Annotated in this window: 40 protein-coding genes; 23 read left to right on the forward strand and 17 right to left on the reverse strand. The window is 69.5% G+C overall.

The annotated features are described in order from the left end of the window. Window positions 1-5: 5 nt before the first annotated feature. Complete coding sequence (locus HCK04_RS34615) at window positions 6-131, forward strand: cellulose binding domain-containing protein (RefSeq protein WP_240972097.1); 126 nt, start codon at window positions 6-8, stop codon at window positions 129-131. A 64-nt stretch (window positions 132-195) separates the two neighbouring features. On the opposite strand, the gene HCK04_RS43080 is transcribed toward HCK04_RS34615, so the two are convergent. The 4 genes from HCK04_RS43080 to HCK04_RS34635 all read right to left on the reverse strand — a co-directional run bounded on the left by HCK04_RS43080 (window position 196) and on the right by HCK04_RS34635 (window position 7042). Continuing rightward, window positions 196-2577, reverse strand: coding sequence for a ricin-type beta-trefoil lectin domain protein (locus tag HCK04_RS43080; protein ID WP_260617516.1), 2382 nt, complete (start codon window positions 2575-2577; stop codon window positions 196-198). A gap of 127 nt (window positions 2578-2704) precedes the next feature. Further along, complete coding sequence (locus HCK04_RS34625; RefSeq protein WP_142651575.1) at window positions 2705-4093, reverse strand: lectin; 1389 nt, start codon at window positions 4091-4093, stop codon at window positions 2705-2707. Window positions 4094-4122: 29 nt separating this feature from the next. Then, a complete protein-coding gene (locus HCK04_RS34630) occupies window positions 4123-5652 on the reverse strand; it encodes an arabinofuranosidase catalytic domain-containing protein (protein ID WP_142651576.1) in 1530 nt (509 codons plus the stop codon). Between the two features lie 649 nt (window positions 5653-6301). Continuing rightward, the gene (locus HCK04_RS34635; RefSeq protein ID WP_142651577.1) at window positions 6302-7042 is read right to left on the reverse strand and encodes an FCD domain-containing protein; all 741 of its coding nucleotides are present in this window, start codon (window positions 7040-7042) and stop codon (window positions 6302-6304) included. 432 nt (window positions 7043-7474) lie between these two features. Here HCK04_RS34635 and HCK04_RS44465 point away from each other — a divergent pair, with 432 nt between their 5' ends. The 3 genes from HCK04_RS44465 to HCK04_RS34650 all read left to right on the forward strand — a co-directional run bounded on the left by HCK04_RS44465 (window position 7475) and on the right by HCK04_RS34650 (window position 14883). Further along, a complete protein-coding gene (locus HCK04_RS44465) occupies window positions 7475-9907 on the forward strand; it encodes an RICIN domain-containing protein (RefSeq protein ID WP_260617517.1) in 2433 nt (810 codons plus the stop codon). Window positions 9908-10094: 187 nt separating this feature from the next. Further along, complete coding sequence (locus tag HCK04_RS34645) at window positions 10095-12965, forward strand: lectin (RefSeq protein WP_142651578.1); 2871 nt, start codon at window positions 10095-10097, stop codon at window positions 12963-12965. 115 nt (window positions 12966-13080) lie between these two features. After that, window positions 13081-14883: a lectin gene (locus tag HCK04_RS34650; protein WP_142651579.1), complete on the forward strand. Its 1803-nt coding sequence runs from the start codon at window positions 13081-13083 to the stop codon at window positions 14881-14883. A 6-nt stretch (window positions 14884-14889) separates the two neighbouring features. Here HCK04_RS34650 and HCK04_RS34655 read toward each other — a convergent pair whose 3' ends face one another. Then, the gene (locus tag HCK04_RS34655; RefSeq protein WP_168066513.1) at window positions 14890-15915 is read right to left on the reverse strand and encodes a sugar kinase; all 1026 of its coding nucleotides are present in this window, start codon (window positions 15913-15915) and stop codon (window positions 14890-14892) included. A gap of 108 nt (window positions 15916-16023) precedes the next feature. Here HCK04_RS34655 and HCK04_RS34660 point away from each other — a divergent pair, with 108 nt between their 5' ends. Further along, on the forward strand, window positions 16024-18000 hold the full coding sequence (locus HCK04_RS34660) for a right-handed parallel beta-helix repeat-containing protein (RefSeq protein WP_205831090.1): 1977 nt from the start codon (window positions 16024-16026) through the stop codon (window positions 17998-18000). A gap of 79 nt (window positions 18001-18079) precedes the next feature. Here HCK04_RS34660 and HCK04_RS34665 read toward each other — a convergent pair whose 3' ends face one another. After that, on the reverse strand, window positions 18080-18865 hold the full coding sequence (locus HCK04_RS34665) for an SDR family oxidoreductase (protein ID WP_142651582.1): 786 nt from the start codon (window positions 18863-18865) through the stop codon (window positions 18080-18082). Further along, window positions 18862-19890 carry an alcohol dehydrogenase catalytic domain-containing protein gene (locus HCK04_RS34670; protein WP_142651583.1) on the reverse strand — a complete coding sequence of 343 codons (1029 nt, stop codon included), beginning with the start codon at window positions 19888-19890 and terminating at the stop codon, window positions 18862-18864. The genes HCK04_RS34665 and HCK04_RS34670 overlap by 4 nt, the downstream gene beginning before the upstream one ends. Window positions 19891-20128: 238 nt before the next feature. Between HCK04_RS34670 and HCK04_RS34675 the strand changes: the two genes are divergently transcribed. Genes HCK04_RS34675 through HCK04_RS34705 form a run of 7 tightly spaced genes read left to right on the forward strand, consistent with a single transcriptional unit; the run spans window position 20129 to window position 26674 of the window. Continuing rightward, on the forward strand, window positions 20129-21412 hold the full coding sequence (locus HCK04_RS34675) for an extracellular solute-binding protein (protein ID WP_205831091.1): 1284 nt from the start codon (window positions 20129-20131) through the stop codon (window positions 21410-21412). 1 nt (window position 21413) lies between these two features. Further along, complete coding sequence (locus tag HCK04_RS34680) at window positions 21414-22349, forward strand: sugar ABC transporter permease (RefSeq protein ID WP_142651585.1); 936 nt, start codon at window positions 21414-21416, stop codon at window positions 22347-22349. 4 nt (window positions 22350-22353) lie between these two features. Further along, window positions 22354-23265 (forward strand): carbohydrate ABC transporter permease, encoded by a 912-nt coding sequence (locus HCK04_RS34685; protein ID WP_142651586.1) that lies wholly within the window; start codon window positions 22354-22356, stop codon window positions 23263-23265. A gap of 28 nt (window positions 23266-23293) precedes the next feature. Further along, window positions 23294-24478: a mandelate racemase/muconate lactonizing enzyme family protein gene (locus HCK04_RS34690; protein ID WP_142651587.1), complete on the forward strand. Its 1185-nt coding sequence runs from the start codon at window positions 23294-23296 to the stop codon at window positions 24476-24478. Further along, on the forward strand, window positions 24475-24840 hold the full coding sequence (locus HCK04_RS34695) for an L-rhamnose mutarotase (RefSeq protein WP_142651588.1): 366 nt from the start codon (window positions 24475-24477) through the stop codon (window positions 24838-24840). The genes HCK04_RS34690 and HCK04_RS34695 overlap by 4 nt, the downstream gene beginning before the upstream one ends. Further along, the gene (locus tag HCK04_RS34700) at window positions 24837-25676 is read left to right on the forward strand and encodes an amidohydrolase family protein (protein ID WP_205831092.1); all 840 of its coding nucleotides are present in this window, start codon (window positions 24837-24839) and stop codon (window positions 25674-25676) included. Before HCK04_RS34695 ends, HCK04_RS34700 begins: the two co-directional genes overlap by 4 nt. After that, the gene (locus tag HCK04_RS34705) at window positions 25673-26674 is read left to right on the forward strand and encodes an aldo/keto reductase (protein ID WP_142651590.1); all 1002 of its coding nucleotides are present in this window, start codon (window positions 25673-25675) and stop codon (window positions 26672-26674) included. The genes HCK04_RS34700 and HCK04_RS34705 overlap by 4 nt, the downstream gene beginning before the upstream one ends. 110 nt (window positions 26675-26784) lie before the next feature. Here HCK04_RS34705 and HCK04_RS34710 read toward each other — a convergent pair whose 3' ends face one another. From HCK04_RS34710 to HCK04_RS34720, 3 genes are all read right to left on the reverse strand, one after another. Next, the gene (locus tag HCK04_RS34710) at window positions 26785-27576 is read right to left on the reverse strand and encodes a FadR/GntR family transcriptional regulator (protein WP_205831093.1); all 792 of its coding nucleotides are present in this window, start codon (window positions 27574-27576) and stop codon (window positions 26785-26787) included. Between the two features lie 74 nt (window positions 27577-27650). Next, window positions 27651-28598 (reverse strand): hypothetical protein, encoded by a 948-nt coding sequence (locus HCK04_RS34715; RefSeq protein WP_142651592.1) that lies wholly within the window; start codon window positions 28596-28598, stop codon window positions 27651-27653. Between the two features lie 119 nt (window positions 28599-28717). Continuing rightward, window positions 28718-30343 (reverse strand): beta-xylosidase, encoded by a 1626-nt coding sequence (locus HCK04_RS34720; RefSeq protein ID WP_142651593.1) that lies wholly within the window; start codon window positions 30341-30343, stop codon window positions 28718-28720. Between the two features lie 169 nt (window positions 30344-30512). On the opposite strand from HCK04_RS34720, the gene HCK04_RS34725 reads away from it, so the two are divergent. Beyond that, window positions 30513-31556: a substrate-binding domain-containing protein gene (locus HCK04_RS34725; RefSeq protein WP_142651594.1), complete on the forward strand. Its 1044-nt coding sequence runs from the start codon at window positions 30513-30515 to the stop codon at window positions 31554-31556. Here HCK04_RS34725 and HCK04_RS34730 read toward each other — a convergent pair. Next, window positions 31516-32358 (reverse strand): hypothetical protein, encoded by an 843-nt coding sequence (locus HCK04_RS34730; protein WP_205831094.1) that lies wholly within the window; start codon window positions 32356-32358, stop codon window positions 31516-31518. The genes HCK04_RS34725 and HCK04_RS34730 overlap by 41 nt on opposite strands. 43 nt (window positions 32359-32401) lie before the next feature. Here HCK04_RS34730 and HCK04_RS43090 point away from each other — a divergent pair, with 43 nt between their 5' ends. The 5 genes from HCK04_RS43090 to HCK04_RS34755 all read left to right on the forward strand — a co-directional run bounded on the left by HCK04_RS43090 (window position 32402) and on the right by HCK04_RS34755 (window position 38899). After that, window positions 32402-33343 (forward strand): sugar ABC transporter permease, encoded by a 942-nt coding sequence (locus tag HCK04_RS43090; protein WP_205831095.1) that lies wholly within the window; start codon window positions 32402-32404, stop codon window positions 33341-33343. Window positions 33344-33405: 62 nt separating this feature from the next. Continuing rightward, window positions 33406-34215, forward strand: coding sequence for a carbohydrate ABC transporter permease (locus HCK04_RS34740; protein ID WP_142651595.1), 810 nt, complete (start codon window positions 33406-33408; stop codon window positions 34213-34215). A 30-nt stretch (window positions 34216-34245) separates the two neighbouring features. Next, window positions 34246-35583 carry a sugar ABC transporter substrate-binding protein gene (locus tag HCK04_RS34745; protein WP_142651596.1) on the forward strand — a complete coding sequence of 446 codons (1338 nt, stop codon included), beginning with the start codon at window positions 34246-34248 and terminating at the stop codon, window positions 35581-35583. 10 nt (window positions 35584-35593) lie between these two features. Continuing rightward, window positions 35594-36640: a LacI family DNA-binding transcriptional regulator gene (locus HCK04_RS34750; RefSeq protein WP_205831096.1), complete on the forward strand. Its 1047-nt coding sequence runs from the start codon at window positions 35594-35596 to the stop codon at window positions 36638-36640. Between the two features lie 186 nt (window positions 36641-36826). Further along, entirely contained in the window at window positions 36827-38899 is a 2073-nt protein-coding gene (locus tag HCK04_RS34755) for an alpha-galactosidase (RefSeq protein ID WP_142651597.1), read from the forward strand. A gap of 45 nt (window positions 38900-38944) precedes the next feature. Here the strand turns inward: HCK04_RS34755 and HCK04_RS34760 are convergent, their stop codons facing one another. After that, entirely contained in the window at window positions 38945-40648 is a 1704-nt protein-coding gene (locus HCK04_RS34760) for an RICIN domain-containing protein (protein ID WP_142651598.1), read from the reverse strand. Window positions 40649-41318: 670 nt separating this feature from the next. On the opposite strand from HCK04_RS34760, the gene HCK04_RS34765 reads away from it, so the two are divergent. After that, window positions 41319-41597 carry a hypothetical protein gene (locus tag HCK04_RS34765; RefSeq protein ID WP_142651599.1) on the forward strand — a complete coding sequence of 93 codons (279 nt, stop codon included), beginning with the start codon at window positions 41319-41321 and terminating at the stop codon, window positions 41595-41597. A gap of 197 nt (window positions 41598-41794) precedes the next feature. Here the strand turns inward: HCK04_RS34765 and HCK04_RS34770 are convergent, their stop codons facing one another. Beyond that, the gene (locus HCK04_RS34770) at window positions 41795-45382 is read right to left on the reverse strand and encodes a glycoside hydrolase N-terminal domain-containing protein (protein ID WP_240972096.1); all 3588 of its coding nucleotides are present in this window, start codon (window positions 45380-45382) and stop codon (window positions 41795-41797) included. A gap of 435 nt (window positions 45383-45817) precedes the next feature. On the opposite strand from HCK04_RS34770, the gene HCK04_RS34775 reads away from it, so the two are divergent. Beyond that, on the forward strand, window positions 45818-46522 hold the full coding sequence (locus tag HCK04_RS34775) for a FadR/GntR family transcriptional regulator (RefSeq protein ID WP_142651600.1): 705 nt from the start codon (window positions 45818-45820) through the stop codon (window positions 46520-46522). A gap of 70 nt (window positions 46523-46592) precedes the next feature. Here the strand turns inward: HCK04_RS34775 and HCK04_RS34780 are convergent, their stop codons facing one another. Then, window positions 46593-47306 carry an FCD domain-containing protein gene (locus tag HCK04_RS34780; protein WP_142651601.1) on the reverse strand — a complete coding sequence of 238 codons (714 nt, stop codon included), beginning with the start codon at window positions 47304-47306 and terminating at the stop codon, window positions 46593-46595. Between the two features lie 341 nt (window positions 47307-47647). On the opposite strand from HCK04_RS34780, the gene HCK04_RS34785 reads away from it, so the two are divergent. From HCK04_RS34785 to HCK04_RS34795, 3 genes are read left to right on the forward strand one after another with little or no spacing between them, the layout of a single operon-like run. Continuing rightward, window positions 47648-48724, forward strand: a complete 1077-nt coding sequence (locus HCK04_RS34785) for a sugar ABC transporter substrate-binding protein (RefSeq protein ID WP_142651602.1) — start codon at window positions 47648-47650, stop codon at window positions 48722-48724. 13 nt (window positions 48725-48737) lie between these two features. Next, window positions 48738-50303 carry a sugar ABC transporter ATP-binding protein gene (locus tag HCK04_RS34790; RefSeq protein ID WP_142651603.1) on the forward strand — a complete coding sequence of 522 codons (1566 nt, stop codon included), beginning with the start codon at window positions 48738-48740 and terminating at the stop codon, window positions 50301-50303. After that, window positions 50296-51342: an ABC transporter permease gene (locus tag HCK04_RS34795; RefSeq protein WP_142651604.1), complete on the forward strand. Its 1047-nt coding sequence runs from the start codon at window positions 50296-50298 to the stop codon at window positions 51340-51342. Before HCK04_RS34790 ends, HCK04_RS34795 begins: the two co-directional genes overlap by 8 nt. 83 nt (window positions 51343-51425) lie before the next feature. Here HCK04_RS34795 and larE read toward each other — a convergent pair whose 3' ends face one another. The 3 genes from larE to HCK04_RS34810 are packed head-to-tail and all read right to left on the reverse strand — an operon-like array spanning window position 51426 to window position 54295. Further along, window positions 51426-52295 (reverse strand): ATP-dependent sacrificial sulfur transferase LarE, encoded by an 870-nt coding sequence (gene larE, locus HCK04_RS34800; protein ID WP_205831098.1) that lies wholly within the window; start codon window positions 52293-52295, stop codon window positions 51426-51428. Then, complete coding sequence (locus HCK04_RS34805) at window positions 52288-53001, reverse strand: FCD domain-containing protein (protein ID WP_142651605.1); 714 nt, start codon at window positions 52999-53001, stop codon at window positions 52288-52290. The genes larE and HCK04_RS34805 overlap by 8 nt, the downstream gene beginning before the upstream one ends. 1 nt (window position 53002) lies before the next feature. Further along, window positions 53003-54295: an L-fuconate dehydratase gene (locus HCK04_RS34810; RefSeq protein WP_142651606.1), complete on the reverse strand. Its 1293-nt coding sequence runs from the start codon at window positions 54293-54295 to the stop codon at window positions 53003-53005. Window positions 54296-54458 lie beyond the last annotated feature (163 nt).

Raw genomic sequence — 54458 nt, forward strand, 5'->3', positions numbered from 1 at the left:
GGAACATGAGCTACAACGGCACGATCGCGCCCGGCTCCACCACCGAGATCGGCTTCCAGGCCACCCACACCGGCAACGCCGGCAAGCCCACCGCGTTCACTCTCAACGGAAACCCCTGCACGGTCGCCTAGGTCGATGCGCGGCCCGGACTTCCGGGCCGCGCATCTCCCGTGCACCGCCAGGGCGGCCGTCAACTCAGTTGCGGCTCCACTGCTGGTTGCTTCCGCCGTTGCAGGCCCACAGGACGATCTTCGTGCCGTTGGCCGTTCCGGCGCTGTAGGCGTCCAGGCACAGCCCGGACTGCACACCGGTGACGGTGCCGTCGGCGTTGATGTTCCACTGCTGGTTGGCCCCGCCGTTGCAGTCCCAGATGACGACCTGGGTGCCGTTGCTCGTCCCCTGGCCGGAGGCGTCCAGGCACTTGTCGCCGTACACCTGGAGCTGCTTGCCGGAGGTGTGGATCCACTGCTGGTTCGCCCCGCCGTTGCAGTCCCACAGCGCCACCTGGGTGCCGTTGGTGTGCGACTGGTTGGGCACGTCCACGCACCGGCCGCTGGCCAGACCGCGCAGCGCGGTGCCGTTGCCCGGCGTGCCGCCGCCCGGGCCCGGGGTGATGGACAGGTTGTCGAACTGGGCGGTCTCGGTGGTGCTGGTGCCCACGCCGATCTGGCCGGCGCCCCAGGTGCCGTCGGTGACCGTGGCCACCTGCGTCCCGTCGATGCTCGCGGTGATCGTGCCGCCGGACAAGCCCAGGGCCAGGGTGTGCCAGCGGCCGGTGCCGAGGGCGGCGACGCTTCCGCTGCGGATCGTCGTCATCGCGTTGTCGACGTTGTTGCGGATGATCTGCCAGGCGCCGCCGTCGGTCACCCTTAGGTAGTAGGCGTTCAGTCCCTCGGGGCCGAAGGCGTGCTGGGCGCCCGCCCGGCCGATCAGCTCCACGTAGCCGCTCTGCTCCAGCAGCACGTCCGCCGTGACCGTGTAGTTGCTCCAGCCCAGATCGCCCAGCAGGGCGTACGGGTGGGAACCGCCGGTCCAGAGGATCGGCTGGCGCGGGGCCATCTGGCGCACGCATCGGCCGGAGCGGCCGCCGCCGCAGCCCACGATCTCGAACGAGCCCTGCATGTCCATCAGGTACTTCGCCTCACGCCCCACCGCGTAGGAGTCGAAGTCGTCGGCGTACGGCAGGGCCATCGAGCCCCGGGAGGGACTGGTGGCGGTGCCCTTGCCCTGACCCGTCGTGGTGGTGATCGAGTAGACGTACCCCGGCTGGACCGTCAGCGAGAAGGCGCCGTTGGACGGGTTGACGTCGGCGGCGTGGACGAAGTGGTCGGCGGAGTTGCCCGAGTTGAGGTTGGTCGCCCACACGTGCACCTGCCCGGTGGACAGCCCGCCGGTCACGGTGAAGTTCAGCGTCTGGGCGCTGGTGGCGTCCATCGTCTCGATGATCGTGCTGTAGTCGGACCCGCTGGGCGACCTCAGCGACACGTAGCTGCCGTTGTTGCGGTTGCCGCCGATGTAGCCGCTGGAAGAGTCCAGATACTTCCAGCCGGGAGCGGTGAACTGCGTGGTGTGGGCCATCACCCAGGTGCTCTTGCCGATGGCGTAGTAACCGGACCACGGCTGCGGCGCCACCGCCACGCCCATCGTGGCGAAGGGCAGGTTCGGAGTGATGGCGGCCATGACCGGCCAGTTGATGTATGCGGTCATCTTCCCGTCGATGTAGTCCCGGTTGATGCCCCTGGCCATCGCCTTGGCCCCGTCGTTGTAGTCGTCGGAGCCGTTCTCACTGGCCCACAGCACCTTCCCGGAGTTGATCGCGGTGGTGGAGCTGGGACAGCTCGACTGTGGTCCGCGGTAACCGCAGACGTAGTGCGACCCGAACACGTCCACCGCGTTGCGGAAGGCGGCGTTGTTCGCCGCGTCGTCGGCGACGCCGAACCCCCAGTCGTCGGATGCGACGATCTTCACGTTGCCGAAGCCGCGGGAGTCCAGGGCCGCGTTGAGGTTGACGTACCAGTTCAGATCGCGGCCCTTCTCGTTCCAGCCGCCCAGGTAGTCGATGGTCAGCCCGTGGCTGTTCTTCGCACAGCCCAGCCAGTCGACCAGGTAGTTGATGGTGTCCTGGGACCAGAAGTTGCCGTTGCCGAGCCAGCCCGGGGCGCCCCAGGCGAGACCCGCCAGCTTGATGCCGGGGTTGCGGGCCTTGGCCTGCTCCATCAGCCACCATTCGTAGCCGCGGTCGCAGTTCAGGTCGCCGGAGGTGTGCCGGTGGCTCGGCTCGGCGCCGTCGGTGGAGTTGGTGTCGCCGCCGATCTCGACCTTCAGGATCTGCATCGACGCGCCGTACCCGGGCTTGAACAGGTAGTCCAGGATCTGCGACCGCTGCGGCTCGGGGTAGTCGATCAGCAGGCGGCTGTTGCCTCCGCCGCCGCTGATCGCGCCGACACCGTCGAAGGTGCGGCCGCCGGAACCACCGTTGATCGTGATTCCGACCGCCGCGTGCGCCGGCGTCACGGCCACCAGGGACATCGCGACGGACAGGAGCGCGACCGCCACACTCATGGCGACGCGCGCCACGCTTGCTCTTCGCCGACTCATCGGGGTCCTTTCGAAGGGGGTAGGGCGAGATCGAACAGGGCGACCGGCCGCCCGGGAGCAGGCGGACCGGTCACCCCGTCACGCGTCGTTCTGCTGGTCCTCCCGCTCAGACACGGGTCCATTTCTGGTTGTTCTGGCCGTTGCAGGTCCAGATGATGACCTTGCTGCCGTTGGCGGTGCCGTTGTTGTAGACGTCGAGGCACTTGTTGGCGCCGACGGCGGTGATGGAGCCGTCGGAGTTGAACCGCCACTTCTGGTTGTTCTGGCCGTTGCAGTCCCAGATGATCACGCTGGTGCCGTCGGCCGTGCCCGCGCCGTTGACGTCCAGGCACTTGTTGCCATAGACGCGCAGCTCACCGGCGCTGGTGGAGGTCCACTGCTGGTTGGACTGCCCGTTGCAGTCCCAGACCTGCACCGCCGCGCCGTTGGCCTGTGACACCCCGGTGACGTCCAGGCACCGCCCCGACCCCACGCCCCTGAGCGCGCTCGTGCTCCCCGACGGCGACGACGGAGACGGAGACGGAGAAGGTGACGTCGGCGGAGACGGAGAAGGTGACGTCGGCGGGGTCGTCTGGAACTGCGTCAGGAACTTCCATGCCTCGGCCGAGGTCCAGGTCCGCCAGCCCTCACAGGAGCACCCGTCTATCGGACCCGGGGTGTGGCCCCCGTCGAACGCCGCCCAGACGACCGGATAGCCGGACCGGCACCCCGAATAGGCGGTGACGATGTGGCTCCGGCTGCCCGACCCCGGCTCGGGCGGATTCTGTGCGGTGCAGCCGTTGTTCCTGACGAACCTGTCGCGCAGCCCTCGCCCCTGCGAGATGTTGAGCACCGGGTCGCCGATGCCGTGCACTCCCATGTACGCGATGGGCTGGGTGCCGCCGTCGCACCCGCTGAGCTGGGCGCCGGAGTAGACCACGACCGCGCGGAAGACCGTCGCCCGGGCGCAGGCGAGCGCGTAGCTCATGCCGCCGCCGTAGCTGAAGCCCGTGGAGAAGATCTGGTCGGTGTCGACGCACAGGCCGGCTTCGATCTGCCGGAGCATGTCGTCGACGAAGGTCAGGTCCTGGCCGTTGGGGTTGGCCCAGCCGTTGTTGTTGCCCTGCGGCGCGACGAAGATCGTGCTGTTGTTCTCGGCGTCCGCGAGGCGCCTGAGCCCGTAGTACGACCAGTTGTACCCGTCGGTCCCGCCCGAGTCGACGTCGTTGGCGGTGCCGCCGTTCCAGTGGAACCCGAAGACCAGACGGTAGGGATGGTTGCTGTCGTAACCGGAGGGCACCCGCAGGATGTAGCTGCGATTCTGGCCGCCGCTCGCGATCGAGTGCGTGCCGCTCGCCAGTGCCGGGGCCTTGCCGCATCCGGCGGTCCCGGCGGCGGCCGCGGCGACCGCGCTGCTGTGCGTGGGCGGCGTGGTTCCGGCGAGCGCCGCACCCGCCGTTCCCAGGGCGACGAGCGCCGCCGCCGCGATGGCGGCGAAGAAGGATTTTCGGTTCAACGTGCTCAACTCCCTTTTCGCGGGCGGGGTCAGCGGTAGCCGGCGGCGACGATGTCGGCCTGCACGGCGTTCTCGGTCGCGTCGGAGGGATAGCCGGAGACCATCGCGCCCTCGTAGAAGGTCCCGGCGCTGAGGTTGGCGCCGCCGTCGGGCTTGCAGCAGTCGCCGCCGCTGCCCAGGACGATCGCGCCCTGCTTCTTCATGGGGCTGTAGCCCGGGGGAAGCGCGCCGTCATAGAGGGTGTAGAGGCTGCCGGACTGCGCGTTGCTGCCCTTGATGGCGAAGCGCGACGTTCCGTTGTTCTTCAGCGTCGCGGTGACGAACTTGCTGGTGAACGCCCGCTGGTTGGGGTTCCACGACTGGCTGCCACCGGGGTAGAGCCCCCATTCGAGGTCGGCCTGCACCCAGGGACCGGAGCCGGAGCAGCCGCCGAACCAGCAGCTCGTGCCGAAGTAGATGGCGTCCATCGCCCCGGCGGCGTCGGCCTTCCTGGTCGTCTCGCTGTTGCCGTAGTCGAAGCAGCAGCCGCTGTTGACGTGGGTGCCGCTGGTCACCATGTACATGCCCTCGGGCGCGGTCCCGGTCGGCACGCCGGTCAGGTGACCGTCACGCCAATAGCTGTTACCGGGGTTGATGTAGAGGGAGTAGGCCTTGTTGCCGCCCACCGACAGCGACTCGGTGGTGGCGATCGCGGGCTTGCTCTGCGGCGAGCCGGGCACCACGCTCGACCCCTGATACCACAGGTCGTTGCCGCGCCCGGACTGGTCGTACACGACAGTGATGACGCAGGTGGTGCCGGCGCAGAAGGAGTCCTGCGCCGCGGCGTCGGCGGTGCCGCCCGTGGTCAGCACGCCGATGTTCCTGGTCGCGTTGTCGGAGGAGCGCCGCACCTGGTAGAGGTTGCCGCTGTAGTTCGCGTACAGGGCGCGGGTCGTGCTGTGCGCGGCCACGCACGGCGTGCCCCCGGAGGCGTAGATGTCGCACGGGCGCGAGCCGGGCGGCGGCGGGCTCGGCGAGGTGGTGGGCCCGCCTCCGGCGGCCGACCACTTCTGGTTGCTCTGCCCGTTGCAGGTCCACAGGATGACGGCGGTGCCGTTGGCGGTGCCGGCGTGGTCCACGTCGAGGCACAGCCCCGACTGCACGCCGCTGATCGACCCGTCGGAGTTCTGCCGCCACTTCTGGTTGTTCTGACCGTTGCACGACCAGATGATCACCTTCGTGCCCGGCGACGTTCCCTGGCCGTACGCGTCCACGCACCGCGTGCCGCCGAACGTCCGCAGCTCACCCGCCGAGGTGAACTCGAACGCCTGGTTGGCCTGGCCGTTGCAGTCCCAGATCTGCAGGCTCGTGCCCAGCGCGTCGGTGTTGCCCGCCACGTCGAGGCAGCGCCCCGACTGTGCGCCGACCAGCGGCGCCGTCGCTGCCGACGCCGGCGCCGACCAGGCCAGGGCGGTGGCGAGGAGGGCCGCGAGCGCTGCGACGAGGCAGGCCGCGACGGCCGCCGGTGAGCGACGCCCGCGAGCCGTACGGCCCGATGGGTCAACGGACGAAGAACGCATTGCTTTCACTCCTTGGGGGGAAGGCACAGCGGCCTTGGGGAAAGACCGGCGAGAAGGCATGGCGAAGACAGCCACGTGCTGAATCCGGGCGGACTCGCCGGAGCCGGCGAAAGGCGGTCGTGTCCCATGCGATGGGTCGCCGACGGGCGACTGTGAGAACGGCCATGCCCGTGGCGTGGGAGACCGAGACGATCCCGGGTCCTGGTCGCGGACCCGATCCGCGCGAAGGCGCATGTACGCGAGGAGGGGTCAGGGGTCCACGAACCGATTCGCCTCGGCCGGGGTGCCGGAACTTTCCGGAGCTCTCCGGAAACTCGGCCCCTGCTGCCTCCTGGCACTGGGCACGCGCCGTGTTAGCGCTAACAAATCGCCAGAGCGTCGATCCTTCCTGCCGGCGGATTGGGGGGTGGCGGGATGCTGCGAAGCAAATACGACCGTCCGATGCCTGTCAAGAGCCCCGTTTCCCGCGATTCAGGCCAGGGTGAGCACCTGCGGCCCCTTCCCCGTGCTCACAGCAGGGCACGCTCGCGATCTCCCGCCGGCCCGCGCGCATGAAAGATTCACCGGCCGTCATCCGCCGCCCGCCCCGCGCCCCGGGTGGGCCGTCTGCGTCGAAACGATTCGCCTCAGCAGTTCACACAGGATGGTCTCAGCCGGCCGGGGAGAACAGGCGCTGCTGGATCTCCTTGCGATAGTCGTCCAGCGTGGCGTCGATGTGCGCGGCGGCGGCGTGGGCCGCCGCCTCGGGATCACCGGCGCGGATGGCCTGGTGGATGGCCTCGTGTTCCTCGACGGCCTTCGCCGCGTGCCCGCCCACCGAACCGCGCAGCCCGATGATCGCCGACTGGGCCTGTAGCCGGCGGGCCTCCCGCACCGCGATCTGCAGGAACATGTTGTGCGAGGCCGTGGCGATGGCGGAGTGGAAGGCGTCGTCGCCCTCGTTGAACAGGTCCTCGCGTCCGGTCTCGAACCCTCGGCGGCAGACGGCGGCCGCGTCCTCGATGGCCCGCAGCTCCGCGGGGGCGGCGCGGCGGGCGGCCAGCCGGCTGGTCTCCATCTCCTGCGCCCGCCGGAACTCGAACAGCATGTAGACGTGGTCCAGGTCGGTGGGGAGGAAGAACGACGCGAACCGACCGGCGCCGAGCATCCCCTCGTCGTCGGCCACGTAGAGGCCGCGGCCCTTCTGCGCGCGCACCCGGCCCAGCGCGGAGAGGATCTTCACCGCCTCGCGGACGACGGTGCGGCTGGTTCCCAGCTGCCTGGCCAGGTCGTTCTCGGTCGGCATGCGGTCGCCCGGACGCAGGCCCAGCCGGGCGATGAGCTCCAGCACCTGCTCGGCCGCAACCTCGTAGCCGGGCCGATAGCCGCCCTCACGCGGGGTGTCGGTCACGGTGCTCCTTCCTCGCGATCTCAGCAAAAGTATGACTCCGCACGTGCCGACGCCCGCCGGCCGCCGGGGATGGCGTGCCGATGAGTACGAAACATTCTGGCGTTTCACCTGAAACGTTTAGTTCGTGCGGCCATGGCGATATGCGTTCGCACTGGTCAGCACGGTTATCGGCATTACGGCGAGATGACGCGTGCATGCCGGCCAGGAAAATAAGTGTGCTCAAGGTCTTGACGGGTCTCGGTGCCGCAACCGTAATTGGAAGCTGAGCACCCGGAGGAACCCTTCTTCCGGGCCCTGCGGCTGTACCACACGGCGGGTGTGTGGAGGCGCGCCGCATGCCTCCGCACCGTGGTCGGCCACGTCGGCTTCCATCGCCTCGCTCCACCCCGATCCCTCGTGGTGCCGGGTGAGGCCGCCCCCATGGAGAAGCACGTGACCGATCGGATCGAGCATCCGTCCCCACCGGTCGCGGTGTCGAGACCGCTTCTGGCCGTCCTCGTCATCGCGGCGCTGACCATGGCGATGACCATGGTCGCGCCGGCCACCGCGGCCCGCGCCGCCACCACGACCCTCTACGTCTCGCCCTCGGGCACCGGCAGCACCTGTTCGTCCGCACAGCCGTGCTCGCTGCCGGGCGCGCAGACGGCGGTGCGGTCGCGCAACGGCTCCATGTCGGGAGACATCGTCGTTCAGCTCGCCGACGGGGTCTACCGGCTCTCCGCGCCACTGCGGCTGACCGCCGCCGACTCCGGCACCAACGGATATCAGGTCATATGGCAGGCGGCCCCGTCGGCGCATCCCGTCATCAGCGGCGCCCGGGCGGTCACCGGCTGGACGCTCGCCGACCAGGCGAAGAACATCTGGCAGGCCAACGTCGGCACCGGGATCGACACCCGGCAGCTGTACGTCGACGGCGCCCTCGCCACGCGTGCCCGCACCCAGGTGAACCGGTCGGACTTCACCGCCACCGGCTCGGGGCTGAGGTTCGGCAACGGCACGCTGAGCTACCTGAACAACCTGGCCAGGCAGAACCGGGTCGAGCTGGAGAGCATCGGTTCGTTCACCGACCGATACGTGCGGGTGCAGAGCATCGGCGGCAACTTCATCACGATGCAGCAGCCCGGCTGGAACAACAACATCTTCGGCTACGACGTGTTCACCAGCCCGCACCGGGCGGGCCCGCTCTACATCGAGAACGCCTACGAGTTCCTCGACTCGCCGGGTGAGTGGTACATCGACCCCACGACCGGTGTGCTCTCCTACATCCCGCTCTCCGGGCAGAACATGAGCAGCACCAGCGTGGAGCTGCCGGTGCTGCAGTCGCTGGTGAACGTCGGCGGCACCTACGACGCGCCGGCGCACCACATCACGTTCAGCGGCATCACCTTCAGCGGCACCAGCTGGCTGGGCCCCAGCGGCAACCAGGGCTTCGCCGACCAGCAGACCGGCGCCTACATCGCGGGCAACTGGAACTGGCCGGGCGACCTGCCGAACTCCTGCCAGGAGGGCTGCCGGCAGTTCGAGGCCACCAGGCCGAACTGGTATCAGATGCCCGCGGCGGTGCAGGTGTCGGCGGCCGACCACATCACCTTCACCGACTCGCGGTTCCTCAACCTGGGCCAGACGGCGGTGGGCATCGGCAACGACGCCAACGCGCACGCCAGCGGCGTCGGCCTGGGCGCCCGTGACATCACGGTCACCCGGTCCGAGATCGCCCGCAGCTCGGCCGGCGGCATCGTGGTCGGGGGCGTGCGCGCCGACGCCCACCATCCCAGTGACCAGCGGATGGTCAACCGCGACATCACCATCACCGACAACCGCATCCACGACCTCGGGCTGGACTACCGGGGCGTCGTCTCGGTCCTGACCACGTACGTCACCACCACCGACGTGTCCCACAACGAGGTCTACAACATGCCCTACACCGGCATGTCGATCGGCTACGGGTGGGGCGCCAACGAGCCGGGCGGCAGCACACAGTACGCCAACCGGGGTCTGTACGACTACCAGCCGCGCTACACCACCGCCACGACCGCGTCGGGCAACCGGCTCGTCGGCAACTACGTGCACGACGTCATGCAGCAGATGACCGACGGCGGATGCATCTACACACTGTCGTGGAACCCGAACGCGCTGATCAGCGACAACTACTGCCTGCGGACCAACGGCTGGTTCGGGCTCTACTTCGACGAAGGCTCCAAGTACTACACCGTCAGGAACAACGTCTTCTCGAACACCGGCACCTGGGCCACCGCCAACTACTGGGGTGGCGAGAACATGGGCAACTTCACCGTCACGGGCAACTGGTCGACGAACGGCAGCACCAACATCACCAACGGTGACCGCGGCAACGTCGTCGGCAACAACGTGACCGTCGCCAACGGTCAGTGGCCGTCGGGTGCTCAGTCCGTGATCGCCTCCGCCGGACCCGGGAACGGCACGTCGACGCCCTCTCCGTCTCCGTCGTCGCCGTCGGGGAGCACGAGCGCGCTCAGGGGCGTGGGGTCGGGGCGGTGCCTGGACGTCACCGGGGTGTCGCAGGCCAACGGCGCGGCGGTGCAGGTCTGGGACTGCAACGGGCAGTCCAACCAGCAGTGGACCTCCACCAGCGCCGGTGAGCTGCGCGTCTACGGCAACAAGTGCCTGGACGTCAACGGCGCGGGCACGGCCGACGGCACCAGCGTGATCATCTGGGACTGCAACGGCCAGAACAACCAGAAGTGGCGGTTCAACTCCGACGGCTCCATCACCGCCGTCGGCGCGAACAAGTGCCTCGACGTCTACAACAACGGCACCGCCAACGGCAGCAAGGTCATCATCTGGACCTGCAACGGCCAGAACAACCAGAAATGGACCCGCGTCTGACACCCCCAGCCTGACACCGTCCGGGCACGTGCCGTCGCCGGGGTGATCCCTCGTCCCGCGACGGCCGCACGTGACGCCTCGGCGAAAAATCCCGGCAGAAACCCGGCAGAAACCCCGCGAAGACCCGGCAGCAGCGCGGCGGCGCGCGCTGCTGCCCTGACCGATCGACCTGTGAGAAAGGAAACCGATGTCCCGACGTCCGTGGCTCACGATGCTGACCACGATGGCGCTGATCACCCCAGGAGCCCTCGCGATCACGGCCTCCCCGGCGGACGCTCTGACCATCCCCGCCTCCGACTACCAGCAGGTGTCGCTCGCCTCGGGCGGCTCCGAGCTGGGTGAGGCGATGTCGCTGGCCGTGATGCCGAACCGGTCGGTCATCCACACGGCCCGTGACGGCACGGTGCGCGTCACCGATGTCAACGGCAACACCAAGGTGGCCGGCAGGCTCAGCGTCTACACCCATGACGAGGAGGGCCTTCAAGGTGTCGCGGTCGACCCGAACTTCGCGTCGAACCGCTATGTCTGGCTCTACTACTCGCCGCGGCTGAACACGCCGAGCGGTGACGCGCCCAGCACCGGTTCGCAGTCGCAGTTCGACCAGTGGAAGGGACACCTGAACCTGTCCCGCTTCACCCTGAAGTCCGACGACACGCTCGACATGAGCAGCGAGAAGGTCGTGCTGGAGGTGCCGAACGACCGCGGGATGTGCTGTCACGTGGGCGGCGACATCGACTTCGACGCCGCCGGCAACCTTTATCTGACGACCGGCGACGACAGCAACCCGTTCGAGTCGAGCGGCTACTCCCCGCTCGACGAGCGGACCAACCGCAACCCGCAGTACGACGCCCAGCGCACGGCGGCCAACTCCAACGACCTGCGCGGCAAGCTCCTGCGGATCAAGCCGCAGCCGGACGGCAGCTACACGATCCCCAGCGGCAACATGTTCCCGCCGGGCACGGCGAACACCCGCCCGGAGATCTACGCGATGGGCTTCCGCAACCCGTTCCGGATGAGCGTGGACAAGGCGACCGGCATCGTCTACCTGGGCGACTACGGTCCCGACGCGGGAGTGACCAACAGCAGCCGAGGGCCGAGCGGCCAGGTGGAGTTCGACCGCGTCACCGCCCCGGGCTTCTACGGCTGGCCGTACTGCACCGGCACGAACACCACGAGCGAGACGTACAACGAGTGGGACTTCGCCTCCAACAGCAGCGGGCCGAAGTACAACTGCGCGGGTGGCCCGACCAACAACTCCTTCCGCAACACCGGGCTGACCACGCTGCCGGCGGCCAAGCCGGCGTGGATCAAGTACGCCGGTGACTCGGGCTCGCCACCGGAGTTCGGCAGCGGCTCCGAGTCGCCGATGGGCGGTCCGGTCTACCGTTACGACCCGAACCTGAACTCGGCCGTCAAGTTCCCCCAGGTGCTGGACGGGCGCTTCTTCGCCGGTGAGTACGGCCGCCGCTGGATCAAGGCCATCGAGGTCAAGAGCGACGGGAACTACGGGGAGATCTCCGCGTTCCCGTGGAGCGGCACCCAGGTGATGGACATGGCGTTCGGGCCCGACGGCGCCCTGTACGTGCTCGACTACGGCACCGGAAACAACAACCAGGCGCTGTACCGGATCGAGTACATCGGCAAGGCCAACCGCAACCCGATCGCCAAGGCCGCCGCCGACAAGACCTCGGGACAGGCTCCGCTGACCGTGAACTTCTCCTCCGCGGGCAGCTCCGACCCCGAGGGCGGCACGCTGTCGTACTCGTGGAGCTTCGGCGACGGCACGACCTCCACGGCCGCCAACCCGAGCAAGACCTACACGACGAACGGCACCTACACCGCCACCCTCACCGTCCGCGATCCGCAGGGGCTGACCGGAAGCGCGAGTGTGATCGTGACCGTCGGCAACACCGCCCCGACGGTGACGCTGACCACCCCGGCCGACGGGCAGTTGTTCTCCTTCGGAGACACCGTGCCCTTCCAGGTCACCGTGAGCGACCCGGAGGACGGCACGATCGACTGCTCGAAGGTGACCGTCACCTACTTCCTCGGTCACGACAGCCACGCACACCAGATCACCTCCAAGAGCGGCTGCAGCGGCTCGCTGAATGTGCCGGTGGACGGCGAGCACGACTCGGCGGCCAACATCTTCGGCGTCTTCGAGGCCTCCTACACCGACGAGGACGGCCTGACCTCCACCAGTCTCCGTACGCTCCAGCCGCGCCACCGGCAGGCCGAGCACTTCGCCGCGCAGCAGGGTGTCCAGACAGCCGATCACACCGCCGCCGAGGGCGGCAAGACGGTCGGCTTCACCGACGACGGCGACTGGATCTCCTTCCAGCCCTACAACCTGGCCGGCGCGACGAGGATCACCGCCCGGGTCTCCTCGGCCGGTGCGGGCGGCCGGATCGAGGTGCGGGCGGGCTCGGTCACGGGCACGCTGCTGGGCACGGCGAACGTCGCGAGCACCGGCAGCTGGGAGACCTTCACCGACGTCTCGGCGAACCTCGGCAACGTGCCGTCCGGCACGACGACGCTCTACCTGGTTTTCCGCGGCCCGACAGGACAGGGTTACCTGTTCGATCTGGACGCCTTCACCTTCGGCACCGGCACGTCGTCCTCCCCGTCTCCGTCCCCGTCTCCCTCCCCCTCTCCGTCGTCGCCGTCGGGGAGCACGAGCGCGCTCAAGGGCGTGGCGTCGGGGCGGTGCCTGGACGTCAACGGCGCCTCACAGGCGAACGGCGCGCTGGCACAGGTCTGGGACTGCAACGGGCAGTCCAACCAGCAGTGGACCTCCACCAGTGCCGGTGAGCTGCGCGTCTACGGCAACAAGTGCCTCGACGTCAACGGCGCGGCCACGGCCGACGGCACCAGCGTGATCATCTGGGACTGCAACGGCCAGAACAACCAGAAGTGGCGGCTCAACTCCGACGGCTCCATCACCGCCGTCGGCGCCAACAAGTGCCTCGACGTCAACGGCGGCGCCACCGCCAACGGCAGCAAGGTCATCATCTGGACCTGCAACGGCCAGAACAACCAGAAATGGACCCGCGTCTGAGTCCACCCGGCACCACCCCCGGCCCCAGGCCGGTCACCCATTGATGCGACCGCCCGGCGCGATGCCTCTTTCATCGTCGAAAGGGGCAGCGCCGGGCGGCGACGGAAGGACAGCCATGCTGCGACATCTGACCCCCGCCGCGCTCGGGCGCATCGCGGGGAGCGACCGGAAGACATCCGTGCTGCGACGCCTGTCGGTGACCGCGGTGGCGCTCGCCGCCGCCGCGGCGATGACCCCCGCCATCCCCGCCCACGCCGCCGCCTTCAAGGTGCTGGTGTTCTCCAAGACGGCGGCGTTCCGGCACGACTCGATCCCCCAGGGCATCCAGACCATCCGCGATCTGGGGGCCGCCAACGACTTCGCCGTCGACGCCACCGAGGACGCGAACGCCTTCACCACGTCCAACCTCGCCCAGTACAAGGCGGTGGTGTTCCTCAGCACCACCGGTGACGTGCTGAACGACAGTCAGCAGGCCGCCTTCCAGGCGTACGTGGACGGCGGAGGCGGTTACGTGGGGGTCCACGCGGCCGCCGACACCGAGTACGGCTGGCCGTACTACGGGCAGCTGATGGGGGCCTGGTTCAACAACCACCCGGCGATCCAGCAGGCCACCGTGCGGAACGAGGACCGGGCGCACGCCGCTACCTCTCACCTGGGCACGACCTGGTCGCGCACGGACGAGTGGTACAGCTTCCGCTCCAACCCCCGCCCGAACGTCCGGGTGCTGCAGAGCCTGGACGAGAGCAGCTACAGCGGCGGCGGCATGGGTGATCACCCGATCACCTGGTGCCACCCACAGTCCTCCGGCCGGGCCTTCTACACCGGGCTGGGACACACCCAGGAGTCGTACGCCGACTCGAACTTCCGCACCCTGCTGCTGGGCGGGATCCGGTACGCGGCCAAGGCCGTCAACGCCGACTGCCGCCCGGAGACCGGGTACACGGCGCTGTACAACGGGTCCACGACGGGCTGGTCGCAGGTCGGGCCGGGGTCGTTCACCAACAGCGACGCCACGCTGACCTCCCAGGGCGGCATGGGGATGCTGTACTACGGCGCCAAGGAGTTCCACTCCTACTCCCTCAAGCTCGACTGGAGGATGACCGGCGACTCCAACTCGGGGGTGATCGTCGGGTTCCCGCCCACGAACGACCCGAACACGGCGCTCGAAACCGGATATGAGGTGCAGATCGACGCGACCGACACCGCGGACAAGACCACGGGAGCGATCTACGGGGTCCAGTCGGCGGACATCACCGCGCGCGACGCGGCGCTGAACCCGCCCGGTCAGTGGAACACGTTCGAGCTGCTGGTGGAGGGTGAGCGGCTGCAGGTGTTCCTCAACGGCACCAAGATCAACGATTTCACCAACACCGATCCGGCCCGCTCGCTCCAGCAGGGCTACATCGGCATCCAGAACCACGGGGCGGGCAACACGGTGTCGTTCCGCAACATCCGGATCAAGGAACTCGCCGGCGCATCCCCGTCCCCCTCTCCCTCCCCCTCCCCGTCGCCTTCTCCTTCGCCTTCGGCGGGCACGAGCGCGCTGAGAGGTGTGGCGTCGGGGCGGTGCCTGGACGTCAACGGCGCCTCGCAGGCGAACGGCGCCGCGGTGCAGATCTGGGACTGCAACGGCCAGAACAACCAGAAGTGGACCTCCACCAGCGCCGGTGAGCTGCGCGTCTACGGCAACAAGTGCCTCGACGTCAACGGCGCGGCCACGGCGAACGGCACCAGCGTGATCATCTGGGACTGCAACGGCCAGAACAACCAGAAGTGGCGGCTCAACTCCGACGGCTCCATCACGGCCGTCGGCGCCAACAAGTGCCTGGATGTGTCCGGCGCCGGCACGGCGAACGGCACCAAGGTGCAGATCTGGACGTGCAACGGACAGAACAACCAGAAGTGGAACCGGGTCTGACCGGGATCACCGGCGGACCTCCCGCCCGGTGCCCCGGGCGAGCTCAAGCACCTCCTCCGCGCTGAAGCGGCACTGGTCTCCCTGGACGCTCATGGCCAGGGAGGCCATCGCCGTTCCCCGGCGGAGCGCGTCCTCGGGGGAATCATCGAGCACGCCCCACAGCACGCCGGCCGCGAAGGCGTCCCCGGCGCCGATCCGGTCGACCGCGACGGTGGGCAGTGCGGGGGCCGCGAAGGACTCGCCGTCCCAGTGGGCGACGGCGCCGTCGGCCCCGGCCGTCACCACGACGCGGCCGACCGCGAGCCTGTTCGCCAGCTCGTTCGCCAGCGTCGCGGGATCGCCGGTCAGGCCGAAGAGATCGCGCGCGTCCTCGGCCCGGCAGAGCAGCAGGCCGACGTGGGGTGCCACTTCGGCGGCGAACGCGGCGGCCGCCTCCGGCGAGGACAGCGCCGATCGATAGTTGACGTCGTAGACGACCAGGGCGCCGTGCTCGTGTCCCTCGCGCGCCGCGCGCAGCACGAGCTCGTCCGATCCCGGCGCGAGAGCGGCGGTGATGCCGGTGAGGTGAATGATCCGGGCCTCGCACACGGTGGCCCAGTCGAGATCATCGGCGCGGAGCGAACCGAACACGGTGCCGGCCCTGTCATAGAGGACGCTCGTCGGGCGGGGCGGGGAGCCGATCTCGGCGAAGTAGAGTCCGAGGCGCTCGCCCGCCGTCCACCGCACGGTGTCGAGGACGACCCCGGCGCTCGACAGCGAATCCGCGACCCGGCGCCCGAGCACCGAGTCGGGCAGCGCCCCCGTCCAGCGCGCGGACACGCCGACCGACGCCAGGGCGACGGCGACGTTCGCCTCGGCGCCGCCGACGTGCACCCGCAACCAGCCGGAGTCGCGCAGCCGCTCGCCTGCCGGGGGCGACAGCCGCACCATGGCCTCACCCAGCGTGGATACCTGGACGCGTTCGCCGCTAACGGGGCCTTCGCTCCGTTGTTCGCGCATGCCCGAGAACCACCCCTCTTGACGAACGTCCATGATCGCGGGTTTCATCATACCTATTATGTGTTACATCACATGCACCAAGGGAGCCCGAGACAAGTGAAACACCGCCATTTGGCCTCCCTCATCGGAAGCGTCTCCGTCGTGACCGCCGGCATCGTCGTCTGGGGCGCCGCGCCGGCGCTCGCCGTGCCGCCCCACCCCGGCCGCACCACCATCGTCGTCTCCCCGGACGGGGATGATCACAACCAGGGCACGCCGGGCAAGCCGCTGCGCACCCTGACCGCGGCGCAGGCCATGGCACGCGCGTCGGCGCGGGCCGGAAGCGCCGTGACGGTCGAGCTGAGGGACGGGACCTACCGGCTCGACGAGCCGCTGCGTTTCACCGCGGACGACTCGGGAACCAGCGCCAAGCCGGTGACCTGGACCGCCGCGAAGGGCGCGCACCCGATCATCTCGGGCGGCCGGGCCGTGACCGGCTGGACGCCGTACGACGCGGGCAAGAACATCTTCGTCGCCTCGGTGCCCAAGGGGCAGGACAGCCGGCAGCTCTACAAGAACGACGCCGCGGTGCCGCGCGCGGCCATCAAGATCAACCGCAGCGACGTGACGATCACCGAATCCGGCATGGAGATCAAGAATCCCGCGCTGAACTACCTCGCGACGCTGCCGGACCAGAGCCGCATCGAGGTGGAGAGCCAGGGCTCCTTCACCGACCGGTACGCCCCCGTGCAGAGCATCAGCGGGACGACCGTCACCATGCAGCAGCCCGCATGGCAGAACAACAACTGGGGATACGACACGCTGGCGCGCCCGTTCGCGGGGGGCCAGTTGCTGCTCGAGAACTCCTACGCGTTCCTGCAGGAGGGCCAGTGGTATCTGGACCCGGCCGCCGGCAAGCTCTACTACCGCGCCGCCGCCGGTGAGGACCCGAACGGCGCGTCGTTCGTGCTCCCCTACCTCGAGTCGCTCGTGCAGATCGCGGGCGGCTACGCGAAGCCGGTGCACGACCTGACCTTCTCGGGCATCCAGTTCTCGCACTCGACCTGGCTGTCGCCCGGCTCGCCGATCGGCTACGCCGACCAGCAGAACGGCGCCTTCATCCCGAAGGCCTACCCGCAGCCCGCGGACTACCTGAGCAGCTGCCAGTCGGGCTGCCCGTTGTTCGAGGGCGCGCGCAACGGCTGGAACCAGATGCCGGCGGCGGTCCAGGTGGCCGCGGCCACCCGGGTGAAGTTCACCGACAACACCTTCGCCCACCTCGGGCAGGTGGGCCTGGGCCTCGGCCTGGACGCCAACGCGAACGGAGCCGGGATCGGGCTCGGGGTCACCGAGGCGACCGTGCACCACAACCTGTTCACCGATCTCGGTGGCGCGGGGGTCGTCGCGGGCGGCGTGCAGCCGGACGCCCACCACCCGAGCGACCCGGCGATGACCCTGCGCGACATCACGATCGACAACAACTTCGTGACCGACGTCGCGAAGGACTACAAGGAGATGTCGGGCATCCTCACCACCTACGTGGACCACGCCGTGATCGCGCACAACGAGGTCTCCAACCTCGCGTACGACGGGATCGACACCGGCTGGGGCTGGGGCGCGAACGACGCGGGCGGCAGCCAGGACTACAAGAACCGGGGCCTGTACGCGTACCAGCCGATCTACACCACGCCGACGACCCTCAGGAACACCGAGGTGACCGGCAACCTGATCCACGGGGTGAAGAAGGTCTTCCACGACGGCGGCAGCCTGTACAACCTGTCGGCCAACCCCGGCGCCGTGTTCAGCGGCAACTACGTCTACGACACCAACCGGACGGTGGGCCTCTACCTGGACGAGGGCTCCCGCTACGTGACGATGAAGAACAACGTGATCCAGGACTGCGGCGTCTGGGTGTTCACGAACTCCTACGGGACGATCAACAACACCAGTGACAACGTGCTGCAGAACAACTGGTACAACTCGGGCATCACGCAGACGCCGGACACCGACGTGCACAACAACCGGCTGATCGACAACGTCCAGGTCTCGGGCACGGACTGGCCCGCCGAGGCCCGGCGGGTGATCGAGCAGGCCGGCCTCGAGCCCGCCCTGCGGACCTTCCCGGGGGTCACCAAGTAGTTCCCGGACGGCAGAAGGCGGGGAAGCCGTACGGCTTCCCCGCCTCTCTATTGGGGCGGGCCCTACGCGGGCGAGCGCGTCATCGCGCCAGCCATCCGCCGTCCACGGGGATGATGGCGCCGGAGACATAGTCGGACGCCGCCGAGCTCAGGAAGACCACCGCTCCCGCGAGGTCGTCGCCGCGGCCCCAGCGTCCGGCCGGGATCCGCTCCAGGATCGACCGCGACCGCTCGGGGTCGTCGCGGAGCGCCGCCGTGTTGTCGGTCGCGATGTAGCCCGGCGCGATGGCGTTGACGTTCACGCCCCGCCCGGCCCACTCGTTGGCGAGAGCCTTGGTGAGGCCCGCGAGCCCCGACTTCGCGGCGGTGTATCCGGGCACGTTGATGCCGCCCTGGAAGCTCAGCATGCTCGCCGTGAACACGATCTTTCCGTAGCCGCGCTCCAGCATCGGGCGCGCGACGAGCTGCGTGAGGGCGAACTGGCTCGACAGGTCGATCTCGATGACCCGATCCCACCACGAGAGCGGATGCTCCGCGGCGGGCGCGCGTTCGATCGTGCCCGCGTTGTTGACGAGGATGTCGGGAGCCCGTTCCGCGAGTTCGGCGCCGAGCGCCAGGACGGCGTCACGATCCGCGAAGTCGACCGCCCGGCTCTCGAACGACCGGCCGAGCGCGCGGATCGACTCGGCGACCTCGTCGTCGGGCCGCGACTGCGCGCTCACGCCGATGATGTCCGCGCCGGCGGCGGCGAGTGCCTCCGCCATGGCACGGCCGATGCCCCGCCGGGCGCCGGTCACGACGGCGAGACGGCCGTGCAGGTCGAACAGTCCGGCGTGTCCACCCGTTCGCTCGCTCCGCTCGCTCATGCCCGGGCCTCCCCCGCGACGTCCACGAGGATCTTCATCGCCCGGCCCGCCGAGAGGTCGTCGATCGCGGAGGCGACCTCCTCGATCGGGACGACGCCGGAGATGAGGGCCTCCGTGGGGATCACGCCCCTGCCGAGCAGGTCGACGGCGCGCTCGAAGTCCGATCGCTGGTACACCCGGGCGCCCAGCAGCCGCAGCTCGCGCCAGAACACACGCTGCAGGTCCAGCTCGCGAGGGGCGGAGTGGATGGCCACCACGACGATCGTCCCGCGCACCTTCGCCAGCGCGGTGGCGGAGCGGGCCGCGGCGGCCGCCCCCGACACCTCGAACACCACATCGGCGCCGACGTCGTTCGTCCAGCGCCCGACCTCGGCGGCCAGGTCGGCCGAGGTCGGGTCGATCACCTCGAACCCGAGCTCGGCGACGCGGCTCCGGCGGGAGGCGTCCACCTCGGCGACCATGACATGGGCGCCGGCGTCGCGCGCGACGGTGGCGATGAGCACGCCGATGGGACCGCCGCCGAGCACGACCGCGTGGTCGCCGACCTGGAGGCCGGAGCGCCGCACGTCGTGCACCGCGACGGCGACGGGCTCGACGAGCGCCGCCGTACGCAGGTCGAGGCCGGCGGGAAGCGGCACGGCGATCGACGCCGGCACATTCCACCGCTGTTGCAGCCCTCCGGGGGAGTCGATGCCGACGAACACGAGGTTCTGGCAGATGTGCTGATGACCTGCGAGGCAGGCCGCGCAGGTGCCGTCCCAGACCAGCGGCATGACGGTCAGCGGGTCGCCGACCTTCCAGCCCTCCACGCCCTCGCCGACCGCCGCCACGGTGCCCGACGTCTCGTGGCCGAACACGAGGGGCGTGCGCACGCGAGCGTCCATGGCGCCGTGCACGATGTGGAGATCGGTCCCGCACAGTCCGCAGTAGGCGACGGCGATCTGAAGTTCTCCGGGACCCGGCGGCCCGACGTCCACGGAGACGGTCTCCAGACGGCCTCCGCCCACATAAGCTGCACCCTTCATGGGAGTTCTCACTCTCCTTCGCACCGCACCGCACTGATCCGGCGCCGATCCGGCGCCGGCCGCGGCGACCCTTGCGCACATCATACGTATGCCGTTACTTTTATCACCATCTCTCACCCCCCGATGTGGGAGACAGGACAAAAAGGACTCGCACATGTTCCGTTTCACACGAGCCGGACGCACGGGCCCATGGATGCGCGCGATCAGCGTTGCCGGAGCATCGGCTATCGCTCTCACCTTGGCCGGTTGTGGCGGCAATGGCGGCACCTCGGTCGGTTCCTACGGCTTTCCGCAGGTCACCCAGGACGACAAGGCCCCCATCACTGTATGGGTGGACTCCGACAGGGTGAGCGCGGCCGACGCCTTCAAGAAGGCCAACCCGGACGTCAAGATCGACGTCGTCACCTATGACGGCTCGGCGAACGGCTCCAACTCGTTCCGTACGAAGGTGCAGCTCTTCGACCGGGCCGGCAGCGGCTGGCCCGACGTCGTGTTCTCGACGCAGAACAACGACGCGGCGTGGGCGAGCCAGAAGAGCAACGGCAAGCAGGCGTTCGCGGCCGTGCTCAACGGCGGGCTCGTCCCGAAGACCACTCTCGACTCCTTCACCCCGGGTTCGCTCGACCCGTGCACGGTCGAGGGCAAGGTCTACTGCCTGCGCAACGACCTCGCCCAGGTCGTGCTCTGGTACAACAAGGACCTGCTCGACAAGTTCGGCTACACCCTCCCCACGACCTGGGAGGAGTACCAGGCGCTCGGCGAGAAGGTGGCCAAGGAGCACCCCGGCTACATCGTCGGCGCCGTCGGAGACTCGTTCGCCTCGGAGATCTACTTCTGGAGCGGCAAGTGCCAGGCGAACGACATCACCGGCCCCAAGTCCGTGTCGGTCAGCACCGGCACCCCGGAGTGCAAGCGCGTCGCGTCGATGCTCGACGTTCTGATCAAGAACGGCACCACGCCCAACCTGAGCGTGTTCACGCCCGAGTTCGTGAAGAAGTACACCGGTAAGGTGCTCCTGATGCCCGGGCCGGCCTGGTACGCGGGAGCCATCTTCAACAATCCGCAGTCGCTCAACGTCCCCGCGGGTCAGCTCGGCGTCGCGGCGCCGTTGACGTGGCAGGGCGACACCCCCGCGACCGGCAACGTCGGCGGCGGCACCTGGTTCATCAGCAGCCATTCCAAGAACCTCAAGGCGGCCGAGAAGTTCGTCGAGTTCGTCACGACGGCCGACGACTACCAGGTGAACGTCGCCCCCGGTTACCCGGCCTACGCGCCGGCCGCCGAGAAGTGGCTCAAGAAGCAGGAGTCGAGCGGCTACTACGCGACCGACCTGCAGGCTCTGCTCACGGCCGGGTCGCAGATCTGGAACGGGTGGGGCTCCGGCGTCTTCAGCCAGGAGGCCATCTGGGCGAAGACGATGACTCCTGCGATCGCGAGCGGCAAGAACCTGGTCGACATGCTCCCCGAATGGGAGACCGCGATCAAGAACCAGGCGCAGGTCAACGGCTATACGGTCAAGTGACATGACAGTCATGAACGAGACCGGCCCGTCGGCCACGACGGCACCGCGCGGAGGGCAGGGCGAAAGGAGCGACGCCGGCGGGCGGAGCGCGATGAGCTACGGCTTCGTCGCTCCCTACACAGCGCTGGTGATCGCGTTCGGGGTCCTGCCCGCCCTCTACGCGGTCTTCCTCGCGTTCACCGACAGCGAGGGCGGCTTCGCGGGAATCGCCAACTTCACCAAGGTCGTGAGCGACTTCCGCTTCCTGCCCGCCGTCGCGCATGTCGCGCTCTACCTGGTGATCTGGCTGGTGGCCCTGGTGGTGCTGGTCTCGTTCCTGGCTGTCGTCGTGCACGCGGTCCGGGTGCGGTGGCTGAGCCGGACGCTCAGGTTCGTCTTCTACCTGCCGGGCGCTCTGGCGGGCGCGTCGAGCGTGATGCTGTGGCTGTTCGTGCTCGACCCGACCGCCAGCCCGGTCAGCGGCCTGCTGCGTCTGCTGGGATTCTCCAGCTTCGTGCAGGTGATCGTGCCGGCGAACCTCCCTCCGGTGTTCGCCATCATCGCGTTCTGGACCGGCGCGGGCGGCTGGATCGTCATCATGTACGGCGCGCTGAACAACATCAGCCCCGACGTGATCGAGGCCGCCCGCATCGACGGAGCGACCGCCGTGCAGATCGCCCGGCGCATCCAGCTGCCGATGCTGCGCAAGTGGATCTCGTACATGGGCATCATGTCGCTCGCCGCCGGCACGCAGCTGTTCGTCGAGCCACAGCTGCTCTCGCAGGCGAGCAACGCGATCGTGCCGAACGACTACTCGCTCAACCAGCTCGCCTACCAGTACGCGTTCCAGCAGAACGACTTCAACGGAGCGGCGGCCATCTCCCTGCTGCTGCTCGTCATCGCCCTCGCGCTGTCGGCCGTCTTCGTGACGCGCGGCGGCCTGTTCGAGAAGGACTGAGGTCATGACGACAGTCGACATCGGTCGCCCGGCGGGGCGACGGAACAGTGTCAGCGGCTGGAGCGTACGGACGATCATCGCGGTCGTTGTCGCGATCTTCGTGCTGTTCTTCGTGATACCTATCGTCTGGCTGCTGCTGGCGACGACGAAGTCGGCACACGCGCTCATCGTCGACAACCCGTTCCAGCCCGGCGGCCTCGGCGACCTGGCCGCCAACTGGAAGCAGCTGTTCGCCTTCCAGGACGGCGCGGTGACCTCGTGGGTGGGCAACTCGGCGCTGTACGCGGTAGGTGCGCTCGTCATCACGCTCATCGCGAGCATCCCGGCGGGTTATGCGATGGCGCTGACGGAGTTCCGGTTCCGGCGGCTGCTCCTGGTGCTGACGCTGATCGTCATGCTGATCCCGAACACCGCGCTGGTGCTGCCGATCTTCCTCGAACTCAACGTGGTGGGGCTGATCGGCAGCCCGCTGTCGGTGATCCTGCCGATGTCGTTCTTCCCGTTCGGCGTCTACCTCACCTACATCTACTTCTCCACCAGCATCCCCCGTGACCTGCTCGCGGCGGCGCGCCTGGACGGATGCAGTGAGTTCCAGGTGTTCACGAGGGTCGCGCTGCCGCTGGCCGCGCCGATCGTGGCCCTGGTCGCGTTCTTCAGCTTCGTCCAGAACTGGAACAACTTCTTCCTGCCCTTCGTGATGCTGCCGTCGAGCGAGGGCTATCCGATCCAGGTCGGCCTGACCTCCCTGCTCGCCTCGACGCCGGCGTTCAACCCGAGCTCCGCCGGCGCCCAGTCGGTGCAGCTGCCCACACTCGCGCTCGCCACCGTCATCTCGGTGTTGCCGGTGCTGATCGTCTTTCTTTTCGCACAACGCTTCCTGGTGGCCGGCATGACGGCCGGGGGCACCAAGGAGTGAGTCGCATTACCGTCACAAAGGAGAACCCGTGAAGGTCACCGGCTATCGCAGCCTGACCACTGCGCACGACTGGGGCCGGCTGATCGGCGACGCCAACGGCGTCATGCCCGAGCCGCGCACCGACGTGCATGTGCTGATCCTCGAGACCGACAGCGGGCTCGAGGGTGTCGGGCTCGGAGCACACGGCGATATCGACCGCGTCTTCGGCGCCGTCGAGGGCGAGGACCCGCGGGCCGTCTCCTCGCTCTACGACCGGATGGTCGACCGGGTCTTCAAGACCGGCCACTCCGGCGCCACCTTCGGCGCGATCGGCGCGATCGACATGGCGCTGTGGGACCTCAAGGCGAAGGCCGCCGGCGAGCCGCTGTGGCGCACTCTCGGCGGACGTGACCGGTTCGTCCCGGGCTACGCGTCCGGGCTGGACATCGCACTGGACGACGACGCCCTCGTGCGCCTCTACGAGCGCTTCGCGGAGCGGGGCTTCAGCGCCGCCAAGCTCAAGGGCGGCCGGAATCTCGAACACGACCGGCGCCGGCTGCTGGCGCTGCGGGACGTCCTCTCGCGCAACTCGGCCGACCCCGCGCTCATGCTCGACGCCAACGAGTCGTGGAACCGCTCGCAGGCCGTGCGCTACATCGCCTCGCTGGAGCGGTCCGTGGACCTCGCCTGGGTGGAGGAGCCGGTGCGGCGATGGGACGCGGCCGGGCTCGCCTCGGTCCGGCGTGGCATCCGCGCCGGCGTGGCGACCGGCGAGAACCTCACCGGTCTCGAGCAGTATCGGCCGCTCCTGGACGCCGACGCCGTCGACATCGTCCAGGTGGGCAACGTGTGGGGCATCACGCACTTCCTGCGGGTGGCCGCGGTCGCGCACAGCCGTGACCTGCCGGTGAGCCCGGTGGCCTACCACGCCAACCCGGTCGCGCACGCCGCCGTGGCCGTGCCGAACCACCTGGCCTTCGAGGTCCAGGATCTGTCGGCCCCCATCGGACTCCACGTCGACCAGGAGTACGAGGACGGCGGGATCGTCCTCGGCGACGAGCCGGGCATCGGCATCCGGGTGGACGAGGAGCACATCATCGCCGTGCGGGCCGCCGATCCGCCGGCCGCGATCGACGGGCCCCACGTGCGCCCCAGGCGGGCCGGCCTGCGCCTCGTCCCGGACTCCCATCAGGACGACCACGGCGTGCGTGCCGGAGAGCGGGTGGGATCGTGAGCGAGCGGACCGGCGAGCACGGCGCACAGCCCCGCGTCGAGCGTCACGCCTTCGTCGTCGGCGTCCGGCCGGAGCGCCGTGAGGAGTACCTCGAGCTGCACCGCAACGTCTGGCCGCAGGTCGAGCAGACCCTGCGCGACGCGAACGTCACGAACTACTCGATCTTCATTTTCGGCGACACGCTGTTCGCCTACTACGAGTACGTCGGCGACGACCACGCCGCCGACATGGCCCGCATCGCCGAGGACCCGGTGTCGCGCGAGTGGTGGACGCACACCGACCCCTGCCAGGTGCGCATCGCCGAGGAACGAGATCCCGGCGCCCTGTGGCAGCCCATCGACGAAGTATGGCACCTGTCGTGATCCGTTCCGTCGACGCGCACGTGCACCTCTGGAACCGGGCCACCGATCCACAGCCGTGGATCGACCCGGTGACGATGGCGGCGATCGACAGAGACTTCGCGCACGGCGACCTCGAGCGGATGCTCGACTCGACCGGCGTGGACGTCGCCGTCGTCGTACAGTCGATCAACAGCGCCGCCGAGACGAGGCGGCTGCTCACGCAGCCGGGCCCGCGCGTCGCGGGCGTGGTCGGCTGGGCCGACCTCACAGGCGACGTCGCGGCCCAGCTCGACGAGCTGGGCGCGCTCGACGCCGCGGCGCGCCGGAGGCTGGTCGGCATCCGTCACCTGGTCCACGTCGACCCCGATCCCGGCTGGCTCGGGCGGCCCGACGTGGGAGCGGCGCTCGACCGGCTGGCCGCCGCCGGCCTCGGCTTCGACCTGGTGGTGCGGTCGTGGCAGCTGCCGCTGGCCGCGACCGTCGCGGCCGCGCATCCCGGCGTGCGCTTCGTCGTCGACCACCTCGGCGGGCTCGCCGAAGCGGACGACGACGACGGCTGGGAGGCGGGCCTGCGTGAGCTCGCCGCCCGGCCGAACACCTGGGCGAAGATCTCCGGGCTGGCCGGGCTGGTGAGCCACGGCGACGGAGCCCGCCTGCGGCGGGCGGTCGGCGTGGCGCTGGAGGCGTTCGGCCCGGAGCGGCTCATGTACGGCTCCGACTGGCCGCTCGCCGAGCTGGGGTGCGGCCCGGTCGCGTGGCGGGAAGCGGTGGACGAGCTGATCGGCGAGCTCAGCCCCGAGGAGCGCCAGGCCGTGACGTCCGGCACCGCGTCGGCCTTCTATCGGCTCGGCACATGACGGCGCAGGTCGTGGAGCTGCTGAAGCGGGCGGGGTCGAGGAACGGCGTCCTCGGCCTCGGCGGATCGCCTCTCGGCAACCTGGCCCGTCCCGTGACCGACGACGAGGCCGCCGAGACGATGCGCCGGGCGTGGGATCGCGGCATCCGCTATTTCGACACCGCGCCGCACTACGGCCTCGGGCTCTCCGAGCGCCGCATGGGCGCCGAGCTGCGCCGCCGTCCTCGCGACGAGTTCGTCCTGTCCACCAAGGTCGGCCGCCTGATCGTGCCCAACCCGCGGCCCCGCGAGTGGGACGACGACGGGTTCGCCGTCCCCGGTGACCTCACCCGGCAGTGGGACTTCTCGGCGGCGGGCGTCGAACGCTCGCTCCGGGAAAGCCTGGAGCGCCTCGGGCTCGAGTCGGTGGACATCCTCTACCTGCACGATCCCGACCAGGCGTGGGAAGGCGCGGCCGAGGAGGGACTCGCGGCGCTGGCGCGGCTGAAGGCCGACGGCGTCGTGAAGGCCATCGGCATCGGGACGAACTCCACCGCTGGGCTCGCCAGGGTCATCGAGGACGGGCTCGTCGATGTGATCATGCTGGCGAACCGCTACTCGCTGCTCGACCACACCGCGCTCGACTCGGTGCTCGCACCGGCCCATCGCTTCGGTGTCGCCGTGGTGGCCGTCGGCGTCTTCGCCACCGGCCTGCTGTCCACCGCCCGCCCCGCGCCCGGCTCGACGTACGAGTACCGTGCCCCCGGCGCGGACGTGATCGGGCGCGCCGAGCGCATCGCGACGGTCTGCGAGGGTCACGGCGTCGAACTTCCCGCCGCCGCGCTGGCCTTCCCCCTGCTGCACCCCGCGGTCTCCGCGATCGCCGTCGGCATGCGCTCACCGCACGAGGTGGACGAGAACCTCCGGCGGTTCGAGACCGACATCCCCGCCGGGCTCTGGGACGACCTGATCGCCGAAGGCCTGATCCCGGCCGGGGCCGTGCGGGCACACGAACGGTGATGCCCACGCCCTGAAACCCGTGCCCCTTCTGTCCGGTCATGTCCGGGCGTGGACGGGGTGTGAGCCGCCCCCGCGACGCCGGCTGCGCAGGCGTCGCGGGGGCGGCCCTGTCAGGAGCCGGCTTCCTGGCCCATCGCTCCGCGTACGCCGGGCCGGCGCCTGGCCCACGACCCCACTATGTGTACGCGCATCGCGGCCGCGGCCCCCTGCGCGTCACCCTGGAGGATCATGGCCTCGATCTGCCGGTGCTCGGCGAGCGACTGGAGGTGCTCCGCCCTGCTGGGCTCGCCGTTGTACCGGCTCGACAGCCGCGCCTTCGCGTGGATGCCGTGGATGATCGCGTGACCGAGACGGTTGCCGGAGAAGACCATGATCAGCTCATGGAAGGCGACGTCCTCCCTGCCGTAGCGGTCCGGGTCGTGCACGCTCTCCGCGAGGACGTTCGCCTGCTTCTTCAGCTCCTCGGCCTGGGCCGGTGTGATCACGCGGGCGCACTGCGCCGCCATGTCGCACTCGAGCGCCGCCCGGACGTTGATGAGGTCGTCGAGGATGGACAGGGTGCTGTCGTGCCGGATCTGCGCCTCCAGGACGAGGGGGTCCAGCAGGTTCCAGCCGATGGGTTCGAGGACCCGTGTCCCCCGGCCCGGTGTGGCCTTGACCAGGCCCTTCGCCTCCAGAAGCTTGATCGACTCGCGCACCACGGTGCGGGAGACGCCGAACTCCTGGCACAGCTCGGGCTCGGTCGGAAGTACGGTGTCGACGGGATAGGCCCCCGACACGATGCGGTCGATCAGGTAGGTGACAACGGTGTCACCAAGGCGCCGGGGTCGCTTGTAGCTGGGCGGCTCCAAGGCACGGGAGGCGCTCCCGGTCAGACCGGATTGAGGGGACGTGGCAGTCACAGGGCCTCCAGGAGGATCATCACCAGCCCAGTATACGTCCCTGCGCATATGTAATTCATATGATGTAAGCGGTATCACTCTTCGCCACCTGGGCGAAGGCCGCCACGAAGCTGCTCGGGAGGCGCACGGCGCAGTTCCCAGAGCAACGATCGTCCGGAGGTCAGATCCGAGGCGGTGACCACCAGCCGGTCATCGATGAGGTCGTACCGTCCGGACAGCAGCTCTTCGTCCTTGCTGAGCCACGTTCGCCAGATCCTGATCGTGGCGGTGGCCGGATCGACCTCGAAGTGGTGGGTCTGCCACGTCTGTCCGCTCCGCAGGACGACCTGGTAGGCGCGGTTGTGCTCGAAGTAGACGCGCTCGGCCGGACCGGGAAGGCCAGGGGGCCGGAAGGTGCCCGCCGTCACGTTCCATGTGCCGTCGAGCGGCGTGGGCGCCCGGTTGTTGTAGTTGGCGACGTAGTACGAGCACGAAGCCGGCACCGCGAGCAGGAGCGTCACGAGCACAGTGTGCGCCCACCGAGGGCGTACGCGTCGTGAACGGGGCGCGATCCGGTTCTGGTCGTTCCAGAACACCGCAACCAGTTCACGACGGTGCTTCCACAACAGACAGCTCGCGCAGCCGGCCCCGATCAGGGCGACGAGCAGGGCGTCGAAGGCGATCCCGTAGGCGATGTCGAGCACGGTGATCCCGGCGAGCAGCGGCGCGGCGCCCGCGGCACCGAGCAGCGTGGTGCGACGGAACGCCAGCGCCATGCCCAAGCCGATCTGCAAGAGTGCGATCAGATTGCCGAAGATCGGCGAGTAACCGAAGTAGTACCAGGTCAGCCAGAATCCGCTCACCGCGCCCATGGGCTTGTCGAGCTCGGAGTCGAGCACGGTGAACTGGGCGCCGAAGAGCTTGGCGAAGCCGTACTGCAGCAGGATCACCGCGGTGGTCCACCGGCATATCGAGTAGAGGAAACGCCCGCCCTCGGGCGCCGTGACCTCGTCGCCGTGCTCAGCCGCTGTCCGCCTCGTCACAAGCCGCCTCCCACCCCAAGCTCACGTGGGCGCGCCGAGACTGTCAAGCCCGGGCGAAGGCCCTCGTGCGGGTCCTCGTGCGGGTCCTCGTGCGGGTCCTCGTGCGGGTCCTCGTGCGGTCATGCCGACTGCCGCAGTGACATCACCGCCCACGGCGCGAGCTCGACGTCGAGGTCGAGCACACCGGTTTCCGGCACGGTCAGCGTGAACCTGCGGAGCGCGTCGGCGACCCGGCTCAGGTGCTCGCTCTCGGCCCGGGACGGGTTGAGGGGAGACCCGAGCCGATACCAGGCCTCGGCGACGTTCCCGTGCTCCCAGTCCAGGATCTCAACGAGGAACGTGGCGCCCGGCTCCAGCCCTTCGATGGAGTGCCGGATCCTGCGGCTCGGCCCGATCTCGGCCAGCGCGCGCGTCGCGGCGTACGTGTTCTGCGCCCGCAGGCCGCTCATGGCCATGTCCTCCGGGTAGTTGAAGAACACCGCCGACACCGCCGACGTCCGGCTGTCCCGCGTCACGACCCCCTCGGACGTCGCGCGCAGCAGCCGGTCGCCGAGCCGTCCCAGCATCACGAACGCGTGGAACGTGGGCTTGTGGATGCCGGCCTCGTTCACCAGGCCGAATCCGCCGTGGAACGGCCCGATCCCGGCGCCGCCCTCCTCGAACACGTCGGTGAAGGTCCAGTAGGAGATCGAGTCGGCGAGGGTGGCGCACCGCAGGTAGGCCCGCGTGATGTACGTCGCCGCGAACAGCGTGTCGTGGATGAAGTCCCGCGACGACGGCGACGTCGACCACTCCGTGACGTGGATCTCCGCGTCGGGGTAGGCGCTCTCGCTCACGAGCGTGCGCAGCAGGGTCAGGTCGTCGAACGTCGCGTCGGCATACCGGGTGATGTGCACGGCCTCGCCGTCGGAGGCGAAGGCGAAGTCGGTGGGATAGGTGTGCGTCGAGATGAAGTCGATCGGCAGTCCGCGCTCCGCGCACCAGGCGATGAAGTCCTCGATCCACACCGGGCGCCAGTCGAGCGCGTCCACGTCGGCCGCCGCGGCCGTCTCGTGCGTCGCGGCGCGGTTCTCGACCTCGCCCCTGTAGCGGTCGTCGGGCACGAAGACGCTCGTGGCGGGCCCACCCACCTTCAGCAACGGGTCGATTCTCTTGATGGCCGTCGCGGTCTGCTCGTACAGCTCGAAATACTCGGTCTTCGTCCCGGTCCAGAAGTGCGGCACCAGGTTCGGCTCGTTCCATACCTCGAACCGCCACTCCCGCACCTCGTCGAGGCCGTAGCGGTCGATCCAGTGCTCGACCGTCCGCGTCACCAGCTCGACCCAGCGCGTCATGTCCTTGGGCGGGCTGCAGTGGGCGCCCCACCAGAACACCGTCTCCGTCTCCGTCGCCAGCTCGCGCGGCATGAAGCCCAGCTCGACGAACGGACGGGCGCCGCACTCCAGGATGAAGTCGAACACCTTGTCCACGTAGCCGAACGTGTACACGGGCGAATCAAGGGGCGAGTCCGGGCCGAAACCACCGCCGTAGCTCTCCCGGTAGACGAACATGTCGTCGTGGAAGACGCCGTGGAAACGGACGTACCGCACTCCGCAGGCGTCAACGACCTCGGCGAACTGCCGCTGCCAGTCCGCGCGCAGCGCCTCGTTCGCCCGCCCGGCGCCGATGCACCGGCTCCACACGTGCGGGAACGCACCGTCGTCGCACGGCGTGCCGTCGATCACCAACCGGGACTCGCTTGTCATGGCTCACTTCTCTTCCGAAAATATTTCGCAACGTGTTCGTTGCTGCCCGGACAGTAGGTGGCGTGTCCGGCCGGTGTCAACGGTCATATAAGGGAAATGACCGCAGCATCGGACGAACGAAGGACGTGATAGTTTTCGAAAAAGTTTCGCAGCCCGAAGGGAGCCCCCGATGGCACGGCGAGGCCGTTCCGAGCGAGCCACTCTGGCGGACGTCGCCCGTCTGGCCGGTGTCTCACCGACGACCGCGTCGAAGGTGCTCAACGGGCGCAGCGACGTGGGGGCGAAAACGCGCGAGCTCGTCCTCGGGGTCATGGCCGACATCGGCTACAAGCCGACGACGGCGCGGCACGAGCAGCCGCGCGGCCGGACCCTCATCACCATGCTCGACTTCGTGGAGTCCCGTTATGCCGGGACGGTGCTCCAGGGGATACTCGTGGCCGCGACCTCGGCGCGGGCCGAGCTCCTGCTGCGCCTGCCGCCCGAGGCGCCGGTCAGCACGAACCGCGCGGCGGCCCGCGCCTGGATGGAGGAGCAGAAGGCGTCCGGCGTCGCCGGCATCGTCGCGCTCGCCGTCGCGGTGCCCGACGCGGTGCTCGTAGCCGCGGAGGACCTCGACGTGCCCGTCGTCACCATCGACCCGATCGACACGACCGAATCACGGGTCGTCAGCATCGGCTCCACCAACTGGGCGGGCGGCCGCTCGGCGACCGAGCACGTCATCAGGCTCGGCCATCGCAGGATCGCCTGGATCGGCGGCCCGGCGGGCTCCGCGCCCTCGGCGGAGCGCTTCCACGGATATCAGGCGGCGCTCGACTCGGCCGGGATCACGCCGGACCGCGCGCTGATCCGCCACGAGGCGTTCTCGGTCGAGGCGGGGCTCCGGCACGGCCGCGAGGTCCTCTCGCACGGCGACCGGCCGACCGCCCTCGTCGCGGGCAACGACGAGATCGCCGTCGGCGTCCTCGCCGCGGCCAAGGAGCTGGACATCGCCGTCCCCGGCGAGCTGTCGGTCACCGGGTTCGACGACACGCCGCAGACCGAGTGGACCACGCCCCGGCTGACGTCCGTACGGCAGCCTCTCGTCGGCATGGGCCGGATGGCCGTCGAGACCGTCCTCGGCATGGCGGACGGCGTCCAGCCCGCCTCCCGGCACCTCCAGCTCGCGACGACCCTCAACGTCCGCGACTCGACGGGCCCCGTCCCGTCGTCCTGATCCGCGCGGGTGCGGGCGGCGCGGGCGCCCGCACCCGCGCGAGCTCGGATTCCGGACGGCCTACGCGAACCCGCCCGCGTCCACGGTGCCGGCCGTCTCGAAGACGTCGACCGAGTCCAGGGGGATCGGGGTGAACATCGTCGGGCGTGCCCCACTCCTCCACGCCCGCGCGGGCCTTCGGGGATTCGAAGACCGCGACCTGGTTGAGCATCTCGCCGCCGCGCAGGCCGTACTGGACGAAGTGGCAGCGCGGGCCGACGTGGACCGAGACCTCGCGAAGGTCCACATCGCGGCCGGCCTCCTCGATGGGCACCGCGGCGCGGTAGGCGACATAGGAAGAGCTGACCGGCTCGTCCTCGACCAGAAGGCGGCGCGCCACCGAGTGCAGGCCGTCGGCGGCGATGACGATCCGCGCCTCGTCGGTCCGGCCGTCCGCCAGCCGCACCCGGGCGCCCGATGCGGTGTTCTCGTAGCCGGTGACGCGGGCGTCGGTCACCAGGCCGACTCCCGCGCGCCGGCAGGCACGCAGGAAGATGCCGTGCAGGTCGCTGCGGTGGATGACCATGTACGGGTAACTGTACGTGCGCTCCAGGTCGGCCAGGTCGAGGCGGGTCAGCTCGCCACCGTCGAGGGCGTCGCGCATCACCATGCTCGCCGGCAGCACGCCGAGGCTCCTGGCCTCCTCAAGCAGGCGCTCGGCGACGGCGATTACCTTCGGCCGTCGAGTCTCCCTCGATCGCCCGGTTTTCCCGATCGCCGGGCACTTGACGTTCCAGATGTTATCGGTAACTCTTCTCTGCATCACCGGAAGCCTCCGGTTCCCTGGTGGCATATGGAGAAAGAATGTGATCGATAACATACCTTACGACCGGCCCGTGCCGGGCCACCGCAGGGCGGAGCGCCGGCTCGCGATGCGGGTCCGCACCGTCGCCGAGGCGTACGCCCTGCTCGCACCGAGCCTCGCCGGTTTCCTGCTCTTCCTGGTGGCGCCCATCTTCGGCGTGGCGGCGCTGAGCCTGTTCGACTGGAACCTGATGGGCGCGCCGTCGTTCGTCGGGCTGGACAACTATCGCGAGCTCGCCGCCGATTCCGAGGTGTGGCGGGCCGTGCTCAACACGATCTACTACGTGGTGCTCAACATCCCGGCGCAGACCGTGCTGGCGCTGCTGCTGGCACTCGCGCTGAACCGGCGGATGCGCGGCGGCAAGGTGCTCCGGGTGGTCTTCGTGCTGCCCTGGATGGCCATGCCGGTGGCGCTCGGCATCATCTGGTCCTGGGTGTTCGACCCCAGATACGGCGTGGTCAACCAGGTGCTCGGCATGGTGGGGATCGACGGCCCCAACTGGCTCACCGATCCCGCGTGGGCCATGCCGGTGATCGCCTCGGTGAACGTCTGGCAGTACACGGGCTACACGATGCTCATCCTGCTGGCCGGGCTGCAGGCGATTCCGCACACGCTGTACGAGGCCGCGGCGATCGACGGCACCACGCCGGTGCAGCGGTTCTTCACGATCACCCTGCCGCTGCTGCGGCCGTCGATGTTCTTCGTGCTGGTGACGAACACGATCGGGTCGTTCCAGATCTTCGACACGGTCTTCGTGATGACCCAGGGCGGCCCCGGCGGCGCCACCGACGTGCTGAACTTCCACATCTACCAGCAGGGGTTCCAGCTCTTCCGGTCCGGCTACGCCTCGGCGCTGGCGATGGTGCTGTTCGCGCTGATCCTGCTGGTCACCGCGGCGCAGTTCCTCTACTTCCGCAAGCGCACCGTCTACGACTTCTCCTGACGATCCCCGATGAAGCCGACCTCCATGAAGAGGACCCCCCATGAAGAGGACCGGATGAAGAGATGAAGAGGGTCGCTCTGTATTCGGCGCTCCTCGCGGGCGCCGTGATCTCGGTCGCGCCCTACCTGATGACGCTGAACTCGGCGTTCAAGGAACCCGCGCAGGTGCTCACCACCCCCGCCTGGGAGCCCGCCTTCCCCCTCACGTTCGACAACTTCGCGCAGGTCTGGTCGGAGTACGACATGGCCGGGTTCCTGCTGCACTCGCTGGTCTACGCCGGGGCCGTGACAGTCGGCCAGGTCGTCTTCAGCACGATGGCCGCCTACGCCTTCGGCCGGATGTCGTTCCCCGGGCGCGACGCGCTGTTCTGGGGCTACCTCGCGACGATGATGGTGCCGCAGATCGTCACCCTGGTCCCGCTCTTCCTGATCATGCGGGAGTTCGGGCTGATCGACACCTATCTCGGGCTGATCCTGCCCACCGCCTTCGGCACGCCGTACGGGATCTTCCTGGTGCGGCAGTACTTCCGCACGATTCCGAGGGACCTGGAGTCGGCCGCGCGCATCGACGGCGCGGGCACGCTGACCGTGCTCGTCCGGGTGCTGCTTCCGCTGAGCCGGCCGATCCTGGCCACCCTCGCGACCATCACGTTCATCACGACCTGGAACACGCTGCTGTGGCCGCTGATCGTCACGAACGGCGACGCCACCCGGGTGGTCACGCTCGGCATCTCGGCCCTGAAGGGTCAGTATTCCTCCCAATATCACCTGATCCTGGCGGCCGCCGCCCTCGCACTGCTGCCGCTCGTCGTGATCTTCCTGCTGTTCCAGCGGCACATCGTCCGTTCGATCGCCCTGACCGGGCTGAAGTAACCACCCCCCAAGAGAGAAGGGCATATCCATATGTCCAGAAAAATCGCCTTATCTGCTGTCGTGACGGCGGCCCTGCTGTCCCTCGCCGCGTGCGGCGGCGCGGACGACTCCGGTTCCACCGGCGGCGCCGTCACCCTCAGGTACGCCATGTGGGACGAGGTGCAGAAGCCGCCGATCGAGCAGTCGATCCGCGAGTTCGAGAAGGCCCACCCGTCCATCAAGGTGCAGATCGAGCTGAACAACTGGAACGACTACTGGAGCAAGCTGCAGACCCAGCTCGCCGGGCGCTCGGCCCCCGACGTGTTCTGGGACCACGTCTCCTACTTCCCCAAGTTCAGCAAGGAGGGCGTGCTCACCGACCTGGCGCCGCTCATCGCTCAGGACAAGGTGGACACCTCGATCTATGATCCCAAGCTCGCCGAGGGCTGGAAGGTCGACGGCAAGGTCTACGGCCTGCCCAAGGACTGGGACACCATCGGCCTCTTCTACAGCACCAAGGCGCTCAAGGACGCCGGGCTCACCCCCGCCGACCTCGACGGCCTCACCTGGAACCCCGACGACGGCGGCACCTTCGTCAAGACGCTGCAGAAGCTCACGGTCGACGAGAACGGCAAGCACCCTGACGAGGCCGGCTTCGACCCCAAGAAGGTCAAGCAGCACGGCCTCGCCATGCAGGCCCCGACCGGTCAGCAGGACTGGTGGAACTTCGCGCTGCAGAACGGCTGCACGCTCCAGGACAAGCCGTGGGGCCGGTGGACCATCGACCAGCCGGCCTGCGTGCAGGCCATCCAGTTCGTCCAGGATCTGCGGCTGAAGTATCACGTCGCGGTGCCCGCCACGGTCACCAACCCGCCCAACGGGCCGTCCCTCGACCAGGTGGTCGGGCGCGGCGAGGCGGCCACCGCGATGGACGGAAGCTGGATGCTGCGCGCGTTCGACACCGCACTGCCCAACGGCGGCTTCGGCGTCGCCGACCTCCCCGCGGGCCCGGCAGGCAAGGGCAGCGTCTACAACGGCCTGACCGAGGCCGTCTACGCCGGCACCAAGCACCCGAAGGAAGCCTGGGAGCTGCTCAAGTGGCTGACGTCCGAACGCCATCAGAAGGCCGTCGCCGAGGCGGGCGCCGTCTGGCCGGGCATCACCTCGCTCAACGACGTCTTCGCCGACGCCTGGAAGGCCAAGGGCGTCGACGTCACCGGCTTCAAGAAGGCCGCCGAGGGCACCACGATGGGCTACCCGCTGACCGAGGCGGCCGACGTCTACAACGTCAAGGCGCTCGACATCTTCAACCAGGTCTGGCTGGGCCAGCTGTCGCCGCAGGACGCCGCCCAGAAGATCACCACCGAGGCCAACGCCGCCATCAAGTAAGGTCTGACTCATGGAAGTTACCGGTCACATGCCTCCCCAGGACGCTCCCCGGACGCGCTCGGCGAGCATCTGGGACGTCGCCCGGGTGGCCGGTGTCTCCCAGCAGACCGTGAGCCGCGTCATCAACGGCAAGGCCCGGGTCAGCGAGGCGACCCGGGCCAGGGTCCTCCAGGTCATCGCCGAGCTCGGCTACCGGCCCAACCGGCTGGCCCAGGCGCTGGCCGGAGGGCCGGTCCGCTCGGTCACCGTCCTCACCTCCGACACCGCCCTGTACGGCGCCGCCGCCACCCTGCGCGGCATGGAGGAGGCGGCGAGGACCGCCGGGTTCTCCGTGGGCATCAGTGTGCTGGAGCGCGACTCCGGCCCGGCGGACATCGCCCTGCGGCTGAACCGGCCCGGGGAGGCGGTCATGGTGATCGCCTTCGACGACGCGGGCGTGCGCGCGCTGCGGGCGCTGCCCGCGGACGTCCCGGTCACTGCGGCCGTCGAGCGGCGGCCCGACGACGGTCCCGACGACCCCTGGCAGATCTGGCTGGACGACCGGGCGGCGGCCGCGCACGCGACCCGTTACCTGCTGGGCCTGGGGCACCAGACCGTCCACTACGTGGCCATCCCCTCCTCCACAAGCACACTGCCGCAGCGCACCCAGGGCTGGCAGGACGCGCTGCGCGCCGCCGGCCGTCCGCTGCCCGAGCCGCTGCCCGGCGGCTGGAGCCCCCGATCCGGCTACCTCGCCGTACGCTCCCTGCTCGCGGACCGTTCGGTCACCGCGATTCTGTGCGGCAACGACGACCTGGCCCTGGGTGTCATGCGGGCCGCCCGCGAGGCCGGGCGGGACATCCCCGGCGACCTCAGCGTGGTCGGTTTCGACGACTCCCCGCCGTCGGCCTACCTCAACCCCTCGCTCACCACGGTGCGGCTCGACTTCGAAGGGCTCGGCCGGGCCTGCTTCGGCCTGCTGCACCGCAGGCTGGACCCGCAGAACGCCGCGGCCGTACCGGCCTGGAGCGAGCCCGAGCTCATCGTGCGGGAGAGCAGCGGCCCCGCGCCCACCTGACCTCCCGCGCCTCCCCAGCCCCTCCGCCGCACCCCAGCCCCTTCGCCGCATCCCAGCCCCTCCGCCGCATCCCAGAGCCCTTCGCCCACCACGGTCCCCTGCCAACGCCACGGTCCTCCGCCGCGCCATGCGGGTGGAGCGTTCCGTGTGTCATGCCGTCCTTCCCTTCGCCGTCGAAAGGCCGAGATGATCCATCACGACTCCGAACACCGCCTGTGGGTGCTGTCCGGGCCGTCCTCCTCCTATGTGCTGCACCTCGACGAGGCCGACCGGCCGCGCGTCCTGCACTGGGGTCCCCGGTTCACCCCCGAGCAGGCGGCCTCGCTCCTGCTACGGCTGCCGCAGCCGGGCTTCCGGCCGGTGGAGGACCCGCTCGAGGGCTCCTTCGACCTGGTCGCGACCGGAGGCCTGCGCTACGGAGACGCCGGGTTGCAGGTGCGCTTCGCCGACGGCACCCGCGACCTGGAGCTCGTCTTCGCCGGGCAACGCCGCACCGATCGGGAGCTGGTGCTGGCGTACGCCGACCGTCAATACCCGCTGGCCGTCGAGTGCCACTACCGCCTGTTCGGCGACGTGATCGAGCGCCACCTGGTCCTGCGCAACGAGGGCGAGCCCGTCACCGTCGTACGGGCGGACTCCGCCACCTGGGTGCTCCCCCGGCTGAACGGCTATCGGCTCAGCTCCGTACGCGGCCAGTGGGGCGCGGAGACCCGGCTGCACCGCACCGAGCTGCCGTACGGCGAGACCGTCATGACCAGCCGCAGAGGTGTGACCAGCCACCAGGCCAACCCCTGGGCGATGGTCGACGACGGCACGGCGGGCGAGGAGCACGGTGCGGTCTACTCCTGCGCGCTGGCCTGGAGCGGGAGCTGGCGGCTCGTCGCCCAGCGCCTGCCCACCGAGCGGGTGACGCTGTCCGCGGGTTTCGGGCACGACCCGGTGACCTGGGAGCTGGGCACCGGAGAGGAGCTGATCACGCCGGTGTGCGCCGGGCTCTACACCGAGGGCGGCTTCGGCGCCGCCAGCCGCGCCTGGCACGACCACCAGCTCCGGCATGTCCTGCCGCATGCCGGCGAGCTGCGGCCGGTGCTCTACAACTCCTGGGAGGCGACGGGCTTCGACGTCTCGCTGGACGGGCAGATCCGGCTGGCGGAGGCGGCCGCCCGGATGGGCGTGGAGCTGTTCGTGGTGGACGACGGCTGGTTCGGCGCCCGCACCCACGACGCCGCCGGGCTCGGCGACTGGTATCCCAACCCGCGCCGGTTTCCCGACGGGCTCGGGCCGCTGATCGACCGGGTGCACGAGCTGGGCATGCTGTTCGGGCTGTGGGTGGAGCCGGAGATGGTCAACCCCGACAGCGACCTCTACCGCGCCCACCCCGACTGGGTGATCCACCGGCCGCACCGGCGGCGCACCGAGCACCGCAACCAGCTCGTGCTCGACCTGTCCCGGCCGGAGGTCGGGGACTGGCTCTTCCGGACGCTGGACGAGTTGCTGGCCAAGAACGCCATCGACTTCCTCAAGTGGGACATGAACCGCCCCTTCACCGAGGCAGGCCCGGACGAGCGGCTGTGGCTGGGCCACGTGCACACCCTGTATGACGTGCTCGACCGGCTCCGCGCCGCCCACCCGCACGTGCGGATCGAATCGTGCAGCAGCGGCGGCGGCCGGGTGGACCTCGGCATCCTGCGCCGCACCGACCAGGTGTGGACCTCCGACAACACCGACGCCCTCGACCGGCTGGACATCCAGCACGGCTTCTCGCAGTTCTACCCGGCCCGGGTGATGGGCGCGTGGGTCACCGACAGCCCCAACCCCTACACGGGACGGGAGATCCCCCTCGACTTCCGTTTCCACGTGGCCATGGCCGGGCTGCTCTCGATCGGCGGGGCCCTGGACGAGTGGAGCCAGGCCGATCTGGACCGGGCGGCCGAGCTCGTCGCCGACTACAAGCGGATCCGGCACCTGGTCCAGCACGGCCGGCAGCACCGCCTGCTGCCGCCGGGCGGCGAGCTGTCGGCCGTGCAGTATCTCGCCCCCGACGGCGCCGAGGCCGCCGTGCTCGTCTACCGGCGCGCCCGCCGGTTCGGGCACGCCGATCCGGGGATCCCCCTGCGCGCCCTCGATCCGCAGGCGCGCTACCGCGACGCGGTCACGGGAGAGGTCCACCACGGGGCCGTGCTGCTCACCCACGGTCTGTTCCCCGAACTGGCTCCCGGCGACTACGCCAGCGCCATGATCCACCTGGTGAGGGAATAGGAGTACAGGAGGCCCACCGGGCGCCCGGTGGGCCTCCTTCGCCTGTCACCTGGGGGTCAGAACCAGGCGGTAGGCGCCGTTGGCGTCCTGGCCGGCGATCGGGATCGTGACGCTGCCGTTGGTGACGGTGTAGGCGTTCGACCACACCTGGGTCGCCGCCGACACGTTCGTCTTGCGGCCCGAGCCGGGGACGTACTCGAGGGTCGCGGTGACCGAGGAGCCCAGCCCGCCGATCCCGTCCACGCGGATCGAGCTGTTGCCGGACTGGCCGCCGAAGACCACGCTGAACGTCCTGCCGTCATAGGCGGCCACGCCGTCGTTGTTCGTGGTCGGGGTCACCTTGACGATGTTGCCGGTCTGGTCGGCGTACCACTTGTACATCCAGTACGACGCCGTCGGCTGGCCGTTGTACAGCAGGCCGTTGAGCGTGCCGGCCTCGTACCAGAACGCCCGCTCGGCGTCGCGCACGCCCTCGCGCTCGAACTGGGCGACGTAGTGGTTGACGCTGCTCGGCACGTCGATCTCGCCTGTCGTGGCGTACTCGTTGATGGAGATGGGCCGCGGCGAGATGCCCAGCTCGCGCTCCAGGGCGCGGTAGGCGCGGACGTTCGCGGTGACGTTCCGCCATCCGCCCAGCTCGTGCCACGACACCACCTCGGGCAGGGTGTTCGTGGCCTTGGCGTTGTTGAGGAAGGACCGCATCCGGTTGATGTCCAGGTAGGAGTAGCTCGGGCCCATGATGGGCTTGTTCGGCTCACTCTGCCGGATCCGCTGGTAGGTGCGCACCCATCCCTCGTTGAAGGAGACGCCCGCCGCCGACGGCCAGGTCCAGTCCGGCTCGTTCCACGGCTCCCAGGCGTCGATGTTGGTGACGCCCGCCGACTTCGCCGCCGCGATCATCTTGTCGATCCGGCTGTACCAGTCGTTCCAGTTCGTCCAGTTGTACGGGAAGCCGTCGAAGCTGTCGGCCATGTCGACCGTGATCACCGCGCCGATGGCGGCGGCGTTGCGCCAGACGTTGAGCGTGTCACCGATCGGGACCGGGGAGCCGTTCGGCCGGTGCTCGTGCAGCGGCGGCGGCTGGCGGAGCTGGTGCAGCTTCAGCGGCTGCATGATCGACACCGGCGGGGTGTTCGCGTCGGACAGGCCATAGAGGGTGCCCGACGCCACGCGGGTGACCGGGCGCACGACGCTGCTCGCGTCGACCACGAGGGCACTGCCCCCGCCGCCGGTCGTGGTGCTCCACTTCTGGTTGCTCTGCCCGTTGCAGGTCCACAGGATGACGGCGGTGCCGTTGGCGGTGCCGGCGTGGTCCACGTCGAGGCACAGCCCCGACTGCACCCCCGTGATCGACCCGTCGGAGTTCTGCCGCCACTTCTGGTTGTTCTGACCGTTGCACGACCAGATGATCACCTGGGTGCCGGGCGAGGTCTGGTTGTTGTAGGCGTCCACGCACCGGGTGCCGTTCATCGTGCGCAGTTCGCCGGCCGAGGTGAACTCGAAGCCCTGGTTGGCCTGGCCGTTGCAGTCCCAGATGTCCAGCGTGGTGCCGAGGGTGTCGACGTTGCCCTTCACGTCGAGGCACCGGCCGGAGGCCGCGCTCACCAGCGGCGCGGGGGCCGCCGAGGCCGGCGCCGCCCAGGTGAGCGCGGTGGCCGCCAGGGTGACGAGCACCGTGAGCAGGCCCAGGGCGACGGCGCCCGGTGACCGTCGCCGCCCGGCCGCCGGGCGAACGGGTAAGTGGTGCATGGTTCTTCTCCTTCATCGGGGGCGTGAAGCTCGTTGGTGACGTGCAGGTCGTCGGGGCGTGCAGGTCGTCGGGGGCATGAGGGCGGGAACGGCGGAGGCGCGCGGAAGCCGCGCTCCCGTCGGCTCGGCGTCACGGGATCGGCGACGCTGTTATGAGTTATCGGTAACATCACGGTGTAGAGCGTGACGTTGACGGTGTCAAGCCCCGGTCACCGGCCCGGCCGTTCCGCCAGACCGGAGTAACAGGTGAAACAGCAGCTGAACGAGGTCGCAGCCGGTTTGGAAAGACACCGGGAGGACGTGGAAGATTCACCGTCGAGCGGTGCTCTCCTTGACGGTCATCAGTGATAGCGGTAACACTAGCGCCACCCCGATGAGGAGTTCCTGGTCATGAAGGTCTATCCGCCTGAGCGCAAAACCGCACGGTCGCGTTGTATCTGTCAGGCACGGCCCGGCCCATGACGTCGGAGGTTCGGCCACGTCCACGCCGTGTCCCCTTCGGGGGTGCAGGTCCGTGGGCGGCACGAAACCGAGTTGATCCACCGGCCTCCACGAAACCGGTGCGGTTCAGAGCCAGGCCGATGACGCCGAGAGCGCGCTCGCGATACTCCAGGAGACTCTGGCTCAGAGCGAGCAGGCCTACGAACCACAACACCCACGCACGCTGCAGGTGCGGCTCACCTACCCTGAAGCGGTGGGGAAGGCCGGAGAACCACAGCGTGCGACCGTCCTGGCCGCTCGGCTGGTTGAAGACAGCAACCGGGTGCTCGGCCCCGAACATCTGGTCACCTTGGCAGCGAGGAGCGCCCTCGCCGGATGGACCATGGAATCCGGCGATGAAGGGACCGGCCTCCGGCTTTTCGAGGCGCTTCATAGTGACGCCAGGCGACTACTCGGAGATGAACATTGGCTCGTGGTTCAAGTCGGCGCGACATTGAAACAGCTCTGACTCATCCGTGCCGACGGCTTCGGCGCGAATCGCACCCAGTCGCCAGGGCCGGCTGGGCGGCCGGCCCGGGTTGTGCCACGGCGGTGTCCTCGTCGTGAGGACCGAGGTCTCGCGACGAGGACACCGCCGTGGTGCGGACGGCCGGCGATCGGCTGCCGGCCGGCCACGTGTGTGAGCGGCTTGGCGATCTCGGCGGCTCAGCCGCAGCTCGCCGCGCTGTACGCGACGTCGTAGGACGAGGTGACCTGCTTGCCGTCGATCGTGGCGGTCGCCTTCACGGTGACCGTGCCCGCCTCGATCTGGGCGGTCCGGGTGTTGAAGGACTGGTAGGCCTGCTTGCCCGGAGCCACATCGGCCACCGTCTTGGACCCGTACGGGGTGGTCAGTGTGATGGTCGCCGGAACGTCGGAGTCGTTGACGGCCGTGACCGCGACGTACGCCGAACTGCCGATGCAGCGGGAGGACGCGGTGACGGTCAGCTTGACCTCCGGCTCGGGCGGCGTGGCGGAGTCGAGGGCGACGGCGAAGATGTGCATCGTGGCGACGCCGTTCGCCGCCTTCGGGCTGATGTTGGGCAGGTCGACGCGGGAGATCTCCTTGTTCTGCAGAGTGACGCCGGAGTAGTAGATGGTGGCGGGGGTGTTCTGCCGCTGGTTGTTCGGCCGGTTCTGGTAGGGGGCCACGACGGCGGCGTCGCTCCCCGAAGCCGGCGCGCCGTACCAGTCGGGCGAGCTGAGGGTGAAGGTCTGCCTCGTGCCGTCCTTGTAGACGACGGTGGCCGGTCCGGACACCGCGCCGTAGGTCCCGGCCAGCAGGAAGCCGAGCGTCTTGCCGGTGCCGGTCACCTTGAGGGACTGCCCGGAGGCGATGGCGTTGTCGGGGGTGCCCACCGCGACGTCGGGCCAGGTGAAGGTGAGCCCGTTCTTGGTGATGGTGGCCCCCGGGGTGACGCCGACCGACGCCAGCGCCTGGGCGGAGATGCTGGCGCCGTTGCCGTCGAAGTTCCCGGGAGCGGTGTTGGTGTCGTCGGTGACCGCGACGTTGCTGAAGAGCTCCTCAAGCGGCTTCTCGCCGCCGCCCCACACCTGCACCGTGGCCGTCGTGGAGACGGCCCAGTCGTCGCCCCCCTCGGTGCCGCTGAGGACGGCGGTGACGGTCGCGGCGCCGCTCGCCGCGCCGGTGGCGGGAGTGAAGGTGAACTCCACCGTGGCCTTCGCGTCCGCCGCCAGCGGCCCCACTTCGGCGTGCTCGGGGGTGACGGTCCACCCCTCCGGCACCGTGAGGGCCACGCTCGCCGACGCCAGCGGCTCCTCGACCGCTCTGACGGTGACCTCGGCCTTCGCCGCCTCACCCGGGGTGACCTCGACCGGTGCGGTCACCGTGACCTTCTGCAGCGCGTACGCCCGGTAGGTGTGACCGGCCTGCGCGGTGATCCGGACGGCGTCGGCCTCGGTCTTCTCCACCGTGGCCGAGCCGCCGCCGGTGACGTCGCGGACCTTGTGACGCCCGGCGAAGATGCCGCCGCGCACCTTGACGACACCGTCGCGGTCGGGCGTGATGAGGTATTCGTCGGCCTGCCCCTCGCTCCACGCCGCGCCGACGGTATGGCCGCCGCGGCCCCGCAGGCCGCGCACCTTTCCGTTCCGCCAGGCGTCCGGAAGCGCCGGCAGCACGTGCAGCTCGCCGGTGTGGCTCTGCAGCAGCATCTCCGTGATGCCGGAGGTCGCGCCGAAGTTGCCGTCGATCTGGAACGGCGGGTGCAGGTCGAACATGTTCGGCGCGAGCCTGGCCGGGGTGACCAGGAGGCGGACCAGGTCGTGCGCCCGGTTGCCCTCCTCCATCCGCGCCCAGTAGTTGATCTTCCAGGCCAGCGACCAGCCGGTGCCGTCGTCGCCGCGCAGTTCGAGAGTCCGCCGCGCCGCGTCGTACAGCTCCGGGGTGCCGCGCTTGGTGATCTGGTGGCTGGGGTGCAGGCCGTACAGGTGGGAGATGTGCCGGTGGTTCTGCTCGGTCTCCACCCAGTCGTACAGCCACTCCTGGATGTTGCCGCGCGAACCGATCTTCATCGGGGCGAGCCGGTCCCTGGCGGCCAGGACCTGTGCCCGGAAGCTCGCGTCCACGCCGAGGACCTCACTGGCCTCCGCGCAGCCGTCGAACAGGTCGCGCAGGATCTGGTTGTCCATCGTCGGGCCGGCGGCGACGCTGGCGTTCGCGTGGTGGCTGAGCTCGGGCGAGTTCGACGGGTTGGTGACGAGATATCCGAGCTTCGGCTCCTCGACGAGGGTGTCGAGGAAGAACTGCGCCGCGCCCTTCATCGCCGGGTAGTTCTTACGCAGGAACTCGACGTCGCCGGTGAACAGGTAGTGGTCCCAGATCATGGTGGCCAGCCACGCGCCGCCGGTCTGCCACATGCCCCAGAACGCGCCGTCGACGACCGAGGTCGCCCGCCACGCGTCGGTGTTGTGGTGGGTGACCCAACCGCCGGCGCCGTACTGCACCTCGGCCGTGCGCGCGCCGGTCACCGTGAGGTCGTTGATCATGCTGAACACCGGCTCGAAGCACTCCGACAGGTTCGTGGTGTCGGCGGGCCAGTAGTTCATCGGCAGGTTCGCGTTGATGGTGTACTTCGAGTCCCACTGCGGGCTCATCGAGTCGTTCCAGATGCCCTGGAGGTTGGCCGGCTGGGTCCCCGGCCGCGAGCAGGAGATCAGCAGGTAGCGGCCGAACTGGAAGAGCAGCGCGGAGAACTGGGGGTCGTCGACGGCCCCGTGCTGGGTGATCCGGACGTCGGTCGGCTGGTCGGCCGCGTCGGTGCGGTCGAGTTCGAGCGTCGTCCGGTTGAACAGCTCCTGATAGTCGGCCACGTGCCGGCTGCGCAGCGTGTCGTACGCCGTGCCCTGGGCGGCCTCGAGGTGCTGTCGCGCGATGCCCTGGTAGTCGCCGCTGACATCCTTGTAGTTCACGTAGCTGGAGCCGATGGAGATCAGCAGCGTCACGCTGTCGGCGGCGGACACCTGGAGCGTTCCGCCGGAGCTCGTGACGCTGCCGCCCTCGGCGACGGCCTTGGCCAGCGCCAGGAACTTGACCTGGCCGGTGATGCCCTCGAAGTTGCCCGAGACGCCGTCGAGCGCGACCGTGGAGCTGTCCGGGCTGGTCAGCGTCGTGCGCTGGGGGCTGTCGAACGTCGCGCTGAAGGTGATCGAGCCGGGCTTGTCGGCGGTGAGGCGGACGACGATGACCTGGTCGGGCGCGCTGGCGAACACCTCGCGCTTGTAGCGCACGCCGTTCAGCAGGTAGGTGACGGACGCGACGGCGGTGGTGAGGTCGAGCTGGCGGTTGTATTCGGTGAACCCGCTGCTGCCGGGGAAGGTCAGCCTGATGTTGCCGACCGTCTGGTAGGCGAGCTGGCCCGCGGGTGAGCCCAGCATGTTCTGGTCGATCAGCGTCTGTGCCTGGGTCCACTGGTCCTCGAAGACCAGGCGCCGGATCTCCGGCAGCGCCGCCAGGCCCTTCGGGTTGCTCTGGTCGTACGGCCCGCCGCCCCAGACCGTGTCCTCGTTGAGCTGCAGGCGCTCGGCGTCGACGTTGCCGAACACCATCGCGCCGAGGCGTCCGTTGCCGATGGGGAGGGCGCGGAGCCAGTCCGTGCCCGCGCCCTTGTCGTACCAGAGCGCCATGTCGCTGGCGGCGCGCACCTCCGAGGGTGCCACCGATCCTGCTCGGGCGACCGCCGTCCACTGCATCGGCAGCATCAGAGCCCCGGCTCCGACCGTGCCGATCTTCATTAATTGCCTTCGCGTCAGATCTGGCATTCGCTCTCCAAGCGCATGGCTGCCTTGCCGGCGGCCGGCGCCGCGCCCTTGGGCTGCGAGAGCCCCGCATCGAGGAGACGGGCGGGGTTCGGCGGGACCGGCTGCGTGACGAGGCTGTGTAGGGGGTGATGGCAAAGCTACAAAGATTTGATGTATCGGTCAACGATGTGATGCAAAACCCCCGCAAGCCGGTCATCTGACCGCTATCAGGCCGGAATACATCTAACCTTTGGCGGGAAAGGCCATGCGGCGCCGGGTAGCGGCACGCGGCCGCGTCCTGTATCCGTAGAGCAGCAGTGATTCCCGACGACCATGCGCGAACGACGTGCGGGCAGGCCGCATCCGCTCCCCGCACGCCGTGGTAACGGGGAATCCCCCGCTCCCGCCGACCCTGGGAACCTACCTGCCATGTCACGCACAGACGATGTAGTGGACAGCATCAAGCGGATGATCCTCGACGGCGTCCTGCGGCCCGGCGACCGTCTGCCCGTCGAGAAGGACCTCGCCGAGTCGCTGGGCGTCTCACGCGGGGCGCTGCGCGAAGGGATCTCGGCGCTGTCGATCCTCGGCATCGTCAGCACCCGGCAGGGCGACGGGACGTACATCACGAACCTCGACGCGACGCAGTTGCTGGCTCCGATGGGCTTCGTCGTGGACCTGCACGGCCAGGGCGACCCGCGGCACGTCTACACCGTCCGGCGTCTGCTCGAATCGGAGGCGGCCCGGCTCGCCGCCACCAGCATCACCGACGAGGCGCTCTGCCAGGCCAGGGACCTGCTCGGCGAGTCGGCCCGGATCATCGATCAGGCGCCCCACGACCACGAGCGCCTCATCGAGATCGACATCGCCTTCCACCGCATCATCGCCGCCCACACCGACAACCCGGTCCTGGTCGGCCTGATCGAGGCGTTCGCCCGGCGCACCGTCCGCGGCCGGCTGTGGCGGAGCCTCCACGAGGAGGGCGCCGACCGGCGTACCCACGACGAGCACGTGGCGATCTGGGCGGCGCTCGCGGCACGCGATCCCGAACGGGCGCGCATCCGGATGGCCAACCATCTCGTCGGGGTCGAGGAGTCCCTCCCCCGGCTGCCCGACGACGGCGACGCGCCCTGATCACAGCACAGGGATCACCACACAGGGATCACCGCGCCCTGATCACCGTGCCCTGATCACCGTGCCCTGATCACCGCGCCGAGTCGGGGTCCGTGCCGGGACGCGACCGGCCGAGGTTCTCCCGCAGCCAGGTCTCCGTGGTGCTGACGTGCACGAGCGCGACCGCCTGGGCGAGCGCGGCGTCGCCGGCCGCGAGCGCGCGATAGATGGCGGCGTGCTCGGCGATCGTACGGCCGGCCGCGTTCTCCTCCACCAGCCCGCGCCAGACCCGCGCCCGGAGAGTGCGGCTGGCGATGCCGCCGAGGAGGGCGGCCAGGGACTTGTTGCCCGTGGCGTCGAAAACGGCCCGGTGGAAGGCGTCGTCGTGGTGGTTGAGCGCTTCGGTGTCGTTCTGTGCCGCGATCATCGCGTTGAGATGCCGCTCGACGTCCGCGAGCTGCCCGGCGGTGATCCGGGCGGCGGCCAGACCCGTCGCGACCGGCTCGAACAGCCGCCGCACCTCGGTGATCTCGAGCAGGTCGTCGCCCCGCATCATATCGACGGCGAGGCCGACCCCTTCGAGCAGCAGCTCCGGCGAAAGGCTCGTGACGTACGTGCCGTCGCCCCTGCGCACCTCCAGCACGCGTGTGGTGACGAGGGAGCGGACGGCCTCCCTGAGCAGGTTGCGGGACAGGCCCAGCTCGGCGGCCAGGTCCTGTTCTGGAGGCAGCCGGGCGCCCGGAGGAAGCGTCCCGTCCTTGATGCGCTGCCTGATGCGCTCGATCGCCTGCTCGGTCAACGACATACCTGCATTTTGGTGTGTCAGGACACCAGACCTCCACATGGTCCACGTAGCGTGCTGCGTCTTCCGGCCCGCAGACATGCGATGTGTCCGGTCTTCCCACCCGTACGGTGATGGCCGAGACGTCGGATCCCTTGGTGATGAGAGCCGCGTGCGTAACGGAATATCACCATCCTTACCCAAGGTCTGGACACTAGAGCGGTTTTGAGCATAGAAAGACATCCCATGTCCTGTCGTGATTGGCCCCCTCACGACCAACCTCACCCATGCCCCGTACGACGACGCGGACGTCACCTGAGCGTCGGCGACGGCATGGCAGCCGTGGTGCTTCAGAAGGAGAGACGATGGAACGCAAACGGTTCGCACTCGCCGCGGCCTTAGCCCTGTCCGGATGCCTCGCCGCCGCCTGTGGCGGCAGCGGCGGCACGGGAGACGGCGGCTCCGGGAACGACGCGGCGGCGAAGCCGGTCATCGGCGTCGACTATCCGCGTTCCGACACGGACTTCTGGAACTCCTACATCAGTTACGTGCCGAAGTTCGCCGGCGAGCTGGGCGCGGAGATCAAGACCACCAACTCCCAGAACGACATCGCGAAGCTCACCGCCAACGTGCAGACCCTGATGAGCCAGGGTGTGAAGGGCGTGGTCATGGCGCCGCAGGACACCGCGGCGGTGGCGCCCACGCTGCAGCAGCTCGAGAACAAGAAGATCCCCGCCGTGCTGGTGGACACCCGGCCCGACACCGGGAACGCCTTCATGGTCGTGCGCGCCGACAACCGCGCGTACGGGGAGAAGGCCTGCAGGTTCCTGGGCGAGAAGCTCGGCGGCAACGGCAAGGTGGTCATGCTGGAGGGCGACCTGGCCTCCATCAACGGCCGGGACCGCACCGAGGCGTTCAACGACTGCATGAAGCAGAACTATCCCGGCATCAAGGTGTTCGGCGAGGCGACGAACTGGGACGGCGCCGTGGCCTCGCAGAAGCTCTCGACGGTGCTGACCGCGAACCCCGACGTCAAGGGCGTCTACATGCAGTCGAGCTTCGCCCTCGCCGGCACGCTGCAGGTGCTCAAGCAGCGCGACCTGCTGGTGCCGCCGGACGACCCCAAGCACGTCTTCGTCGTCTCCAACGACGGCATCCCGCAGGAGCTCAAGGACATCGCCGCCGGGAACATCGACGCGACCGTCTCCCAGCCCGCGGACCTGTACGCCAAGTGGGCGCTGTCGTACGCGCAGGCCGCGATCGAGGGCAAGACCTTCCAGCCGGGGCCGACCGATCACGACAGCACCATCATCCAGGTGCGGCCGGGCCTGCTGGAGGACCAGCTGTCCGCGCCGCTCGTCACGGCCGACGGCGGCACCTATGGCGGGATCTCCAGCGTGAAGCACGACGACAAGTCGCTGTGGGGCAACAACCTGAGCTGAGAGGGCGTGACCGATGGAAGCGTTCGCGGGAGGGCCCGCGAGCCCTCCACCCGCCCGCGACGGCGGGCCGGGCCGTACGGACCCGCCCGTCGCCGCGGCGGAGAACATCACCAAGAGGTACGGCGAGACGACGGCGCTCGACGGCGCCCGCATCACGATCGGGCCCGGGGAGGCGCACGCGCTGGTCGGGCGCAACGGTGCGGGCAAGTCGACGCTGGTCTCCATCCTGACCGGGCTGCAGGCGCCGGACGAGGGCGAGGTCCGCTTCGCCGGGTCGCCCGCGCCGCGGCTGTCCGACCGGGACGCCTGGCGGGAACGGGTCGCCTGCGTCTACCAGAAGTCCACGATCATCCCTGAGCTGACCGTGGCGGAGAACCTCTACCTGAACAGGCACGACCGCAACCGGCTGGGGCTGGTCGGCTGGAAGAGCCTGTGGCGGAAGGCGGCCGACCTGCTGGAGGCATGGTCGGTGGACGTCGACGTCCGCAGGCCGGCCGGGGAGCTCGGGGTCGAGCAGCGGCAGTTCGTGGAGATCGCCCGGGCGCTGTCGTTCGGCGCGCGGTTCATCATCCTCGACGAGCCCACCGCCCAGCTCGACGGCGCGGCGATCTCCCGGCTCTTCGACCGGATGCGGGCGATGCGCGAGCAGGGGGTCACCTTCCTGTTCATCAGTCATCACCTGCAGGAGATCTACGAGATCTGCGACACGGTCACGGTGTTCCGGGACGCCCGGCACATCCTCACCGCGCCGGTGGCCGATCTGCCGCAGGGCGAGCTGGTGGCGGCGATGACCGGTGAGGCCGCGGGGCTGCGGGAGCACGCCGTACGCCCGGCGGTTCCGGCGGACGCCCCGGTGGTCCTCGACGTACGGGGCCTGTCCGACGGCGACGTCTACCAGGACGTCGACCTCCGGGTGCGGGCCGGGGAGATCGTGGGGCTGGCGGGCCTGGGCGGCAGCGGGAAGAACGAGCTCGCCGAGGCCATCGCCGGGCTGCGCGCTCCCCGGGACGGCACCCTGGAGGTGGCCGGGAACCGCCCGCGCCCCGGCAGTGTGCCGGATTCGCTGGCCGCCGGGGTGGGCCTGGTGCCCCGCGACCGTCACCATCAGGGCCTCGTTCCCCTGATGTCCATCGCCGACAACACCACGCTGACCGTGCCCGAACGGCTCGGCCAGGCGGGGTTCGTCAGCGGCCGGCGCAAGGACGCGCTGGCCCGCGAGATGATCACGAATCTCGCGATCAAGACACCCGGCCCGGAGCTCCCCGTCTCCGGGCTGTCCGGCGGCAACCAGCAGAAGGTCGTGATGGCCCGCGCCCTGGCCAGCGACCCCCGCCTGCTCGTGCTGATCACTCCGACGGCCGGAGTCGACGTCCGGTCGAAGGAGTTCCTGCTCGGCAAGGTCGAGGAGATCGCCGACAACGGGACCGGCGTCGTGATCGCCTCCGATGAACTTGACGACCTGCGGCTGTGCAACCGGGTGCTCGTGATGTTCCACGGCCGCGTCGTCGCGGAACTGGCCGCCGGCTGGCACGACCACGAGATGGTGGCCGCCATGGAAGGAGTCGACCTCGATGCCTGACAGCACCACCGCTCCCGCCACGACGGGACACCCTCCGAGCCCGCCGGCTCCCGAGGAGACGGGGAGACGCCGCCCGGCCATCCGCCTGGCGCGGCTGCGCGACTTCGCGCTCGTTCCCGCGATCATCGTGATCGCGATCGTCGGGCAGATCGTCAACCCGATCTTCCTGCAGAGCGACAACCTGATCAACATCCTGCAGACCATGTCGGAGATCTCGCTCCTCGTCCTGGCGCAGACGCTCGTGCTGGTCGCCGGCAGGATGGACCTGTCGCTCGAGTCGACCTTCGGGCTGGCCCCCGGCGTGGCCGCGTGGCTCACGGTCGCCGCCGGGACGGGGCCGGGGCTCGGGCTGCTACCCGGCGCCTGGGGAATCCCCGTCACGCTCGCGGTGGGCGTGCTGATCGGTGCGGTGAACGCGCTGTTCATCGTCCGCTTCGGACTCAACGGCTTCATCGTCACCCTGGGCATGCTGATCGTGCTGCGCGGCCTCCTCACGGGCATCTCCGGCGGGCAGACCTTCTTCAACCTGCCGGAGTCGATGACCTACTTCGGCTCGGCCATGTGGCTCGGCGTGCCCGCGTCCATCTGGATCTGCCTGCTGCTGTTCGCCGTCGGCATCGTGGTCATGGGATTCACCCGGTTCGGCCGGGCGCTCTACGCGATCGGCGGGAACGTCGACGCCGCCAAGGCGGCCGGAATCCGCACCGACCGGGTGCTGTGGATCGTGCTGATCTCCGCGAGCCTGCTGGCCGCGATCGGCGGTCTCCTGCTGACGGGCCGGCTCGCCTCCGTGGCCGCGGCCCAGGGCGACGGCGCGATCTTCACGGTGTTCGCCGCGGCCGTCATCGGCGGAGTCAGCCTGAACGGCGGCAAGGGCACCGTGTTCGGCGCGTTCACCGGCATCCTGCTGCTCTACATGATCCAGAACGTCCTCACCCTCGCGGGCGTCCCCGCGCAGTGGATCCAGGCGCTCAACGGGGCGATCATCCTCACCGCGCTTGCGATCTCCCGCCTCACCGGCGGAAAGTCGCAGGAATGACGAGAGGGGGAGGCCGATCGCGGCGCCGGTCTCCCCCTCTCCTCTCCTCGCCGCGTACGGCTCCGGTCAGGCGGACGTGCGCGTCACGAAGGGAGCAGCGGCAGCAGCGCGTTGAGGCGCCCGGACGCGAAACCGGACAGGTCCAGCGAGCAGAAGGTGAACCCGGCGCCGCGGACCGCGGCGTCGACGCGCTCGCGCAGCTCGCACGCGCGCGGGATGTCGGCGCCCGGAACCTCGACCCGGGCGAGTGTGCCGCCTGCGTGGGCACGCACCCGGCACACCGGGAAGCCGAGATCGCGCAGCGCGGCCTCGGCGGTCTCGATCCTGTGCAGGATCTCCGGCGTGACCGGGTCGCCGTAGCTCACCCGGGAGGCCAGGCAGGGCGCGGCGGGCTTGTCCGCGGTGACCAGGCCGAGTCTCCGGCTGACCGCGCGGACGTCGGCCTTGGTGAGCCCGGCGTCCACCAGCGGCGCGATGGCCCCGCGCTCGGCCGCGGCCCGCTGCCCGGGCCGGTGGTCGCCGAGGTCGTCGAGGTTGGTGCCGAGCGCGATCCGGGCGCCCATGGCGGCGGCGAGTGGAGTGAGCGCGTCGAACAGCGCCGACTTGCAGTGGTAGCAGCGGTCGGCGCCGTTGGCGGCGTATTCGGGCCTGTCGCCCTCGTCCGTGCACACCTCCAGATGGGCCAGGCCGTGGGCGCGCGCGAAGTCGCGGGCGGCGGCCCGCTCGGAGGCGGCCAGGCTCGGGGAGACGGCGGTGACGGCCAGTGCGCGCCTTCCGAGCACCTTCGCGGCGGCGAAGGCGAGCAGCGCGGAGTCGGCGCCGCCGGAATAGGCGACGACGACGGCGTCCTCATCGCGTAGCCGGGCCGTCAGCCGGTCCATGGCGTCGCCCGCCACGTCCACCCGGCCGGCGGACGACGGCGTGTCTCCCCCGGAACCGGGACGATCAGTCATGGGTGGTCTCTCCTGTGAAGGGACGCGAGCCGGCGAGGCTCTCCTCGACGCCGAGGACGTGCAGGGCGGCGTGGAGCCTGGCCCGCTCGGAGTCCCGCGCGAGCAGAGCCCGATGGACGGCCCGGTGCTCCCGGAGGGTGCGGTGAACGGCCTCGGGGTCGCTCATGCCGCGCCAGATCCGGGCTCGTACGGTGCGGCCCGACATGTTCTGGATGACGGCGGCGAGGACGGCGTTGCCGCAATGGGAGGCGATGAGCGCGTGGAAGTCCTGGTCGAGGGCGACCAGTTTCTCGTGGTCGACAGGATCACAGGCGGCCACCGTCTCGGCCTCGTCGAGCAGGTCGCCCAGGTGGACGAGGTCGGCGTCCGGGATGCGCGTGGCCGCCAGCGCCGTCGCCTCCGCCTCCAGGATCCTGCGCACGTGCAGGAACTCCCCCGCGCCGGCGTCGACGTGGATGTCGGCGACGAAGCTCATCCCGTCGAGCAGCAGATCGGGAGACAGGCTGGTGACGTAGGTGCCGTCGCCCTGCCGCGTCTGCAGCACCCTCATGGCGACCAGCGCGCGCACGGCCTCGCGCAGCGTGTTGCGGGCGACACCGAGCTGTTCGGCCAGAATCTTCTCGACGGGGAGCTTCTGCCCCGGGCGCAGCTCCCCATCGATGATCATCTGCTTGATCGTGTCGATCGCCGTCTCGATGACGCCCACGTCAGCCTCCCCATTGGTGACCATCAGGGTAGCGGTACGCGTCGATCGACTCAGGGTGCATACGAGCGCTGTAACCAGGCTTTTCGGGCAGCAGGTAGCGGCCTCGCCCGATGGGGACGGGGTCGGTGAAGTGCTCGTGCAGGTGGTCGACGTACTCCAGCACCCGGCCCTCCAGGCTGCCGCTCACGCACACGTAGTCGACCACGGCCATGTGCTGGACCAGCTCGCACAGCCCGACCCCGCCCGCGTGGGGGCAGACCGGCACGCCGAACTTGGCGGCCATGAGCAGCACCGGCACGATCTCGTTGACCGACGCGAGCCGGCAGGAGTCGATCTGGCAGAAGTCGATCGCCCCGGCCTGCAGGAGCTGCTTGAACATCACCCTGTTGTGGCAGTGCTCGCCGGTGGCGACGCCGACGGGGGCGATCGCCTTCCGGATGGCCGCGTGGCCGAGGACGTCGTCGGGGCTGGTCGGCTCCTCGATCCACAGCGGCTCGTACGCCGCGAGCCGGTTGACCCACTCGATCGCCTGGGGCACGTCCCACACCTGGTTGGCGTCGATCATGAGCGTGCGGTCGCCGAGCTCCTCGCGGGCGATCGACAACCGGCGGACGTCGTCCTCCACGTTGGCTCCGACCTTGAGCTTGACGTGGGTCCAGCCGTCGGCGACGGCCTCGCGGCACAGCCGGCGCAGCTTGTCGTCGTCGTAGCCGAGCCACCCCGGGGTGGTGGTGTACGCCGGATAGCCGTGCTCGGCCAGCTCGGCGATCCGCTCCTCACGCGTGGGCGCGAGCCGGGCCAGCATCTCGACGGCCTCGGCCGGGGTCAGCACGTCGGACAGATAACGGAAGTCGCAGGCCGCGACCAGCTCCTCGGGGGTCATGTCGGCCACGAAGCGCCACAGCGGCTTGCCGGCCCGGCGGGCCGCAAGGTCCCAGGCCGCGTTGAGCACGCCGGCGGCCGAGATGTGGACCACACCCTTCTCCGGCCCGAGCCAGCGCATCTGGCTGTCGGCCATGATCTCCCGATAGAGGCCGCCGAGGTCGCCGGCCAGCTCGTCCACATCACGCCCGGCCAGCCGCGCCCCGATCTGCCGGGCGGCGGCCACACACAGGTCGTTGCCCCGCCCGATCGTGAAAGTGAGACCGTGCCCGGCCAGGTCGCCGTCGTCGGTTTCCAGCACCACGTACGCCGCGGAGTAGTCGCCGTCCGGATTCATGGCATCCGAGCCATCGAGCGTCGCGGAGGTCGGAAACCTGATGTCGATCACGTTCACCGAGGTGATCGTCGGCATGGGCGAACTCCAATTGATCCGATGAATATGAATGGAACAGTAGGATCACACCGACCATAGGTCAAGGCAAGCCCCCTGATATCCGGCCGAAGGCTTTACTTAAACCCGATGAATCTGACAGGCTCTCCACGCGTACGCCCCTGAGAACCAGCGGAGAGGTCAA

This window comes from Microbispora sp. CL1-1 (assembly GCF_012034195.1).
Classification (GTDB): Bacteria; Actinomycetota; Actinomycetes; order Streptosporangiales; family Streptosporangiaceae; genus Microbispora.

Bases quoted from the DNA above. Each gene is read 5' to 3' on its own strand.
- HCK04_RS34615 (WP_240972097.1), top strand. From the start codon at position 6: ATGAGCTACAACGGCACGATCGCGCCCGGCTCCACCACCGAGATCGGC.
- HCK04_RS34630 (WP_142651576.1), bottom strand. From the start codon at position 5,652: ATGCGTTCTTCGTCCGTTGACCCATCGGGCCGTACGGCTCGCGGGCGT.
- HCK04_RS34645 (WP_142651578.1), top strand. From the start codon at position 10,095: ATGTCCCGACGTCCGTGGCTCACGATGCTGACCACGATGGCGCTGATC.
- HCK04_RS34650 (WP_142651579.1), top strand. From the start codon at position 13,081: ATGCTGCGACATCTGACCCCCGCCGCGCTCGGGCGCATCGCGGGGAGC.
- HCK04_RS34655 (WP_168066513.1), bottom strand. From the start codon at position 15,915: ATGGACGTTCGTCAAGAGGGGTGGTTCTCGGGCATGCGCGAACAACGG.
- HCK04_RS34665 (WP_142651582.1), bottom strand. From the start codon at position 18,865: ATGAGCGAGCGGAGCGAGCGAACGGGTGGACACGCCGGACTGTTCGAC.
- HCK04_RS34670 (WP_142651583.1), bottom strand. From the start codon at position 19,890: ATGAAGGGTGCAGCTTATGTGGGCGGAGGCCGTCTGGAGACCGTCTCC.
- HCK04_RS34680 (WP_142651585.1), top strand. From the start codon at position 21,414: ATGACAGTCATGAACGAGACCGGCCCGTCGGCCACGACGGCACCGCGC.
- HCK04_RS34685 (WP_142651586.1), top strand. From the start codon at position 22,354: ATGACGACAGTCGACATCGGTCGCCCGGCGGGGCGACGGAACAGTGTC.
- HCK04_RS34705 (WP_142651590.1), top strand. From the start codon at position 25,673: ATGACGGCGCAGGTCGTGGAGCTGCTGAAGCGGGCGGGGTCGAGGAAC.
- HCK04_RS34720 (WP_142651593.1), bottom strand. From the start codon at position 30,343: ATGACAAGCGAGTCCCGGTTGGTGATCGACGGCACGCCGTGCGACGAC.
- HCK04_RS34725 (WP_142651594.1), top strand. From the start codon at position 30,513: ATGGCACGGCGAGGCCGTTCCGAGCGAGCCACTCTGGCGGACGTCGCC.
- HCK04_RS34730 (WP_205831094.1), bottom strand. From the start codon at position 32,358: ATGCAGAGAAGAGTTACCGATAACATCTGGAACGTCAAGTGCCCGGCG.
- HCK04_RS34740 (WP_142651595.1), top strand. From the start codon at position 33,406: ATGAAGAGGGTCGCTCTGTATTCGGCGCTCCTCGCGGGCGCCGTGATC.
- HCK04_RS34745 (WP_142651596.1), top strand. From the start codon at position 34,246: ATGTCCAGAAAAATCGCCTTATCTGCTGTCGTGACGGCGGCCCTGCTG.
- HCK04_RS34750 (WP_205831096.1), top strand. From the start codon at position 35,594: ATGGAAGTTACCGGTCACATGCCTCCCCAGGACGCTCCCCGGACGCGC.
- HCK04_RS34755 (WP_142651597.1), top strand. From the start codon at position 36,827: ATGATCCATCACGACTCCGAACACCGCCTGTGGGTGCTGTCCGGGCCG.
- HCK04_RS34760 (WP_142651598.1), bottom strand. From the start codon at position 40,648: ATGCACCACTTACCCGTTCGCCCGGCGGCCGGGCGGCGACGGTCACCG.
- HCK04_RS34770 (WP_240972096.1), bottom strand. From the start codon at position 45,382: ATGAAGATCGGCACGGTCGGAGCCGGGGCTCTGATGCTGCCGATGCAG.
- HCK04_RS34775 (WP_142651600.1), top strand. From the start codon at position 45,818: ATGTCACGCACAGACGATGTAGTGGACAGCATCAAGCGGATGATCCTC.
- HCK04_RS34780 (WP_142651601.1), bottom strand. From the start codon at position 47,306: ATGTCGTTGACCGAGCAGGCGATCGAGCGCATCAGGCAGCGCATCAAG.
- HCK04_RS34785 (WP_142651602.1), top strand. From the start codon at position 47,648: ATGGAACGCAAACGGTTCGCACTCGCCGCGGCCTTAGCCCTGTCCGGA.
- HCK04_RS34790 (WP_142651603.1), top strand. From the start codon at position 48,738: ATGGAAGCGTTCGCGGGAGGGCCCGCGAGCCCTCCACCCGCCCGCGAC.
- HCK04_RS34795 (WP_142651604.1), top strand. From the start codon at position 50,296: ATGCCTGACAGCACCACCGCTCCCGCCACGACGGGACACCCTCCGAGC.
- larE (WP_205831098.1), bottom strand. From the start codon at position 52,295: ATGACTGATCGTCCCGGTTCCGGGGGAGACACGCCGTCGTCCGCCGGC.
- HCK04_RS34810 (WP_142651606.1), bottom strand. From the start codon at position 54,295: ATGCCGACGATCACCTCGGTGAACGTGATCGACATCAGGTTTCCGACC.